The sequence below is a fragment of the Nocardioides sp. P5_E3 genome, assembly GCF_054049275.1.
Genome location: NZ_JBFUMR010000021.1, coordinates 1 through 57,671, shown reverse-complemented (window position 1 = coordinate 57,671; position 57,671 = coordinate 1). Strand labels below are relative to the sequence as shown.

Sequence of the window (57,671 nt, the reverse complement as noted above, 5' to 3'; positions counted from 1 at the left end):
TTCCTCCGGCCCTTCTCGCGGCACGAGGAGGTGGTCGGGCTCCCCGAGATGCCCCGTGGGGCGCACGCCGTCGGACCGGTGACCTACGTGAAGACCGATCCGGTCGGCCTGATGAGTCGCCGCCATGAGGTCGGTGAGGTGGTCCAGCTGCTCGTGTCGCCCCAGGTGACCGACGTGGCTGTCTTCGCCGGAGGACTTGCCAACGACCTCGACGGGGCGACGAGCCAGCAGCTCTCGATGAGCGACCTCGCGTTCCACGCGCTGCGGGAGTACGTCCCGGGCGACGACCTGAGGCACGTGCACTGGCGCTCGTCGGCCAAGGCGGGACAGCTGCTCGTCCGGCAGTTCCACGAGACGCGACGCGGTCACGTCACCGTGCTCCTCGACGGCTCGAGGGCGTCCTACCCGCGCGAGCGGGACTTCGAGCTTGCGACGTCGATCGCGACGTCGATCGCGCTGCGCGCCGTGCGGGACGACTTCGACACCTACCTGTGCTGTGGAGCGCACCATGCCCGCAGCCGCCACCCGATCGACATGACCGACGCCGCGTGCCGGTTCGCGCTGGAGAACCGCGACGACTACTTCGCTCACGCGGCCGAGGCGGCCGGACACCTCGCCGGAACGGGGCTCGTGGTCCAGGTGACGGGGGCGGCCCGGGCACTCGTCGACCTCGACACGGCGGCTGCGCAGTTCGGCCGCGGGGCGGACTGGATCGTCGTACGCGCAGACAGCGATGGGGAGACGGCCGTGCGTGACAGCGGAGCCCTGCGCGAGCTGTCGGTCCCGGACCTGGCACGACTACAGGACCTGATGGCGCGAGGGATGCGGTGAGGCGCCAGCAGGGGAGCGTGGTCGACGGGGTCGTCGTCATCGTCGCGTCGGCGATGATCCTGTCGATCCTGGACGACAGCTTCGCAGACCGCAGCTACCTGCTGGCAGGCCTGGTACCGGTCGTGCTGCTCGTCTCGCTCGCCCTTGCCATCCGGCGTGTGCACGAGGGCGGGTGGTGGTACTCCCTCGTCGGGCTGGCGGGCTTCGTCCCGGTCGGCGCTTGGTCCGCCCTGCGCGAGCCGGGGCCGTGGCTGTTCCCCACGCTGCGCACGGTGACGCACGTCCTGACGGACTCCGTCCACGCACCCACCACCCTGGTCAGCACCGTCCCGCCGGTGGAGCCGAGCGGCCAGGTGATGCTGGTGCCGTACCTCATCGGGTTCCTGGCGGCGTTCCCGGCGGCCTGGTTCGCGGTCGCGACGACGCGCCCCTTGGCGCCGGTGGTGCCCTTGCTGGCAGCCCTCGCTGCGACCATCCCGCTCGGCGTGCTGGCCCCGAGCCACACGGTGATGCGCGGCGTCCTCGTGGCGGTGGTCCTCCTCGGCTGGGCGGCCGTGCGGGCCCGCCGACGCGAAGCATTCGTCGGTGCGGGCCGCGGCTCGGCCGCGGCCGCGACGGCGGCAGTCCTGACCGTGGTGCTGGTGTCGGCCCTCGCAGGACTCGTGGTGCCCGACACCGGCGTGTCTGACCGCGTGCTGCTCAGCGGCAGGAACGACACGCCTCTCGTTGCCGACACGCCGGCGCTGCCCGTGCCGAGAACCGATGACATCAGGTTGTTCAAGGCAAGCGGCGTCCCCGACGGCCGTCGGCTGCGACTGGCCGTGCTGGACCTGTACGACGGAGCGGCCTGGATACCGGCGGACGACTCGCCGGGCTCTGACGGCTACGGGACGTTCAAGCGTATCGGTCCCGCCGTGACGGCCCTTCACCCTGGCACCACAGCCGTGGTGCGGGTGCGGTTCCGGCCCGGCTATTCCAGCGACTGGCTGCCGATGCTCGGCGAGCTGACCAGCATCGACCTCGACTTCAACCCCGGTCGGACCGACGTCGGCGACGTGCGCTACAACCAGGCGACTGCCAGCGCCCTGGTGCTCGGCGGGGTCGACGTACACGACGAGTACCGCTTCGAGTCGGTGGTGGGGAACGTGAGCTTCACCCGCCGGGACCCGACGCGCGAGCCGTCCGAGGAGCAGCGACAGCCGGGCGGAGCGTTCCTCGACGAGGACCTGCAGCCCTTCGACCGCCGGGAGCTGCTGCCGCTGGAGCGGGTCCTGCTGCTGGCCCGCTACCTCCGGACCCACGGCACGGTGCGGATCGCTGAGGACTTCGACCAGTCGCCCGACATGCTCGGCCACCGCATGCTGGGATCGCAACGGATGACCGGCACCGCCTTCCAGTACAGCGCCTTGATGGCTCTCGGGGCTTCCCGGCTCGGCGTGGCTGCACGGCTGGTGACAGGTGCGGAGCCGGGTCGGGGCGGTCTCGTCGACTACGGCGACCTGACCTCGTGGGTGGAGCTGCAGTTCGAGGACGGCACCTGGCGGCCACTCGAGCTCGATCGCTACCTGAGCTCGCGCGTGCTCGAGGAGGGCGCGGAGCCGGTGCCGGCGCCTGACCCTGCGGAGTTCGTCCGGGAACAGCTCGACCAGGCGTCGAAGGGGAGGGACGAGGAGATCCGCCCCCCCTCCGCCACCTCCGAGTCTCGCCCTGGCCGGCAGGTGGCCGTGGTCGTCGTGGCCGGGACGGTGGCTCTAGGCCTCGCCGTGTTGCTGCTCGTGCCGCTGGTGAAGCGGGTGCGTCGCGCGCGCCGACGGCGTACCTCGTCGTGGTCGGGCGTCTACGTCAACGGCTGGCAGGAGGTGCTCGACGCGGCCCGCGACCGTGGCACCCCGGCGCCGGAGGGGTGGAGCCGCGCGGCTCAGGCGGCGCAGCTGGGCGTTCCGCCGGATCTCGCGCGCTGGGCGGACGCCGCCGTCTTCGCGCCCGCACCGCCACCTGGGAAGGACGCCCGAGACTTCTGGGACGCCTGCCAGCAGCTGCGACGCCACGTGGTCGCGGAGGCGGAGTGGCGGCGCCGGTGGTGGTCCCACCTCAACCCCGCCTCGCTCATCGCCGGCTGGGCCCGCGGCCGTCGGTCAGCCCAGCAGGTGCGCCACGAAGATCGCGGTGCCGGGCGTCAACAGCCCGCGGGCACGTGACCAGCCGCCCCAGACCCGGTCGTTCTGCTCGGGCCACTCGGGCTCGACGAGGTCGACCAGCCGGAAGTCGCGCGCGGCGAGCAGGCGTACCCAGTCGCCGAGCGTGCGGTGGTGCTCGACGTAGGCGACCACGTCGCTGGCGTCGTCGACCTCCACGTAGGGCGTGCGGTCCCAGTAGGACTGCGTCGCCGTCAGGCCGGGCTCGCCCGGGTCGTCGGGGAACATCCAGCGCGTCGGGTGGGTGACGGAGAAGGCGAAGCGGCCTCCCGGGCGCAGCACCCGGGCGACCTCGGCGATCGCAACGTCGATGTCGCTGACGAACTGCAGGGCGCCGAACGAGCAGAAGACGACGTCGAAGCTGCGGGGAGCGAAGGGCAGGGCGGTGGCGGTGCCACGGACGGACGGCACGGCCACACCGGTCTCCTCGTCGAGCCGCAGCGAGTGCTGAAGCTGGCGGTGCGACAGGTCGAGGCCGAACCCGCGGCCGCCGCGTGTGCGCACCCAGCGCGAGCACTGGCCGGCACCGCTGCCCACCTCGAGCACGTCGAGACCGGACACGTCGCCGAGGACCCCGAGCTCGTCCTCGGTGTGGCCCTCGGGCCCCCAGACGAAGCCGGCGTCTCCGAGGAACGCCCCGTGCGTGGCCTGGTACTCGTCGGCGTAGCGGTCCCAGTCGGGCCCGTTGGCGCTGCGCGACTCGCGCTCGGAGACGGGGCGCCGCTCGACCCGTACGGACTGCGGCAGGTGATCCTCCACGCCCGGAGCGTACTTCCCGGCCGTGGGGCCACGGCCTCGGTGCCCCCGTGGCACCATGCGAGGCGATGAGCGAGCTGGGGACGGTGCTGCGGCCGTTGGAGGGTGGCCACTCGGGGCGGACCTTCCTCGGGGAGGTCGCCGGCGAGCGTGCCGTCGTCAGGTTCTACCCACCGGGTGACCCCCGCGGGGACGCCGCACCCGAGGTGGACCAGGCGGTGCTGCGACTCGTGCGCGGGCTGCTCCCCGTCCCGGACGTCCTCGAGGTCCGGCACGCGGATGCAGCGGCGGGCCGGCCCGGGCTGCTGGTGACGTCGTGGCTGCCGGGGGAGCGCGGCGACCTCGTCGTGGAGCGCCTCGCCGCCGCCGGTGACGCCGACGGGCTCACCCGGCTCGGGGCGAGCACCGGGGCGGTCGCCGCCGCGCTCGCGGGGATGCCGATGCTGCGACCGGGGCCCTTCGTCGACGCCGAGCTGACCGTCGGCGCCTTCCCCGATGGCGGCCTGGACGACTGGGTCGCCTCCCGCCTGGCGCACTGGCCCGAGTCCGAGCGCACGCCGCTGGCGGAGGTGGCCCGGCAGTCGCAGGACCTGCTCGACACGCAGCGGCGGACCTGCCTCGTGCACAGCGACCTGAACCCGAAGAACCTGCTCGTCGACCCCGACACCCTCGAGGTGACCGGCGTGCTCGACTGGGAGTTCGCGCACGCGGGGCACCCGTGGACCGACCTCGGCAACCTGCTGCGGTTCGAGCGGGACCCGTCCTACGTGGCGAGAGTCCTCGGGGCCTGGACGACCCGGCACGGGGGAGCGGTCGCCGAGCTGCTCGACGGGGCGCGGGCGGCCGACCTCTGGGCGCTCGTCGACCTCGCCTCCCGCAAACGGGACAACCCGGTGGCCGACCGCTCCGCGACGCTCCTCAGGGCCGTCGCGCAGGCCGGCGACGTGCACGCGTGGCCCGGCGCGTCGTAGGACCGCTCTGAGCGTGGGCTGAGCGTGGCCCGGCCGGTTGGACGCGAGGTGTCGGGCCCGCGTAGTCTTGGGAGTTGCGCCAGTCGTCTGCCCGGCTTCCATACCGAGCGAACCCGGGCTCGCCGCGTCACCGCGGGTGATCACTCACCGTCGGGGACCAGCGAAACAGGCGGTTGCACGCGTCCGCACGACTCCATCCATCCAAGGAATCTTCTTCCATATGACGAGCACGCTCTCCACTCTTCCGGACTACGACGCCCCTCAGGTGGCGATCAACGACATCGGGTCCGAAGAGGACTTCCTCGCGGCAATCGACGCGACGATCAAGTACTTCAACGACGGCGACATCGTCGACGGCACCATCGTCAAGGTGGACCGCGACGAGGTCCTCCTCGACATCGGCTACAAGACCGAGGGCGTCATCCCCTCGCGCGAGCTGTCGATCAAGCACGACGTCGACCCCAACGAGGTCGTTTCCGTGGGCGACAAGGTCGAGGCCCTGGTCCTCCAGAAGGAGGACAAGGAAGGCCGTCTGATCCTGTCCAAGAAGCGCGCCCAGTACGAGCGCGCCTGGGGCACCATCGAGCAGGTCAAGGAGGAGGACGGCGTCGTCGAGGGCACCGTCATCGAGGTCGTCAAGGGCGGCCTCATCCTCGACATCGGCCTGCGCGGCTTCCTGCCCGCGTCGCTGGTCGAGATGCGTCGCGTCCGCGACCTGCAGCCCTACGTCGGCCAGACGCTCGAGGCGAAGATCATCGAGCTCGACAAGAACCGCAACAACGTGGTCCTGTCCCGCCGTGCCTGGCTCGAGCAGACCCAGTCCGAGGTTCGCCACGGCTTCCTGACCCAGCTCCAGAAGGGCCAGATCCGCAAGGGCGTCGTCTCCTCGATCGTCAACTTCGGTGCGTTCGTGGACCTCGGCGGCGTCGACGGCCTCGTCCACGTCTCGGAGCTGTCCTGGAAGCACATCGACCACCCGTCCGAGGTCGTCGCCGTGGGCGACGAGGTCACCGTCGAGGTCCTCGACGTGGACATGGACCGCGAGCGTGTCTCCCTGTCGCTGAAGGCGACGCAGGAGGACCCGTGGCAGCACTTCGCCCGCACCCACCAGATCGGCCAGATCGTGCCGGGCAAGGTCACCAAGCTGGTGCCCTTCGGCTCGTTCGTCCGCGTCGAGGAGGGCATCGAGGGCCTGGTGCACATCTCCGAGCTCGCCGAGCGTCACGTCGAGATCCCCGAGCAGGTCGTCCAGGTCAACGACGACGTCATGGTCAAGATCATCGACATCGACCTCGAGCGTCGCCGGATCTCGCTGTCGCTCAAGCAGGCCAACGAGACCGCTGCCGCCGCTGACGTGGAGGAGTTCGACCCCACGCTCTACGGCATGACCGCGACCTACGACGAGCAGGGCAACTACGTCTACCCCGAGGGCTTCGACCCCGAGACGGGCGAGTGGCTCGAGGGCTTCGACGAGCAGCGTGCGGTCTGGGAGGACCAGTACGCCAAGGCGCACGCTCGCTGGGAGCAGCACGTCAAGCAGCAGGCCGACGCGAAGGTCGCCGAGGCCGAGGCCGGCGAGGCCACCTCGTACTCCTCCGGTGGCAACGACACCGAGGACGAGACCGGTGGCGACACCGGCGGTTCGCTGGCGTCCGACGAGGCGCTGCAGGCGCTCCGCGAGAAGCTCACGGGCGGCCAGGCCTGATCGGCTGACCACCACGCACGACACGACGGCCCGCCGGGGAGACCCGGCGGGCCGTCGCCGTCTCCGGACGCGTGTGGCCAGCATCAGGTCCGGTCCGCTACAACTGGGCCCATGACAGGACGCGGCACGTCGGCACTGGTCCTCGGCGGCGGTGGCATCACCGGGATCGCCTGGGAGCTCGGCATCCTCACCGGACTGGCGCGGGCCGGGGTCGACCTCACGGGGGCCGACATCGTCGTCGGCACCTCGGCGGGGTCGGTCGTGGGTGCCCAGGTGACCAACGGCCTGCCGCTCGAGGACCTGTACGCCGAGCAGCTCGAGCCCGCCGACGCCGAGATCGGCGGGCGGCTGTCCCGCATTGCCGCGCTCAAGCTCGTCCCGCCCTACGTGCTGCCCGGCAGTGGCCGCGACAAGCTGGCCCGCGTCGGACGGGTCGCCCACGCGTCCCACGCCCCCGGCAGCGTCGACCGCGAGGGCGTGATCCGCTCGCGGCTCCCGGTGCAGGACTGGCCCGACCGCGACCTGCGCATCACGGCCGTCGAGACCACCACCGGTGAGTTCACCGTGTTCGGGCCCGACTCCGGGGTCGACCTGGTCGCGGCGGTCGCGGCCAGCTGTGCCGTCCCCACGGTGTGGCCGCCCGTCGAGATCGGCGGCCGCGCCTACATGGACGGCGGGATGCGGTCGAACGCCAACGTCGACGTGGCCGAGGGCGCCGAGCGGGTCGTCGTGCTCGCACCGCTCCCGCGGTCGGTGAGCAGGAAGACGTCCATCCGCGCCCAGGTCGAGCGCGTCGGGCCGCGTGCCTGGTCGGTGGTGACGCCGGACGCCGACGCCCTGGCCGCCTTCGGCCGCAACCTGCTCGACCCCGCCAAGCGCGCCGTCGCGGCCGAGGCCGGGCTCCGCCAGGCCCGCGGCCTGGTCGACCAGGTCGGGCCGGTCTGGTCCGCCTGAGGTCGCGGGTGGCGCTCTGAGGTCTGAGGAGCTCGAACATGAGCGGTGCCTGAGCCACCTTCCGGGCGACCAGAACGTGGCTGGCGCACCGCCCGCCCGCCGACCCGCCTGCGAACCCCCAGAGGTCACGCTCCTCGGCGACCAGGGCCGTCGCGTCCTGAGGGGGGAGGAGCCCGGACCACACGCCCTTCGGGGTGCCGGTCGTGCCGCTGGTGCAGTGGATCGGTCGCCCGAGGGGCAGCGACCGCGACCGGCCGGGGCGAGCGGCGAGCAGCTGCGCGAGCTGCTCCTGCGACGTCACGACCAGGTCGGGAGCGTCGGCGAGCAGGGCGAGGACCAGGTCGACGTACGCCGGCGAGCCGGGGACCAGCAGCGCCACGCGGTCACCGGCGAGCAGGCTCTCCCCCTCGCCGGTGCTGACCATGGTGGAATCGTGCCTGCCGCTGTGGACGCACCAGCACCCGCCGGGAGTCCGGCGGGTGCTGGTGGTGGGGTGACGGTGCGTCAGCGGCGAACGGTGATCCAGAAGCGGACGGTGCGCTTGTTGCCCGCCTCGTCCCGGACCTTCAGCACGACGCGGTGCCGACCCGGCGCGAGCCGCTTCGCCGTCGCGACCATGACGCCCTTGCGGTTGACCCGCACCTTCGCCGCGGCCCGACCGCCGAAGCGCACCGTGACGTCGCGCGCCCGGAGGTCGTCGTACCGGTCGCTGAGGCGCGCGCGCACCGCGGGCGTCCGGTCCTTGGTCGCCTGGGGACCCTTCAGCACCTTGACCGTGGGCTTGCCCCGGTCCACCGTCCAAATCTGCACCGCCGGGCTGGCGTCGGTGTTGCCCGCCTTGTCGGTGGCCCGGACCCGCAGCTCGTGCTCGCCCTGCCCGAGCTTGTTGAACGTCGCCGGGGAGCTGCACGCGGCCCACGCCCCGCCGTCCAGGCTGCACTCGAAGGTGCTGCCGGTCTCGGAGGAGGTGAAGGTGAACGTCGCTGCCGGACCCCGCCCCTGGCCCTTCGGGCCGCCGGTGATGGTGGTCTCGGGGGCGGTGGTGTCACCCGGAGCCGGCTTGGCCTTGACCGTGACGGTCACCTTGCCCTCACCGGCAGCGACCTCGTCGCTGCCGGCGTAGGCCGCGGTGAACGCCACCGTGCCGGGCTCGGTGAACGGACCGACCGTGAAGGTCGCGGTGCCGCCCTCGAGCGCGGTGGGGCCGTAGGACTTCCCGCCACCGGTGAGCGTGACCTCGCCGGTCGGGGTGGCCCCGTCGGCCTCCACGTCGACCGACACCCGGGTGGTGTCGCCCACGGTGACCTCGGAGGGCGTCGCCGTGGCCGTGACCGTCGAGGCGACGGGGTCGGTCGGGTCGGTCGGGTCGTCGCTGACGACGACCTCGACCGTGTCGGTGACCTCGTCGGTGCCGCCCTGCATGCTCACCGTGACCGTGGCCTCGTAGGTGCCGGGCTCGGTGTAGGTGTGGGTCGGGTCGGCCCCCTCGCCCTGCTCGCCGTCACCGAAGTCCCAGGCGTAGGTGAGCCCGTCGACGCTCGGGTCGAGGTCGACGCACCCGATCCGCTTGGCCGGGTTGTCCGGGTCGTGGATCACGATGGCCATCGCCTTGGAGCCGGCGCGCTGGTCGCTCGTGACGACCACCTCGCCGCTGGTGCCGTCGGCCTTGCTGGTGAACGGCAGCCAGATCTCGTTCTCCTCCGAGAACGGCAGGTCGGTGTCGAAGCGGAAGTGCGCTCCGCCGTTGCCGTTGGCGCACGACTGCTCGTGGACGTGGACCATGTGCGCAGCTGCCGGCTTGAGGCCGGTGACGTCGAGCGTGGTCACGGTGGTGTCGCGCGAGCGGACCATCGATGCGGTGCCCGTGAGGTTCGGGTAGGTGGCCGTGCCGTCGGCGAAGGCGCTGAGGTCGCCCTCGGTGGTGACCACCGTGGAGAAGTCGACCTCCAGCGGTGCGTCACCGGTGTCCGGCGTGGCCGTCGCGTCGATCTCGGGCAGTGCATCGACGCTGATCTCGACGCTGTCGCTGCCCTTGTTGCCGTCGGGATCGGTCACTGTCAACGTGGCGGTGTAGCTGCCCGAGGCGGTGTAGACGTGGTTCAGCGGCGGCTTCGGACCCGTGTACGTCGTCCCGTCGCCGAAGTCCCACGTGTAGCTGAGCGGGCCGCCCTGGTCGTCCATCGCACTGATGTCGAAGGCGACCGGCAGGGGAGCGGGACCGCTGGTGGGCGTCGCCTCGATGGAGACCCGCGGCGCCTCACCGGTGACAGCGATCTCGAACTCGTCCTCGTAGGTCCCGCCCTTGCCGTCGCTCACGGTCAGGGTCGCGGTGTACCGGCCGGGCTCGGCGTACGTCACGTGGGCGTGCGACGACGTCGACTGGTCGGAGGGCCCGTCGCCCTGGCCGAAGTCCCACAGGTAGGTCAACGCGTCACCGTCGGGGTCGCTGGCGCGCGCCTCGAAGTGGACGTAGAGCGGCGCGGGGCCGGTGCGCGGCGAGACGAACGGCTGCGCCGTCGGCGGCTGGTTGTCCGCCTCGGGCTCCTCGACCACCACGGTGCCGCGCATGGTGGCGCCGTGGATGCTGCACCAGTACTCGTAGGTGCCGGGCTTGGTGAAGGTGTAGCGGATCGGGTCGCCGTTGGGTCCGCGGTACTCCTGCAGGGCGGGGTCCCACGTGTCCGCGCTGTCGAGGGAGGTCAGGTCGTGGCCCATCGTGGCCCGGTCGAACTGCCACTCCACCGTGTCACCGACCTCGATGGTGACGGTCGACGTGCCGTTGTCCGCGGACACCCACTGGTTGTTGGTGGCGGAGTCGACGGCGTCGACGACCCACGTACGTCCCTCGGCGGGCTCCTCGACGACGACCTCGACCGTGTCCTCGCCGGTCTGGCCCTCGGGGTCGGTGACCGTCACCGTGGCCGTGTAGGTGCCCGGCTCGGTGTAGGTCCAGCTCGCGTCGGCGGTGCCGGCGGTGTCGTCCTGCGTGCCGCCCACGCCGAAGTCCCACGCGTAGGTGAGCTCGCCACCCTCGGGGTCGCTGCCCTCGGCGCTGAACTCGACGTCCAGCGGCGCGGTGCCGGAGGTGGGCTCGGCTGCCGCGGTCACGCTCGGCGCCTCGCCCTGCTCCATGCCGGACCAGCGGAAGAAGTCGAAGTCGGCGACCGGGTCGCCCGGCGCTTCGCCCTTCAGCGCCATCATGCCGACGCGCGGGTTGCTGATCCCGGCCAGGGTGCGCGGGTCACCGACCTGCGTGAACTCCTCGCCGTCGGTGGAGTACCACCCGCGCAGCTGGGAGCCGTCGGAGGTGTACCGCAGCCAGAACGTGGTGGGGAAGTCGCCGGGCAGGAAGGGCCCGTCGAAGCTGCCGCCGCCGGTGTTCCAGTTGCCGGTGAACTCGAAGTCGTTGTTGCTCGGGCTCGACGACTTGAGGAACTCGATCCACTCGTTGTTGTTGCCCTTGTCGACGAACGTCAGCTTCGCGAAACCGGAGCCGCCGCTGCCGGCGACCACGAGCCCGGCCTGCTGGCCACCCTCGGTCGGGTCCCAGGTGAGCTTGGTCGTCGCCGTCCACGCACCGTCGGGTGCGTCCTGCGTGATGACGTTGGCGGTGTCGTTGTACTCACCGGGACGGGCGGTCAGGTGCAGCGCACCGCCGGAGACGTCGTACGCCGTCTCGTCGGGGCGGCGGACCGTCCAGTGGCAGTTGTCGAGCAGCTCGGAGTCGTTGAACTCGTCCGAGCGCTCGGGCTGCTCGCACGGCGGGGCCGGCTCCTCGCCCCGGACGCCGGAGACCGCGAAGACGTGGAGCTTCGGGTCGGCCGGGAGCGTCAGGGTGTCGGGCTGCTTGCCGGCCTCGAGCGGGATCCGCTGGGTGAAGATCATGACCCGCGGCGAGGTGTCGCCGCCGCCGTTGTGGCGGTAGGGCATGTCGATGGCGATCTCCTCGCCGAACTTCGGGGTCACGGCCCAGTCGGTGAACCGCAGGGGCACCTGGACGGTGGAGCCGTCGTTGTAGGCGAGGGTGGCCTCCTTCTGCACGTCACCGTTGTGGGCCGTGGCGAGGATGCTCAGCTCGTCGTAGGTGCCGGTCGGCAGGGTGACCACCTGGCCGTCGGACTCGACGTTGTTGAGCTGCCCGTCGGCCGGGCTGCCGAAGTCGTAGTCCACGCCGTTGATCCGGACCGGACCACCGTTCTGCTGGACGGCCTGGGGGAGGAGCTCCGCGGCGAAGGTCCAGCCGCCGCCGTCGAAGTTGCCGTCACCGGGGTTGGCGTCGGTGGAGATGCCGTCGTTGTTGAACAGCTCCGACAGGTCGGCCACCGGGCGGCACTCGCCGTCGGCGAGCACCTCGATGCGCACCGAGCTGGTGCCGGTGTTGCCGTCGGGGTCGGTCGCGGTGACGGTCGCGGTGTACTCGCCCGCCGCCGTGTAGGTCCAGGTCGGCGACTTCTCCGTGGAGGTGTCGTCGCCCGTGCCGTCCACGCCGAAGTCCCACGCCCAGGTAACGGCCTGGTCCTGCGGGTCCGTCGCGGAGGCGTCGAAGTCGACCTCCAGCGGCAGCACGCCGCAGCGTGGGGTCGCGGTCGCGGTGGCGACCGGGTCGACGAGGACGGTGATCTCCTCGGTCGTGCGGGTCAGGCCGCGGTTGCCGTCGGCGTCGACGGGCGTCACCTCGGCGGTGAACGTGCCACCCTCGGTGTAGGTGTGCGAGACCGTGCCCGAGGCACCGGTGACGGGGTCGGACCCGTCGCCGAAGTCCCAGTCGTAGGTGATCGCGTCGTCCTGCCGGTCGACGCCCTCGGCGGTGAAGTCCACCTCGAGGGGTGCGGCGCCACGGACCGGGTCGGCCGTCAGCTCGTTGACGAACGGCTCCTGGACCTCGAGCTCCCGGACCTGGATGTTGCGGAAGCTGACCTTGTCGGCGTCACCGTGGTTCTGCAGGCCGATGTAGCCGTCGGTGCCGCGGGTGCCGTCGGAGGTGTACTCGTTCACCACCTGGCCGTTGAGCGTCATCGTGTAGGTCTGGCCCTCGACGGTGATCTCGTAGTCGTTCCACTCGCCGATCGGCTTGGCGTTGCGCGCGTCCTCGCGGTCGAAGTTGTAGACCGAGCCGGTCTTCTGCGGCTCGTCATTGGGCTGACCCTCCTTGATCTGGATCTCGTGGCCGTTGTCGACGGCGACGAAGGGGTCGTTGCCCGGGTCGGGGAAGCGGGTGAAAACGCCGGAGTTGTCGCCGTCATCGGAGAGCTTGAACTGCAGCTTGACGGTGTAGTCCTCGAAGGTCCGCTCGGAGAACCAGAACAGCCCGAGGCCGCCGAAGCTGGTGAGCTCGCAGTTCTCGACGGTGAAGCCACCGGGGCCGGACTGCTTCCAGCCGGACACGTCGGTGCCGTCGAAGAGCAGCTCGTAGCCCTCGTCGGGGGTCGGCGCGGTCGCACAGGGCTGCCGCACGGTGACGTCGACGGCCCGGCTGGTCGACTTGCCGGTCTCGTCCTCCACGGTCAGCGTGGCGGTGTAGGTGCCCGGCTCGGGGTAGGTCCACGTGGCCGAGGCCGTGGTCGCGGTGTCGTCGTCCGTGCCGTCGACGCCGAAGTCCCAGGCGTAGGTGATGTCGTCGCCGTCGGGGTCGTCGGCCTCGGCGGTGAAGTCGACCTCGAGCGGCGCCAGGCCGTCGGCCGGGGTGGCGGTGGCCGACGTGATGACGGGTGAGGTGTTGCTGGCGACGCCCTTGCCCGAGACGGAGAACTCGTCGAAGTTCATCTCGCCGTTGCCGGCGTACACGAAGTAGAGCGGGCGACCGCCGGCGTCGGCGTCGCGAGCGGTGATCGCGGCGCTGACCGTCTTGTAGAAGTACTGGCCCTGCGTCCCGCCGTCCAGCGGCACCGTTGCCACGACCGGGCCGTTCGCGGCACCCGCGCGCACCTGGATCGTCGCGCCTGCCTGCGGCCCGCCGGAGTAGCGGATCGACACGTCGGTCATGCTGGACAGGCTCATCGGGTCGAACATCACCCAGTCGCCGTTGCCCATGCCGGTGATCAGGCCGCCGCCACCGGGTCGCGTCCCGGACTTGTCGTCGTAGCCGGTGTAGCCGACGCCCTGGCGGTTGGTCGCGTGCTCGGCCTGGCGCAGCTTGGGCTGGAGGATGACGGTGTCGCTGCCCTGCAGCGACGCGTTGGCGCCGCCGTTGGCGCCGCCGTCGCGGTAGGTCGCGATGAGGACGCCGTACGTGTTCGCGTCCGGTCCGTGGTCGGCCGAGGCCGCGGTGCGGATGGTGCCCTCACAGCCGTTGACCGACAGGTTCGGGTGCACGTGGATGTCGTGGCCGAGGCCCTCCTGGACCACGACCTCGCTGCAGTCGACGGTCTCCTCGGCGTCCTGCACGTCGACCACGAACGGGATGTCGTCGCCGGAGGCGTAGAAGCCGCCGTCGACGGGGAGCTCGATCTGCACCTTCGGGGCGGTGTTGCCGACATTGACCACGACCTGCGAGGTCGCGGACTTGCCGGTCGAGTCGGTCACCGTGAGGACCACCGTGTAGTCGCCGACGGAGTCGTAGGTCCACGACGGCGATGCCTCGGTCGAGTCGGTCTGGCCGTCGCCGTCGAGGTCCCACGCGTAGGTGACGTCGTCACCGTCGGGGTCGCTCGTGCCGTCGCTGCTGAACTGGACGGTGAGCGGGGCCGGACCCTCGGTGACGTCGGCGCTCGCGCGAGCCACCGGCGCCGAGCCGTTGATCGCGTAGTCGATGCGCACGAGCTTGGTCTGCGGGGAGCCGGAGAAGAAGCCGGTGCCGTACTCCAGGACGTACATCGAGCCGTCGGGACCGAACTCCATGTCGCCGGGAGCCACGAAGCCGCTCATGAAGTCGTTGATGGAGGCGATGTTGCCCTCGGCATCCATCCGCACCTCCTTGATCCAGCCGCGGCTCATCTCCGTCATGAAGTAGGAGCCCTCGTAGTGCGCCGGGAAGGCGGTGTCCTTGGCCGCGGTGTTCTGCGACTGCCGGTAGACCTGGCCGCCGGTCGGGGTCGCGCCCTGGACGGCGGGGTACTTGTAGGGGGCGACGTCGGAGTAGGGGATCCAGGCGTCGGTCATCGGGGGCAGCGTCTGCAGCCCGGAGCTGTTGGGGGAGTCGTTGACGCCGGCCATCTCCTGCGGGTCGTTGCAGGGGAAGCGCTTGGGGGTGCCGTCGGGGTTGGTGCGGTAGCGGTTGGCCACGAAGTCCCAGTCGACGTAGGCGCCACCGAAGTCCATCTTGGTGAGGTCGTCGCCGACCTCGCCCCCGCAGTAGGGCCAGCCGCCGTTCATCGGGACCTCGGTGCGGTTGAACTCCTCGAAGTGGCGGGGACCGCGGTTGGGGCTGTTGACGCGCGAGTCCGGGCCGACCTCGCCCCAGTAGAGGGCGTCGGTGTCGGCGTCAACGCCGAGCCGGTAGGGGTTGCGCAGGCCCATCACGTAGATCTCGGGCCGCGTCTTCGCCGCATCGGCGTCGGGGTAGAGCGCGGACGGGTAGGCGCCGCCCTCGCCGAACAGGTTGCCCTCGGGGATGTCGTACGAGATGCCGTCCCCGGCGGTCGGGTTCACGTCGCCGGCGTCGTCGTTGCGGGGGATGACGCGCAGGATCTTGCCGCGCAGGTCGTTGGTGTTGGCCGAGGACTTCTGCGCGTCGTAGTCGGAGCGTCCGGTCCGCTCGTCGTGGGGGGAGTAGCCGTCGTTGTCGGAGGACGACGTGTTGTCGCCCGTCGCGAGGTGCAGCACGCCGCCGTCGCCGAACTGCACCGAGCCGGCGGAGTGGCAGCAGACGTTGCGCTGGGTGCCGACCTCGAGGATGACCTTCTCCGACGCCTTGTCGACGAAGGTCTCGCCGTCCGCGTCGGTCTCGACGGTGAGGCGGGACAGCCGGTTGGCGTTGTGCGAGGCGGGCAGCGGTGCGTAGTAGACGTAGATCCAGCTGTTGTCGGCGAAGTCGGGGTCGACGGTGATGCCGAGGCCACCGTCCTCCAGGCCGCTCCACACCCCGAGGCTGGGGTTGTTCATGACGATCTCGATGCTGCCGTCGGCGGGGTCGTACATCGAGATGTCGCCGGCGCGGGTGATGAAGAAGACCCGCCCGTCCGGGGCGACCGTCAGCTCCATGACCTCACCGAGGCCGGTGCCCTGGCCGAGGACGACCTTCTGGAACTTCGACAGGTCCGGCGGGTCGTCGGCGGCAGCCGCTGCCGTCGTGCCCGTGGCTGCCTTGCCGGCCCGGTCGCTCTTCCCGGCCCGGTCGCCCTTGGCGGCGGGGGCCCCGGTCTCGGACTCGGCCTCGGACTTCGCCCCGTCCTTCGCCCCGTCCTTCGCGGCTCCGGACGTGGTCCGGTCCGGCACGGGATCGGGCACGGCGGCCACCACCGGGGCGCTCAGCCCGAGGGCGAGCCCCAGGGCGGTCACCAGGGCGAGCAGCGAGACGAGGAGCTGACGAGACCGCACAGGCATGACGTGCCTTCCACAACCGAGTTTGAGTGGCGTCACCTGCCGGACGGCGGTGTGACTGGCATCACGCTAGGCGGGACTTTTGTGTCAGGTCAAGCAAAAGGTGATTCGCGCTCGTCGAAACGTGCTCAGAAGCGCGGGACGAGGTGCTGGCGCTCCTCGATCGGGCCGAGGTCGTCGATGGGGTGGGTGGTGGAGGCGGGGCCGGCGAACCGGTCGTGACGGGCGTAGTTGACCAGCAGCGCGACGGCGGCGGCCAGGACCAGGAGGGCGATGAAAGTGTTCATGGCAGTAATCATCCGCTCGTGCAGTTCCTGCCACCAGTGGCAGGAATGCCAGTATCAGTTGATTTCCTGCCACGACCCGTGGCACGCTGCTGACATGCAGAAGGTCGCCGTGGTCGTGCAGGAGCAGCCCGAGCCGTTCGGGCTCGGTGCGTTGTGCGAGGTGTGGGCCGAGCCCTACCACCCCGAGGACGACAACCCCGTCTTCGACTTCAAGGTCGTCACGCCTCGTCCCGGGCGGCTGCGCACGCGTGCGGGGTTCGACCTGCACGTCGAGCACGGGCTGGACGAGGCGGCGGACGCCGACCTGATCTGCCTGGCGCCCATGAGCGACCACCGCGGCGCCTCGCCGGAGGTCTCCGAGCTGCTGCGAACGGCCCACGCGCGGGGCGCGATGCTCTTCGCCCACTGCTCGGCGACCTTCATGCTGGGCGAGGCCGGCCTGCTCGACGGTCGTCGCTGCACGACCCACTGGAGGCACGCCGCCGAGCTGGCGGCGCGCTTCCCCGACGCGATCGTCGACCCCGACGTGCTCTACGTCCAGGACGGCTCGATCGTGACCGGCGCCGGGTCCGCTGCCGCCATCGACGCGGCGCTGCACGTGATGCGCCAGCAGTTCGGCGCCAAGGTCGCCGCCGCCACCGCGCGGCGCATGGTCGTGCCGCCGCACCGCGACGGTGGTCAGGCCCAGTACATCGCCCGCCCGGTGCCCGTCTGCGAGTCGGAGGCGCTGGCCCCGCTCCTGGCGTGGATCAGCTCGCACCTCTCCGACGACCTCGACGTCGAGACGCTGGCCCGCCAGATGCACATGTCGGCCCGGACCTTCGCGAGGCGCTTCAAGGAGGAGACCGGCACCACGCCCTACAGCTGGATCCTGGGGGAGCGGGTGCGCGCCGCGCAGGAGCTGCTCGAGCAGTCCGACCACTCGATCGACTGGGTGGCCTCCGAGGTCGGGTTCGGCAACGCCGCCACCCTGCGCCACCACTTCGGTCGTGCTCGCGGGGTCAGCCCGCAGGAGTACCGGCGCACCTTCCGGATGAGCGCCTGACCCTCATCATCGGCCGGCATCGCGACGCTCGCGAGGTCGGCACCGGCCCGGTCGTACCACCGGGCAGAACGGACGTGAGGACACGGTCGGGCGACCTCTAGGCTGGAGCCGTGAACGCGACTGCGCTGGCCGACCTGTCCGCCGACGACCTCACCGCGCTGCTCGAGGAGCAGCGGGCTGCCTACGAGCAGCTGAAGGCGCAGGGGCTCAAGCTCGACCTCACGCGGGGCAAGCCGTCGTCCCAGCAGCTCGACCTCGCCGACGACCTGCTGCGCCTGCCGACGACCACCAAGGACGCCAGCGGGGTCGACGTACGCAACTACGGCGGGCTCGAGGGCCTGCGTGAGCTGCGGGAGATGTTCGCCGAGCTGCTGTGGGTCGAGCCCGAGCAGGTGGTCGCGGGCGGCAACTCCAGCCTGTCCATCATGCGCGACTGCCTCGTCTGGATGATGCTCTTCRGCGCGGTCGACTCGGAGCGGCCCTGGAGCAAGGAGGACAAGGTCCGGTTCGTGTGCCCGGTTCCGGGCTACGACCGGCACTTCACCCTGCTCGAGAGCCTCGGGATCGAGATGGTGACCGTCCCGATGAACGACGACGGCCCCGACGTCGACGCCGTCGCCGCCCTCGTCGCCGACGACCCGAGCATCAAGGGCATGTGGATCGTCCCGACGTACGCCAACCCCTCGGGGTCGATCTGCAGCCAGGACGTCGCCGCGCGGCTCGCCGCGATGCCCACCGCGGCGCCCGACTTCAAGATCTTCTGGGACAACGCCTACGCACTGCACCACCTGACCGAGGAGGAGGCCAAGAGCGCCGACATCCTCACCCTGGCCTCCGCCGCCGGTCACCCGGACCGGCCAGTCATGTTCGCGTCGACCTCCAAGATCAGCTGGGCCGGTGCGGGTGTCGCGTTCCTCGCGGCGTCGACGAACAACGTCCGCTGGTACCTCGGGCACCTCGGCAACGGCTCGATCGGCCCCGACAAGGTCAACCACCTGCGGCACGCGGAGTTCTTCGGGTCCCCGCAGGGCGTGCGCGACCACATGGCCAGGCACCGCGAGATCATCGCGCCGAAGTTCGCCGAGGTCGACCGCGTGCTGACCGAGCGGCTCGGCGGCCGCCACGTCGCGACGTGGAACACCCCGACCGGCGGCTACTTCGTCAACCTCGACGTCGTGCCCGGGACCGCCAGCCGCGTCGTGGCCCTCGCCAAGGACGCCGGCATCGCGCTGACGCCCGCCGGCTCGTCGTTCCCCTACAAGCAGGACCCGGACGACACCAACATCCGGCTCGCCCCGACGATGCCGCCCCTCGCCGAGGTCACTGCGGCGATGGAGGCCGTGGCGACCTGTGTGCTCCTGGCCGCGGCGGAGAAGGCCGCGGGGGAGTCGGCGGCCTGACACCTCAGGCGGCCGCCGGCTCGACGCCGAGGCCACCGCGCACGAGGTCCGCGTAGCGGCCACCGAGGAGCAGCAGCTCCTCGTGGGTGCCGAGCTCGACGACGCGCCCGGCGTGGAGCACGGCGATCTGGTCGGCGTTGCGCACGGTGGACAACCGGTGCGCGATCGTGATCGTCGTACGGCTCCGGGTGACCTCGTCGAGCGTGGCCAGGATGGCGCGCTCGGTCTCGTTGTCGAGCGCGCTGGTCGCCTCGTCGAGCACGAGCACCGCCGGGTCGCGCAGCAGCGTGCGGGCGATCGCCAGCCGCTGCTGCTCGCCGCCGGAGAACCGGTGCCCGCGCGAGCCCACGACGGTGTCGTAGCCCTCGGGGAGCGACGCGATGACGTCGTGGATGCGGGCGGTGCGGCAGGCCTGCTCGATCTCGGCGTCGGTCGCGTCGGGACGGGCGTGGCGCAGGTTGTCGCGCACGCTGGCGTGCATCAGGTAGGTCTCCTGGGTGACCACGCCGACGACCGCGGCGAGGTCGGCCGCAGCCAGGTCGCGCACGTCGACCCCGTCGACCAGCACGCGCCCGGACGCCGCGTCGTGCAGGCGCGGGACGAGCGAGGCGAGGGTCGACTTGCCGCTGCCGGTCTCGCCGACCAGGGCGAGGGTGCCGCCTGCAGGAACGACGAGGTCGACGTCGGACAGCACCGCACGCTCGCCGTCGTACGAGAAGCCGACGCCCTCGAACCGCACCTCGCCGCGCACGCGTCGCGGGTCGAGCCGCACCGGCTCGTCAGGCTCGGCGATGTCGACCGGGAGGTCGGCGTACTCGAAGATCCGGCTGAAGAGCGCGAGCGACGCGGTGAGGTCGACGCCCACGTTGAGCAGTCCCATCAGTGGGCGGAACAGGGTGCCCTGCAGGGCGATGAAGGCGACGAGCGTGCCGATGGTCATCCCGCCGGACGTCGCCGGGAAGCCGGCGGCGAGGTAGATCGCGGCCGGGACGGCAGCGAAGACGACGTTCATCGTCGCCATCCGCCAGCGGCCGGCGAGGCGGGACCGGATCTCGAGGCCGACGAGGTCGGCGGAGGTCTCGTCGAACCGTGCGGTCAGGCGCGGGGACGCGCCGAGGGTCTTGCTGAGCAGGACCCCGCTGACAGAGAGGCCCTCCTCGATCTGGACGTGGAGGTCGGCCAGGCGTCGCTGCCGTTCGCCGGTGATGCGGTGCCGCATCCGGGCGACCTGCCGGGTCAGCAGGACGGCCGGTGGAAGCACCACCAGTGAGATCAGCGCGAGCCGCCAGCTGAGGGCCACCATGGCCACGGCGGTGCCGACCACCACGGTGACGTTGGCGGCGATCGAGGTCGCCGTCTGGGTCACGACGCCCTGCATGCTGCCGATGTCGTTGACGAGGCGCGACTGCACCTCGCCGCCGCGGGTGCGGGTGAAGAAGTCGAGGGACTGGCGCTGCAGGTGGGCGAACAGGTCGCTGCGGAGGCGGTGCATGACGCGCTGGCCCACCGCGGTGGAGAGCCAGGTCTGCACGACGCCGATGACGGCGGTGACGACGGCGACGCCGAGCATGGCGCCGACGAGGAGCAGCAGCAGGCGGACGTCCTGGCGGGGCAGCGCCTCGTCGATGACGTGCCGGACGAGGAACGGCTGGGCGAGCCCGACGAGCGAGCTCAGCACGATGAGCGCCACGACCACGGCCAGGGCGGCGCGGTGCGGTGTGAAGAGTCGGGCGATGCGGCGCAGCGACACCGGGGAGTCGGCGAGCTGCCGGACGTCCGCCGGGTCGGGGCGTCCGCCGCGACGGCGGCCGGACGATTCTGCGTGGGGGCGGGAGTCGGTGTGGTCAGCCATCCGACCAGCTCCTCTCTGTGTTCGAGGTGGTGAGGTAACCTCACTATGAGGTCACAACCGGATGTGGGTGGGAGGTATTCCCGTGGTGCGCGACGAGGGGCACGACCCGGCGACCGGCGACCTGGTGATGGCGCTCGCCCGGCGCGTACGACGCGCGCACGTGGAGGCGCTCGCCGACTGGGGGGTGACCCCCGGGCAGGCCCGCGCGCTGCGGGTGCTGGCCGGTGCCGACGGGATGCGCCCCTCGGCCCTCGCCGATGCACTGCGCATCGCCCCGCGGTCGGCCACGGAGGTGGCCGACGCGCTGGAGCACCGGGCGTGGGTGCGCCGCGAGCCCGACCCCACCGATCGCCGGGCCACCCGCCTGGTGCTCACCGATGACGGCCGGCGGCTGGTGGAGCGGATCGACGACGTGCGCCGGGAGGCGTCGCAGCGGGTCCTCGACGTGCTCACGCCGGCCCAGCGTCGTACGCTCCACGAGATCCTGGCCGTCGTCGTGGGGGAGGACCTGTGACCGTTCGTGTCGGCCTGACCGGGGGCATCGCATCCGGCAAGAGCACCGTGTCGGCGGTCCTCGCCGAGCTCGGGGCAGTCGTCATCGACGCCGACCTCATCGCCCGCGAGGTCGTGGCGAGGGGGACGCCCGGGCTGGCGGCGGTCGTCGAGGAGTTCGGGCCCGACCTGCTCACGCCCGACGGCGACCTCGACCGGGCCGCCATGGGTGCCCTCGTCTTCGCCGACCCCGACGCCCGCCGGCGGCTCGAGGCGATCATCCACCCTCTGGTCCACCGGCGCAGCGCCGAGCTCGAGGCGGCCGCACTCGCGCACGCGGTCGTCGTCCACGACATCCCGCTGCTGGCCGAGGTCGGACGGGCCGGGTCCTTCGACGCGGTCGTCGTGGTCGATGCCCCCGCTGAGCTGCAGGTGCGGCGGATGATCGAGGACCGGGGCTGGACCCGCGAGGACGCCGAGTCCCGCATCGCCGCGCAGGCGACCCGCGAGGAGCGGCTCGCGATCGCCACCCACGTCGTCGACAACACGGGGTCGCTCGCCGACCTGCGCCGGCAGGTCGAGGCGATCCACCAGGAGCTTGCGCGGCGGGCCTGACGTTTCCGGATCGCGGGGGTCGGGCGGGTAACCTCCCCGGCGTGTTCTCGATCCGACCCCGCCTGGCCGTGATCGCGACGGGCGTCCTGCTCGTCAGCGGGTGTGCCGGGCTCGGCCAGACGCCCGACGACGCCGAGCCGGCCACGTCCAGCCCCTCGTCCTCGGCGTCCGCCCCGGGGTCCGAAACGCCGGCCGAGCCCGAGGCTGAGGCGACGGAGGACCCGGACACCCCCACGTCGTGGGGCCCGACGACCGGTGAGCTCGAGCAGGCGCAGGAGCTCGTCTCCACGTGGAGCTCCGAGCAGCTCGCCGGGGGCGTCATCGTCGGACGCTTCCACGGCACGGACCCGCAGGAGCCGGCCCGCATGGTGCGGGACCTGCACCTCGCCGGCGTCTCGGTGACCGGGGCCAACGTGCTCGACCGCGACCAGGTGCTGGCGATGACGTCGGCGATCACCGACGCCGCCTCCGCCGACGGCCGCGACCACCCTCCGGTCATCGGGGTCGACCAGGAGGGCGGCTACGTCTCGCACCTGCGCGGCATCGCCACCGACTTCCCGCACTTCCAGTCGGCAGGGCTCGCCGTCGCGGCGGACGCCCGTCTCGGCCGCCGGGTGACCCGTGCCGCGGCCCTCGCGACCGGGCTCGAGCTGCGCGACCTCGGCTTCACGTGGGTCTTCGCCCCCGTCGCCGACGTCACCATCGGCGCCGCCGACCCGACCATCGGGGCGCGGTCACCCTCGCAGGACCCCCGGCTCGCGTCCCAGGCCGTGGGCGCCGCCATCAAGGGGTACGACGACGCCGGCGTCGTGTCGACCGTCAAGCACTTCCCGGGCCACGGTGGCGCGACCAGTGACAGCCACGACACGTTGCCGGTGCTCGACTCGACGCTCGCCGAGCTCGAGGCGCACGACCTGCCGCCCTTCGAGTCCGCCTTCCGCCAGCACGCGCCCGCCGTGATGCTGAGCCACCTCGACCTGACCGAGATCGCGCCGGGGGTGCCCGCCAGCATGGCGCCCGAGGTGTACGACCTGCTCCGCGACGACCTCGGCTTCGAGGGGGTCACCATCACCGACTCGCTCGGCATGGGTGCCGTCGGTGGCCGGCCCACGCCGGCCCTGCAGGCGCTGCAGGCCGGGGCCGACCTCCTCCTCATGCCCGTCGACACCGCGACCACGCACCAGATCGTCACCGACGCGATCGACTCCGGCATCGTCTCGCGGGCGCGGGTCGAGGAGGCCGCCGCCCGCGTCGTGGCGGTCCAGATGTGGCAGGCGCGGGTGGCAGCACAACGGCCCGTCCCCGCCGACGTGGTCGAGCGGGCACGGGCCGCGAGCGCGGACCTGGAGTCCGCGGCGTACTGAGATCGTCCGGGTTGTCAGGCTCTCGCTGAGCTTGTCAGGCCGTGCACGGGCCGACAACGTCAGTGATCCCCGGCTGACCGGGGATCACTGGTCGTGCGGAGCGGGGCCTGGGTCAGGCCGCGAGGTCCGGGTCCCCGGCGCGACGGAGCTTTTGCAGCGCCTCGCGCTCGAGCTGGCGGACCCGCTCGGCGGAGATGCCGTGCCGGGCGCCGATGTCGGCGAGCTTGTGCTGGCGACCGTCCGCGAGGCCGTAGCGGGCGCGGACGATGTCGGCGGACCGCTCGTCCAGGATCCCGACCAGGTCCTCGAGCCGCTGCCGGGCCTCGGCGTCGAGGACGTTGAGGTCCGGGCCGGGCGCGGTCTCCTGGGCCATCAGGTCGCCCAGCGACGTGTCGCCGTCCTCGTCCACGGGCGTGTCCAGCGAGACGTGGTCACGGCCCCAGCTCATGAGGTCGAGGACCCGGTCGATGTCCATCCCGAGCTCGGTGGCGATCTCGTGCGGCTCCGGGTCGCGGCCGAGCTGGCGCTCGAGCGTGCGCCGGGCACTGCCGACCTGGTTGAGCTCCTCGACCACGTGCACCGGGAGGCGTACGACGCGGGCCTGCTGCGCGATGCCGCGCGTGATGGCCTGTCGGACCCACCAGGTGGCGTAGGTCGAGAACTTGTAGCCCTTGGTGTAGTCGAACTTCTCGACCGCGCGGATCAGGCCGGTGTTGCCCTCCTGGATCAGGTCGAGCATCGGCATCTGCGAGCGGCCGTACTTGCGTGCGATGGAGACCACCAGGCGCAGGTTGGCCTCGATGAACCGGTCGACGGCCAGCTGGCCCTGCTCGGCGAGCCACTCGAGCTCGGCCTCGTTGGCGCTCATCGGCGCACCGCCCTTGCGGCGGCCGACGCGGCCGGTGTCGAGGAGGTGCTGGGCCAGCAGGCCGGCCTCGATGGTCTTGGACAGCTCGACCTCGGTCTCGGCGTCGAGGAGCGGGGTGCGAGCGATCTCGTCGAGGTAGAGGCCGACGCTGTCGCGGCCCTCGATCTCACGAGTGGTGGTGGTGCGCTTTGCCTGTGCGGTGCTCATGTCGTCCTCCTGCTCTCGTGCGACCACCCCGTGTCGCACATCTGTCCAACGCCTGTGTCCGCCGCGGGATTCCCGCCCCGGATGTGGTGCCTTCACCTGCCTTGACGAGCCAGTACCCACCGGAGTTGCACGATCGACCAACTCTCAGGGACTTCTCAGGGGGTTCCCCGGGGAGACTGGCCCCATGCACACCGCCGGGCACCCGAACCGCGTCGACCTCAACGCCGACCTGGGGGAGGAGGTCACCGACGACGAAGGCCTGCTGGCCGTGGTGACGAGCGCCAACGTGGCCTGCGGCTTCCACGCGGGGACGCCGGCCACAATGCAGGCCGTCTGTGCCGGTGCCGTACGCCGCGGGGTGACCCTCGGCGCGCAGGTGTCGTACGACGACCGCGCCCGCTTCGGGCGGGTGGAGCTCGACGTGCCGGCGGAGGTCCTGCGCGAGCAGGTGGCCGAGCAGGTCGGCGTCCTGTCGGCCATCGCCGCCGCCGAGGGTGGGGAGGTGGCGTACCTGAAGCCGCACGGCGCGCTCTACCACCGGGTCGCCCGCGACGAGGACCAGGCCGCGGCGGTCCTGGACGGCTCGGGGGAGCTGCCCGTGATGGGGATGCCCGGCTCGGTGCTGCTGTCGATGGCGCACGCGCGCGGTCGCGCGTCCCGGCTCGAGGGGTTCCCCGACCGTGGCTACGACGCCGACGGCCGGCTTCTGCCTCGCGACCAGCCGGGCGCCCTGGTGACGGACCCCGCCCGGGTGGCGTCGCGCGCGGTCGAGCTGGCCGCGTCGGTCGACTCGGTGTGCGTGCACGGCGACTCCGCGGGAGCGGTGCGGACGGCGGCTGCCGTACGACGCGCACTCGAGGCCGCCGGGCTGGTGGTCGTCACGTGCTGGTCCTCCACAGCCTGAGCCCGCATCTGTGGAGGGCCGTCCCCTGCCTGTGGAGCAGGGGACGACTTCTGTGGGGAACCCTGTGGGACCGCGGGTTTGTGGTCCAGAACCCTTGCGGCGCGGCGTCCCGACGACGTAGACATCTCCTACCGACACCGCTTCGGCGGGGTCGGGGATCGGATCGGACGAACAGCTCCACACGGCGACTTGCTCGCCGCGCAGGCCCGGTGGCGGGGACTGCGGGGGCCGGAGACCGGTTCGGTGGATCGGACGTCACCATCCCGATCACATCGAGGGGCTCCTGATGCTCATACCATCGGGAGCCCCTCACCTGTGTGCACCCACGAGGCTGCCAAAGGTTCGCCGCCCGTGGCAACTGCCTGCCGGTGAACGCTCGGGTGAACAATGACCGACGTGATGGTCGTCGACGTCGGGACACGCGCCTGCCTCGTCGAGGTCGACGACGCCGTCGCGGCCGCCTCGCTGGCCAGCTGGGTGCGCGCAGCCGGCCTGCCGGCCGAGGAGGTCGTGCCGGCGGCCCGGACCGTCCTGCTCGACGGTGTCGATCCCGCGGCGGTGCGCGAGCTGCTCCCGCGCTGGGCGGCGCAGCAGGCAGCGCCGCCCGGCCCGCTCGTGCGCGTCGCCGTCCGCTACTCCGGTCCCGACCTGGCGCGGGTCGCCGACCACTGGGGATGCACGACGGAGGAGGTCGTCGGCCTCCACACGTCGCTGGAGTTCACCTCCACGTTCTGCGGTTTCGCCCCCGGCTTCGCCTACCTCGCCGGGCTGCCCGACGAGCGTGCCGTGCCGCGCCTGGAGTCGCCGCGGGCCCGGGTGGCGCCGGGGTCCGTCGGGCTGGCCGACACCTGGTGCGGCGTCTACCCGACCGCGTCGCCCGGCGGCTGGCTGCTGATCGGCACCACGGACGCCGACCTGTGGGACGTCGACCGCGCCGAGCCGGCGCTCCTGGCCCCGGGCACCCGGGTGCGGTTCGAGGCGCAGCAGTGACCGCTGAACGCCGCTCGGGCACCGTCGAGGTGGTCGACCCGGGTCCGCTGTCGACGCTGCAGGACCGCGGTCGGCGGGGGTGGGCCCATCTCGGGGTGCCGCGGGCGGGAGCACTGGACCGGGGCGCGGCGGCCCTGGCCCGCCGTCTCGTCGGCGGGGGACCGGACGACGCCGTGATCGAGACGACCGTCGGCGGCGTCGTGCTGCGGCCGCACCGCGCCGTGACGCTGGCGGTGACCGGGGCGACCTGCGTCGTCCGGGTCGACGGACGCGCCGTCGCCCACGGTGCGCCGGCCACGGTGCCCGCGGGAGCCCTGGTGTCCGTCGGTCCGGCCGTGACCGGGGTGCGGTCCTACGTCGCCTTCGCCGGCGGGATCGCTGTCGCGCCGGTGCTGGGGTCGCGCTCGACCGACACGCTCGCCTGGGTCGGTCCACCCCGGCTCGCAGCGGGCGACCTGCTCGACCTCGGGCCGACCGGCCAGCTGCCCGAGCCGCCGCCGGCGGTCGTCGTACGACCCCGTGAGCCCGTGCTGCGCCTTCGTCGCGGGCCACGCGCCGACTGGCTCGACCGGACGGGCTGGTCGCGGCTCGACGGGGCGTCGTACGCCGTCGCGCCCGACAGCGACCGGATCGGGCTGCGGCTCATCGGGTCGCGGCTGGAGCGACGCGGCGGTGAGCTCGCGAGCGAGGGCATCGTGCTCGGTGCCGTCCAGCTCCCGCCGTCGGGGCAGCCCGTGGTGTTCCTGGCCGACCACCCGACGACGGGCGGCTATCCGGTCGTCGCCGTGGTCGAGGACGACGACCTGGACCTCTGCGCCCAGCTGCGACCCGGCGACGAGGTGCTGCTGCGGGTGGTGTGAGGACCGGCGTCACTCCTCGGCCGGGGGTTCCCAGCGGTGCAGGGCCGGGTCGTCGGCCCGGAAGCTGCGCACCGGTCCCGGCGGGGTGCCGGCGGTCTCGAACCGCACCGTCACCACCCCCGAGCCTGAGCCCCACACCCAGCCTGCGCCCATCTCGTCGTGCACGACGTCCGCGCCCGGCGGCCACGTGCGGCGCGGCGGCTCGGGGAGCACCACCTCGACCTCCTCATCCTCGGCCGTCTCGCCGAAGAGGTCCTCCTGCACCCAGTCGGCGAGGCCGGAGACGCCGACACCGAGGAGGCGTACGCCGCCGGTGGTGTCGAGGTCGGCGAGCAGGGAGCGCGCGATGCGGGCGATGGTCGCTCCGTCGTCGGTGGGACTGGTGAGCGTGCTCGACCTGTTGAGGGTGGTGAAGTCGTAGAGGCGGACCTTGATGGTGACCGTTCGCCCGGAGATGCCGTTCTTCCGCATCCGGGTGCCCACCTCGCGGGCCTGCCGGCTCAGCAGCCCCTCCATCAGCTTGCGGTCGGTGAGGTCGGAGTCGTAGGTGCCCTCGACGCTGATCGACTTGGCCTCCCGCTCGGAGACCACCGGTCGGGAGTCCTGCGCCCGGGCCAGCTGCCAGAGCCCGTGGCCCTGGGCCTGGCCGAGCAGCCGCACCAGCTCGCCCTCGGCGACGGCCTCGAGGTCGGCGACGGTGTGGATGCCTGCCCGCCGGAGCCGCTCGGCGGTGGCCGGGCCCACGCCCGGGATGACCTTGACCTTCATCGGCCGGAGCAGGTCGAGCTCGGTGCCGGGAGCGACGACGGTCATCCCGTCCGGCTTGTCCAGCTCGCTCGCGACCTTGGCGAGGAACTTCGACGACGCGATGCCGACGGTCGCGGTCAGCCCGCCGGTCACCTCCTGCACGCGGCGCCGGAGCTCGGCTCCCGCCGCGGTCACGGTCTCCACCTCGAGGTTGGGAAGATCGGCGGCGGCGAGGTCCACGAACGCCTCGTCGAGCGAGAGCGGCTCGACCAGCGGCGACAGCTCGCGCAGGACCTGCATCACCTTCTTGCTCGTCTCGCGGTAGGCGTGGAACCGGCCGCTGAGGAACGCCGCGTGCGGACAGCGGGCCCTCGCCTCGCGGCCCGACATCGCCGACCCGACGCCGAACTCGCGGGCCTCGTACGACGCGGTGGACACCACGCCCCGACCACCGGTGCCGCCGACGATGACGGGCTTGCCGCGCAGCGACGGCTTGTCGCGTTGCTCGACGGCGGCGAAGAAGGCGTCCAGGTCCAGGTGCAGGATCGACGCGGTGCTGCGCATCAGCCGGTGAGGCCGGGGGAGGACAGCATCGTCACGCGACCATCCTCCCGCATCCTCCCACCGGCCGGCGGCACCCCCGGGGGCCGGTAGCGCGCCACGAACCGTCCACAGGTGCGCCGGATCCCCGCCCGTCCACAGGCGGTGCGACCGTGGCGCGTGGGGGGTCGGTGCTGCCGGGCAACGTCACCGGCATGGAACCCCACGACCTCGCCCCCGTCCCCCCGTCCGTCACGCAGCCCACCACGATGAGGGTCCGCACCCCGGGCGACATTGCCGCCTTCGTGCCGCTCGCCATGGGCTTCGTGCCCCAGCGGTCCGTCGTCGTGGTGAGCGTCGGCGCCCTCGGGGGCGGCATGCACGCCCGCGTCGACCTGCCCCACGACCCGGACGACGTCGACGACGTGGTCGAGGCGCTGCTCCGGCCCGCGCGGCGCAACGGCGTGCGCGACGTGGTCGTGGTGGTCTACGACGACGAGACGACGGTCGCCGACGAGGCGGCCTGGTCGGTCCACGAGGAGTTCACCGCCGCGGGCATCGGCGTCCGCGAGGTGCTGCGCGTCCACGACGACCACTGGTACGCCGTGCTGCCGGGGGCGCCCCTGGCCGCCTACCGCGGCGTCCCGTTCACCCGCGCCGACCACCCGTTCACCGCGCAGGCCGTCTTCGAGGGGAGGGTCACCCACGCCAGCCGGGAGGCGTTGCGGGAGACCGTCGCGCCGGACGCCGCGGCGGTCGCGCGCAGCCTGCCCCACCTCGTTGACGCGACGCCTCTCCCACCCGGCGGCCTCACGGCACTGGTCCGCCGACACGTCTGCGCCGGCACCACCTTCACCGCGTCCGAGCTGGCGTCCGTCGTGGCCAGCGTCCGCACGGGGGAGCGGCGCGACGAGGCATGGGCGTGGCTCGGGCGGGCCGACGCGCGGCAGGCCGTCGAGCTCTGGGCCGACGCGGTGCGCCGCCTTCCGGCCACCCACGTGGCCGGTCCGGCCGCCGTGCTGGCCTTCGCGGCGTGGCTCGCCGGTGACGGTGCGCTGTCGTGGTGCGCCGTCGACCGGTGCCGCGAGAGCGAGCCCGCCCACTCGCTGGCGGGCCTCGTCGCGCAGCTGCTCGAGTCGGCGACCCCGCCCGACACGTGGGCCACGCTGCAGCCCGAGGTCGGGGCGAGCGGAGACCCGGCTGCGTGAGACCAGCCCTGTGGACGGTTTCCGGCAGGGGGGCGCGTGACTAGGGTGCCGTCATGGGCGAAGAGGTCGATCAGCAGGAGTTCAGCCGGGCCGACCGGACGCGCCACCGCGAGAAGGTGCGGCGCAACCTCGACGTGTTCGCGCGCATGCTGCGTGAGGCGGCCTTCGAGACCGACGACCCGATGACGGGTCTGGAGATGGAGCTCAACCTCATCGACGACGCGGGCGACCCGGCCCTGAAGAACGCCGAGGTACTCGAGGCCATCGCCGACCCGGACTTCCAGACCGAGCTCGGCCAGTTCAACATCGAGATCAACGTGGCGCCGGCCAAGCTCCGCGAGGGCGGCCTGTCGAAGTTCGAGGACAGCCTGCGCCGCTCGCTCAACGACGCCGAGGAGAAGGGCTCCAAGGTCGGCGCCCACCAGGTGATGATCGGGATCCTCCCGACGTTGGCCGAGGGGCACATGAACGTCTCCTCCCTCAGCTCCAACCCGCGCTACAAGCTGTTGTCCGAGCAGATCCTCGCCGCGCGCGGGGAGGACATCACCATCAGCATCTCCGGCAAGGAGCGGCTCACCACGACGTCGGACTCGATCGTCCCGGAGGCCGCCTGCACCAGCACGCAGTTCCACGTGCAGACCTCGCCTGACCAGTTCGCGGCCCACTGGAACGCCGCCCAGGCAATCGCCGGCGTGCAGCTGGCGGTGTCGGCGAACTCGCCCTACCTGCTCGGCAAGGAGCTGTGGCGCGAGACCAGGATCCCGCTGTTCGAGCAGGCGACCGACACCCGCAGCGAGGAGCTCAAGGCCCAGGGCGTCCGGCCACGCGTGTGGTTCGGCGAGCGGTGGATCACCTCGGTGTTCGACCTCTTCGAGGAGAACGTCCGCTACTTCCCGGCGCTGCTGCCCGTGACCGACGAGGAGGACCCGCTGGAGGTGCTCGAGTCCGGCGGGACCCCGGCCCTCCACGAGCTCAAGCTCCACAACGGCACGATCTACCGCTGGAACCGTCCGGTCTACGACATCGCGGACGGCGTCCCGCACCTGCGCGTGGAGAACCGCCTGCTGGCCGCTGGTCCGACCATCGCCGACACCATCGCCAATGCGGCGCTCTGGTTCGGCCTGGTCCGCTACCTCGTGGAGAGCGAGCGCCCGCTCTGGTCGCAGATGTCGTTCTCCGCCGCCGAGGAGAACTTCCACGTCGCCGCCCAGATGGGCGTCGACGCCCAGGTCTACTGGCCGGGCCTCGGCCAGGTCCGCGCCACCGAGCTGGTGCTGCGGCGCCTGCTCCCCATGGCGCGCGCCGGGCTCGACTCGTGGGGCGTCCCCTCGGAGGAGAGCGACCGCTACCTCGGCATCATCGAGCAGCGCTGCCAGACCGAGGCCAGCGGCGCCGGGTGGTTCGTCGACCGCGTCCGCGAGCGCGGGGGAGTGGACCGCTACGACGCCCTCCGGGCGACGCTGCTCGACTACACCGAGCGCATGCACAGCAACGAGCCCGTCCACACCTGGGACTGACGCGCCGGTCCGGGTCTTCTCCCGCCGGGCACCGAGCGGTGCCCTACCCACATCCGAGGCGCCCTCGATGTGGGTGGGCCACCGCTGATGCGCGCGTCTCGCTGCGGCGCGCGAGCGGGCGGTGGCTGACCCACATGCCGCCGGTTCGGAATGTGGCTGGCGCACCGCCCCTCAGGTCAGCGGCGGGCTGACAGCGGGCGTGGTCGCAGCCGACGCCACTCCCGGCGTACGTCGCTGACGGGGTCGAACCACCCCCGGCGGGTCACGACGACCAGCCCGACCGGCATCCCCAGCGCCTGGGCGGCCCAGGCAGCCGGGCCGAGCCAGCGCAGGTCGTCGTCGTGCGGGCTGAGCTCGCCGGGCCGGGTCAGCCACAGTGCCGGGCGCGGGGTGAGCGAGGCCGCGGTGCGCAGGAGTGCGAGGACGACGTCGGCGCGCAGGCCGGCGTCGGGCAGGGGCGGGTCCTCGACGTGTCGCGCACACCGCCCCGGCACCCCCGCGTGGAGGGTCACCGGGAAGAGGCGACGCTCCTCGTCCTCGACCAGCGCGAGGGTGGCCGCCCGTAGGACGGCGTGCGTGTGCCGGTCGACGGGTGCCTGGAGCGCCGGCTGCTGCGCGAGCGGTGGGGCCACCGGTCAAGACTGCCTCAGTGCCGAGCGTCAGACCCACCCCTCCACAGGCTGCCGAAGGCCAACCGTTTCCGTTACGGTGCCAGCAGGCCAGCGGCAGGCGTCGCGGCCCCGAGAGGAGACACCATGGGCACCGTCGTCGTCGGATACGTCCCCAAGCCGGAGGGTGAGGCCGCCCTTGCTGCCGGTATCAACGAGGCCAAGCTGCGCGGGAGCAAGCTGGTCGTGGTGAACTCCCACCGGGGTGGGCAGGAGTACGACGGATCCGCCGCCCGGGCCGCCGAGGACGAGATGAACGGGATCCAGAAGCGGCTCGAGGAGGCCGGCGTCGAGCACGACGTCCGCCAGCTCGTCCGCGGCTTCGAGCCTGCCGAGGACCTCATCAGCATCGCCGAGGCCAACGGTGCCGAGCTGCTGGTCATCGGCCTGCGCCGCCGCTCGCCCGTCGGCAAGCTCATCCTCGGCAGCAACGCCCAGCGCGTGCTCCTCGACGCTCCCTGCCCGGTCCTGGCGGTCAAGGCCCAGTAGTCGCGCCCCGCCCGCGCCCAGACGTCCGGCGGAGCAAGCGGCCCGCGGCGGGCGTACGTCGGGCAGGATGGCCCCATGGGCTTCCAGATCACCGGCGACCCCGCCGCCGACAAGGTTCTCGACGACTCCGCGTTCGCGCTGCTCGTGGGCATGATGCTCGACCAGCAGTACCCCATGGAGCACGCCTTCCGCGGTCCGGCAAAGGTCCTGGACCGCTTCGGCACGGTCGAGCCCGACGCGATCGCTGCGGCCGACCCCGAGGAGTTCGCGGCGATGGCGTCCACCCCGCCGGCCATCCACCGGTTCCCCGGCTCGATGGCGGCCCGCCTGCAGGAGCTGGCGCGCATCGTCGAGGAGACCTACGGCGGTGACGCCTCCCGGTTGTGGACCGAGGCGGCCGACGGCAAGGACCTGCTCAAGCGCGTGATGGCGCTCCCGGGCTTCGGCAAGCAGAAGGCGCAGATCTTCGTCGCACTCCTCGCCAAGCAGCTCGGCGTACGACCCGACGGCTGGGAGGCCGTGGTCGGCGACTACGCGCTGGAGGGACACCGCTCGGTCGCCGACGTGGTGGACGCGGAGTCGCTGCAGAAGGTGCGCGACTTCAAGAAGGCGAAGAAGGCTGCCGCGAAGGCCACGAGCTGAACGACGTGTCGACGGCGCCCTGGAGCGGCGTGTGACACGCGCGGTCGGCGGCCGGATGTCGGGCCGTCTGGAGGGCCGTGGCAGAATGACGACGCGGCTCTTGACGTCACCGGGCCTCGCCGCGCCCCGAAGTTGCTCGACGAGAGGTGTTCGTGTCCTCACACGCACGCAAGTTGCTTCCTTCAGAGGTGCTCACGCACCCCTCCATCGCTGCCCTGGTTGCCGGTGCTGTTCCCACCGGCACCGTGTCCCCCGAGGACGTACGGCGCGCCAGTGACGAGGCCGGGGTCGAGCCCCGGCACCTGAAGGCCCTGCTGGTGCACCTCAGCGGCCTCGGGATCTCGGTCCAGATCGATGCTTCGGGCATGCGTGCGGTCGCCGCGACCAGCAAGCGGACCGCGACCTCGTCCGCCGCCAAGAAGGCGCCGGCCAAGAAGGCCCCCGCCAAGAAGGCAGCCGCTTCCGCCGAGGCCCAGCCCGCCGCCAAGCCGGCCGCCAAGACTGCAACGCCGGCGAAGAAGACGGCGGCCAAGAAGGCCGCGGCCGACGAGGTCGTCGACCTCGGCACCGTCGAGGCGCCCGTCGTGGGTCCCGACGGCAAGAAGGTCCTCCCGGACATCCCCGACGCCGAGTTCGAGAAGGACGTGGCCAAGGACCCGACGATCAAGGAGGACGAGAAGCAGGCCTTCACCGTCTCCGCGGCCGACGAGACCGACGAGCCCGAGCAGCAGGTCATGGTGGCCGGTGCCACCGCCGACCCGGTCAAGGACTACCTCAAGCAGATCGGCAAGGTCCCCCTCCTCAACGCCGAGATGGAGGTCGAGCTCGCCAAGCGCATCGAGGCCGGCCTCTTCTCCGAGGAGAAGCTCGCCAAGGGTGGCCGGATCAGCCCGAAGATGCTCGAGGAGTACGAGTGGATCGCCGAGGACGGTCGGCGGGCGAAGAACCACCTGCTCGAGGCCAACCTGCGACTCGTCGTCTCGCTGGCCAAGCGCTACACCGGTCGCGGCATGCTCTTCCTCGACCTGATCCAGGAGGGCAACCTCGGCCTGATCCGTGCGGTCGAGAAGTTCGACTACACCAAGGGCTACAAGTTCTCGACCTACGCCACGTGGTGGATCCGCCAGGCGATCACCCGGGCGATGGCCGACCAGGCCCGCACCATCCGCATCCCGGTGCACATGGTCGAGGTCATCAACAAGCTCGCGCGCGTCCAGCGCCAGATGCTCCAGGACCTGGGCCGCGAGCCCACGCCGGAGGAGCTGGCCAAGGAGCTCGACATGACCCCCGAGAAGGTCATCGAGGTCCAGAAGTACGGCCGCGAGCCCATCTCGCTCCACACGCCCCTCGGCGAGGACGGCGACTCGGAGTTCGGTGACCTGATCGAGGACTCCGAGGCCATCGTCCCGGCCGACGCGGTCTCGTTCACCCTGCTCCAGGAGCAGCTGCACGCGGTCCTCGACACGCTGTCCGAGCGTGAGGCCGGCGTGGTCTCGATGCGCTTCGGGCTCACCGACGGCCAGCCGAAGACCCTCGACGAGATCGGCAAGGTCTACGGCGTGACCCGCGAGCGGATCCGTCAGATCGAGTCGAAGACCATGTCGAAGCTGCGCCACCCGAGCCGGTCGCAGGTCCTCCGCGACTACCTCGACTGAGCACGACCCTCTCCACGCGTCACGAGCAGCGTCGCCCTCCGGGGCGGCGCTGCTCGTCATTTCGGCCACCTCGGCGCGAGCCTTGACGCGGTCGGAGACTGCGAGCAGGATCGAAACGCGAATTCTCTTTCGCGTTTCCTTCTCGGGAGGCACCCATGCTCGGACGACCCCTGCGTACGTCGGCACTCGCCGGCGCCCTGCTCCTCGCGGCCACGGCCCTGGCTGCACTCGCGCCACCGGCTCAGGCCGACCCGCTCCCGCCGACTGCCGTGGCGATGGGCGACAGCTTCATCAGCGGCGAGGGCGGAGGGAGCTATCAGGCCGTCACGGATCAAGCAGGTGTCGCCCAGGGCTTCCCCGGGTGGTCGGCGGCCAACAGCAACCCCTACTTCTGCCACCGCTCGGCCAACGCCTCCATCCAGGTGGCTGCCCTGCCGGGGATCTCGCAGCGGTTCAACCTGGCCTGCTCGGGCGCGCAGCCGGCTGACATGGCCTCGCCCTCCAGTGCCCGGCCGGCGGGGCGTACGGTCGCCGCCCAGATCGAGCAGCTCCGGGCCGTCGCGCGGACCGGCGACATCGACCTGGTCCTGCTCGGCCTCGGCTCGAACAACAGCCAGTTCACCTTCGGCGGGGTCGCCGCCGAGTGCGCCGGTCGGTTCGTCGCCGACGGCTACACCGGCTGGTGGGAGGTCTGGATCCACTTCGTCAACTGGGTGACCGGGGCCGAGCTCAACGAGCGCGCGTGCTCCGACGCCGACTTCGCCACCGCGGCCGAGGTCTCCGCGGCTCGCGCCGAGACCACGGCTGCCGTGCGCCAGGTGCTCGACGTGCTGGACGAGATCGACGCCGACGGCCAGCACCAGGTGGTGCTGCAGGACTACACCAACCCGCTGCCACCGGTCTATGCCGAGCAGTACCGCACCGAGGACGGCCGCAGCGACACCCGCGACAAGTACCGCGCGCTCGTCGACGAGAGGTACGCCGCTGGCTGCCCCGCCGACATCGACTCGCTGGCACCGGCGCACCGGTTCAGCCAGAACCTCGGCAGCATCGTGTCGGGGGTCGCGTCCACCCTCCAGGCCGAGCGACCAGGCGCCAGCATCACCTACCTCAACGTGCAGCGGGCCTTCGACGGGGCGCGACTGTGCGAGAAGCCGGGCAGCCCGGGCAACGCACTGGCGACCCCGCTGCGGGTGATGGATGGACCGAGCGGGGTCCACGTCCAGAGCTTCACGCCCTTCGACAAGTTCGACATCAAGCGCGTCACCGACACCTGCTCGGACTACTACCAGACCTGCCAGGAGTCGTGGCACCCCAACGCTGCCGGGCAGCAGGTGCTGGGCCAGTGCCTGAGCGGCGCCTGGACCGGGCCGCGTGCCAGCGTCAGCTGTGTGCGCAATGCATCGGGAGTCGTGCTCGTCCAGTGAGGGTGACCCCGCAGCAGCTGCGGTCTCAGGAGACCGTGGACAGGATCCTGGTCGCCGCCGACGAGGAGATCGGCGAGCGGGGCCTGTCCGGCGCGAGCACCACCCGCATCGCCGCCCGTGCCGGGCTGTCGGTAGGGGCGCTCTACCGGTTCTTCCACGACAAGGCGTCGATCGCGGACGCACTCGCCCAGCGCTACCTCGAGGCGGTCACGCCGGCCTACGCAGAGGCTGTCTCCGGCGTGTCGTCCGTGGCCGACCTCGACACGGTGCTGGGTGAGCTGGTGAGGCGGGCGGCGGAGCTCCAGACCCACCACCCTGGCTACTACCGGCTGACCGAGGACCTCGCGCCCGAGCGCGGGGACTCGCCGGCCAACTCGGTGCGCGAGCACCTGATCGGCCTGTTCTGCCAAGCGCTGCGCCGCGCGGGCGTGACCACACCCGTAGCCGAGCTGCGCGCGGTGGTCGAGCTCTGCATCGAGACGGTCCGCCACACCTTGGCCCGCCACCCGGCGGGCGACCCCGGCCGGGAGACGTCGCTTGCCGAGGTGGAGGTGATGCTCCGGGCCTACCTCGCCGCCCGGCTACGGTGACCGCATGCCCGCCCCGCGCCGCACCGCCTCCGCCGGTGCGGTCGCTGCGCTCCTCCTGACGGCGTGCACCGGCCCGTCCGGCGACGGTCCCGACCCGGGAGGGGGCGCGCCGACGCCGGCGCCCACCGGGCGGACGGACGAGGCGACCGAGACACCAACGGCAGCCCCGTCTCCTACGGCGGACGAGCCGCTCGCCGCCGATGACGTCGATCCCGCGACCGCGGTCCGCGCCGTGCGCCGCCTGGCCGGCAGGATCGGTCCGCGTGAGGCGACCGGCCCGGCGTACGACCGCGCCGCGCGGTGGGTGGCCGGTGAGCTGACCCGGCTCGGGTACGACGTCGCCCGCCAGCGCGTCGACGTACCCGCGGGCGAGTCGTGGGGCGTGAGCGTCCCGGCCGGGCGCTCGGCCAACGTGGTCGCGACGCCGCCCGGGTTCGACCCGGCCGAGCCGCACCTGGTGGTCGGCGCGCACCTCGACACGGTGCCTCAGGCACCCGGCGCGGAGGACAACGCCTCGGGAGTCGGGGTGATGCTCGCGGTGGCCGAGGCGGCCTCGGTGCGCCGCACCCGCCTGCCGACGGTGTTCGTGGCGTTCGGCGCCGAGGAGCCGCGCGGACCCACGGACGACGACCACCACTACGGGTCACGGCACTACGTCGACCGGCTCGGGCCCCGGGAGCGGGCGGCGGTGCGGGGGATGGTCTCCCTCGACCGGGTCGGGGTGGGCGATCGGGTGCCGGTCGGGTCCGCCGGAGACACCGACCCCGTGCAGCGGGCACTGCTGGCAGCGGCCCGGCGTGCGGGCGCCGCCACCGTCGCCGAGGGCGGGCAGCGCAGCAGCGACCACTGGTCGTTCGTCCGTGCCGGGCTGCCGGGCGCGCGCCTGGGCTCGACGCCGTACACCGGCTACCACTCGGCGGGCGACGTGCCGGCCGTCGTGTCACGGGCGCAGCTCGAGCGGGTCGGCCGGATCGTCGCCGCGTGGCTGGCCCCCCGTTGAGGCTCGGTCACCCCAGCCCGGCGCACCCGCGCAGCGCCGCGCGGCGGTCCCGGGAGGCCGCTGCTGCGGCTCCGGAGTCCGGGGTGGCAAGCCCGTCCGCGCCGATCGTCGCCGGCCACCAGTGGGACGCGGTGACCCGCGCCCGCCCCGCCGGCTCCCGCGGCGGCTGGACCGTCAGCGTGAGGACGCCGGTGGGACCGGGGGAGTACCACGCGAAGTTGCCCAGCCCGTAGGCGACGTAGCCCGGTCCGAGGCGTCCGTCGCCCTGCAGCTCGTGGGCGTGGCTGCCCACGACGAGGTCGGCGCCGGCTCCGACCAGCCGGCGCGCCAGCGAGCGCTGGTCGGCGGACGGGCAGCGCTCACCCTGGACCCCCCAGTGCAGGTAGGCGACGACCACGTCCGCCTCGGCGTCCGCACGTCGTACCTCCCGGAGCAGGCGCCTCGGATCGTTGGCGTCCGCGACACCGGGCGTACCCGGACCTGCCGCCCACGCGCCGGTGGGGTCGGCCGTGGGGTCCTGGTCAGCGGCCGAGGCGGCGATCGTCGCCACGCGCGTGCCGTCCACGTCGGTGACGGCCGGGGCGAAGGCCTCGTCCTGGTCGGCGCCGATCCCGACGACGGCCAGCTCAGGCCGCGCCGCGGCCGCGGCCCGCAGGGTCGACGGGAGCCGTGCCCGACCGAGGTCGAGGGCGTGGTTGTTGGCCATGCTCGCGACGTCGATCCCCGCGGCGGCCAGCGCCTCGAAGGCAGCCGTGCCGGCGGAGAAGACGAACCGCTTGCCCGGCTCGGGGCGCCCACCCGAGCCGACGGACGTCTCGAGGTTGACGATCGCCACGTCGGCGGCTGCCAGGGCGGTGGTGACCGGCGTCAACGCCGAGGCCGGGCGGAGCAGGCGTGGCGCCAGCGCGCCCTCGAAGTGCACGTCTCCCGCGACGGCGATCTCCACCGGAGCCGGACGGGGCTCACGAGGGGCGGGCGCCTCGGTGGTCGGGGACGGGGTCTCGGTCGTCGAGCCGGCCGGGGCACGGGACGACTCCGGGGACGACGGCTCGGCGTTCGGGCTGCAGCCCGCGGCCGCGCCGCCGACGACCAGCGCGAGCACCGCGCCGCAGCGGCGTACGCCCCTGCCGACGGCCCCGGTCATGGCGTCATGGTGCCACCGAGCACCCGGCACACCACCCGAAGTGGGTGGGGCGCTGTGGGCGGACGATGACACACTCAGGGCATGAGAACTCGGATCTCGCTCCTGGCCGTCCCTGCGCTGGCGCTCGTCGCTGCCACGGCGGCGCCGGCGCACGCGGAGTTCTACCGCATCGACGACCCGGCCGACGCCAAGGGATCGCTGACCGACATCTACGGGCTCGAGGCCAACCACGGGGCCGACAACGTGAGCGTCAAGGTGCGCTTCAACGAGCTGATGCGGACCAGCGCGGCCGGCGTCTCCGTCTTCTTCGACACCGACCGCGACTCCAAGGGACCGGAGTACGTCCTGAGCAGCGGCCTCGGCGACGGCACCGACTACGTGCTGACCGAGGCCGACGGGTGGCGCGGCAGCGACGACCGGGTCCGGTGCGACTACTCGGCCCGGCCCAAGTGGGGTCGGGACCTGTTCCGCGCCGTCGTCAGCCGTGACTGCTTCGACCGGGCGCCGTCGGTGCGGGTCTCGGTCAAGATGGTCGACCAGGCGGACGGCTCCCACCCGGTCGTCGACTGGGCCCCCAAGCGCCAGCGGTGGACCCTCCCGATCGCGTCGGGGCTCGGCGCCTGACCGACGGGTGCCGTCATGCGGCCGCGACCAGTCCCACCGCCAGGCCGCAGAGCGCCAGCCCCAGCGCCTGCGGGGCGTGGACGCGCTCGCGCAGCACGAGTGCCGCGAGGGCGATGGTCACGGCGGGGTAGAGCGACGTCACCACGGACGCGATCGTCAGCAGTCCGGTCTGGGTGGCCAGGAGGAACGCGGCGGCTGCGGCGGTGGACAGCACGCCCGCGACCGCACCCCACGCCTGCGAGGGGTGGTCGGGGACCCAGCGTGCACCCAGCACGGCCGCGGTGAGGGCGACCGCGACAGCGCCCACCCCCTGGGCGACCGCCAGCGGTGCGAATCCCGCCGCCTCGGGCACCTGCCCCATCGCGGCGAACAGCAGCCCGAAGCCCACGCCGGCGAGGACACCGTCGAGGATCCCCGCCGCGAGGTCGCCCGAGCCGCCGGGCTCCCGGCTCACCAGCCAGATCCCCGGGACGGCGGCCGCGATGCCGGCCCACACGAACAGGGCGGGTCGCTCGCCAGTGGCGATGCCGACGCACACCGGCAGGAGTGCGGCACCGACCGCCGAGATCGGCGCGACGACGCCCATCCGTCCGGCCGCCAGGCCCCGGTAGAGGAACGCGCCGCCCACCCCGCTGCCGACGCCGGCGAGGGCGCCCCACGCGAGGTCCGCGCGGGTGGGTGAGCCCTCGGTCAGCAGGGCGAGGCCGACCGCTCCCACGAAGGCCACGCTGGTCCCGACGAAGGCGACCGGCCACGCCGACGTACGACGCGCGGCGAGGCCGCCGACGAAGTCCGAGAGCCCGTAGGCGACGGCTGCCGCGAGCGAGAGCAGGACGGCCACGGCGGGGACCTCAGGTGGCCACGACGCCGGCGACCCACACGATCGCCGCGAGGGAGGCCGCCACGAGCTCGATGAGGATCGAGACGCCCACGGCGCGCAGCGCGCCCTTCGTCGAGGGCCAGGCCAGGGCGCCGCCGACCCGCGCCCGCTCGGCGACGTAGACGCCGAGGACGAACCCGATGAACATGCCGATGACGGGGATCACGAAGAACCCGATGAAGCCGAGCAGCGCGCCGACGAGCAGCGTGCGGTTGGGCACGCCGGCGGTCTTGAGCTGCCGGCCCGGCACGAGGTACTTCACGACCGATCCGCCGACGAGGAGCAGAGCGCTGACGGCGAACACCGCCCAGGCCGTCGTCGTACCGACCTCGAGGGTCCACACGAAGATGGCACCGAGCACCAGGATCGTCCCGGGCAGGACGGGCACGATGATGCCCGCGATGCCGACGGCGATCGCGATGGAGATGAGGATCTCGGTGGGGCTCACGGGGCACAGCCTCCCAGACGTCGTAAGCGAGGTCGGACGAGGACGCAGAACGGCCCCGGAGAGCGTGTCCGGGGCCGTTCGTGAAGTCGGTGGGTGCGGTCGGTGTGGCTCAGGCCTCGCTGCCCGCGGAGGGGGTGTCCAGCTTGTGGGTCTCGTCGTGGACGGCCGCGGCGATCTCGCGGAGCTTCTCGCCGTGCTCGCGGGCGTGGTGCGCGCAGAAGAGCAGCTCGCCGCCGGTCTGGAGCTCCACCCGGAGGTAGGCCTGGGCGCCGCAGCGGTCGCAGCGGTCACCGGCCGTGAGGACGGCCTGGGTGGGTGCGGTGGCAGTGGTCACGTCAGCCTCATTTCTGTGTTCATCGGTGTCTGGCCCAACGTAGCCAGTGGGACAAAGATTCCCTGCTGTCGTTTCAGGTTCGAGAACTCTTCAAGTCAATCACGTCACACGGTTCCCCGCTGGCGTTGTCCTCAAGCGTGGACGAGCCGTTGCGGAAGCGATACCTGTCCGGTGCCCACGCTAGACCGGACCATGCGTGGCGGGAGGCAGGCGTGCCTCCGTCGGCGCCCGGCGTGTCGCGGGTAGGTTCTTCCCTTGTGGCAGCACCGGCAGACAACACGTACAACGCCGCACACCTCCTCGTCCTCGAGGGGCTCGACGCGGTCCGCAAGCGACCGGGCATGTACATCGGCTCGACCGACACGCGCGGCCTGATGCACTGCCTCTGGGAGATCATCGACAACGGCGTGGACGAGGCCCTGGCCGGCGTCGCGCACTCCGTCGAGGTGACGCTGCACGACGACGGATCGGTCGAGGTGTACGACGACGGTCGCGGCATCCCGACCGACAAGGAGCCCAAGACCGGCCTGTCGGGCGTCGAGGTCGTCGCGACCAAGCTGCACGCCGGCGGCAAGTTCGGCGGCGGGTCCTACGTCGCCACCGGCGGCCTGCACGGCGTCGGCCTGTCCGTGGTCAACGCCCTGTCCGCCCGGATGGACATCGACGTCGACCGATCGCCCTCCCAGCAGGGCCTGTCCTTCCAGCGGGGTGTCCCCGGCGTCTTCGACGGTGACGGGCCCGGCGCGGCGTTCACCCCGCAGTCCGGCCTGACCCGCAAGGGCAAGCGGGTGGCGAAGGGCCGGACCGGCACCCGGGTCCGCTTCTGGCCGGACCGGCAGATCTTCACCAAGGACGCCCGGTTCGAGATGGAGGGCCTGATCGGCCGCGCCCGGCAGACGTCGTACATCGTCCCGGGCCTCGAGCTCGTCATCCGCGACCAGCGATCCTCGGAGATGGTGGAGGAGAAGTTCCGCCACGACGGCGGCATCGCGGAGTTCGTCGAGTTCCTCTCCCACGGCGAGCCGGTGACCGACATCCTGCGCCTGCAGGGCACCGACACCTTCACCGAGACGGTGCCGCTGCTCGACGACAAGGGGCACATGACGCCGCAGGAGGTCGAGCGCGAGCTCACCGTCGATGTCGCGGTGCGGTGGGACACGGCGTACGACACCGAGCTGCGCTCGTTCGTCAACGTGATCGCGACGCCCAAGGGCGGCACCCACGTCAGCGGGTTCGAGGCCGCGCTGACCAAGACCTTCAACGACTCCATGCGCGCCGCCAAGGTGCTCAAGGCCGCCGACACCGACGTCATCAAGGACGACGTGCAGGAGGGTCTCACCGCGGTGGTGACCGTGCGGCTCGCCGAGCCGCAGTTCGAGGGCCAGACCAAGGAGATCCTCGGCACACCGGCCGCGCGGAGCGTCGTGCGCAAGGTCGTGGCCGCCGAGCTCAAGGCGTTCCTCACCTCCACCAAGCGGGCCGAGAAGGCCCAGGCCAAGCTGCTGATGGAGAAGGTCGCAGGCGCGTCGAAGACCCGGCTCGCGGCCCGCCAGCACAAGGAGAACCAGCGGCGGAAGAACGCGCTGGAGTCCTCTGCGCTGCCGGCCAAGCTCTTCGACTGCCGCAGCACCGACACCGAGCGCACCGAGCTCTTCATCGTCGAGGGCGACTCGGCGATGGGCACCGCGAAGGCGGCGCGGAGCAGCGAGTTCCAGGCGCTGCTGCCGATCCGCGGCAAGATCCTCAACGTCCAGAAGGCCACCGTCGGCGACATGCTCAAGAACGCCGAGTGCGCCTCGATCATCCAGGTCGTCGGCGCCGGCTCGGGCCGGACCTTCGACCTCGAGGCGGCCCGCTACGGCCGGATCATCCTGATGGCCGACGCCGACTCCGACGGCGCCCACATCCGCTGCCTGCTCGCGACCCTGTTCTTCAAGTACATGCCCGAGCTCGTGCGCGACGGCCGGCTCTTCTCGGCCGTGCCGCCGCTGCACCGCATCGAGCTGTCCAACCCCAAGAAGGGGATGGACAAGTACATCTACACGTACTCCGACGACGAGCTGCAGCGCAAGCTCGCCGAGCTGAAGAGGAAGAACGTGCGCTGGAAGGACCCGGTCCAGCGCTACAAGGGCCTGGGTGAGATGGACGCCGACCAGCTGGCCGAGACCACCATGGATCCTCGCCACCGCACGCTCCGCAAGCTCACCATCGACGACGTCGACGAGGCGAGCAAGGTCTTCGACCTGCTGATGGGCTCCGACGTGGCCCCGCGCAAGGAGTTCATCGTGCAGGGTGCCTACGAGGTCGACGTGGAGACGCTGGACGCATGAGGCGCGCGCCATGTGAGGGCCCGAGCCAGGTGACCAGCAGGCCCGTCGACGGCGAGTCGTGGGCGACACGCCGCATCCGGTGCGCCGAAGCCGGGCATCGCGGCCCTTGCCCCGGTTAACGTGCGGGCATGTTCGACGTCGGGGGTGGTGAAGTGCTCGTCTTCATGGGCGTGATCTGTGCGGCGGTTGCGTTCGCGTTGTACTGGATCATCCGGCTGGCCGTGAAGCACGGCATCGAGGACGCTCGGCGGTACCCACCCGCGGACCTGCGGACCAAGGACCACGAGCAGCCCTGACGTCGAGCCTGTCCCGAAGACCACCACCATGACAGTGGTTGTGTCGCCATCTCACCGGCCGTAGGTTTGTGGCCCGCGTCACACCGCTGTCGACAGGGAGCCCATGCCCGACGAAACGTTCGACTACATCGTCATCGGGTCGGGCAGCGCGGGCGGCGTGGTCGCCGCGCGGCTGACGGAGGATCCGGACGTCCGGGTGCTCCTCCTCGAGGCCGGTCCCGCCGACGACGACGACAACATCCACATCCCGCTCGCCTTCTCGGCGCTCTTCAAGACCAGGTGGGACTGGAACTACGAGACGACCCCGCAGAAGCACCTGGGCGGGYGCCGGGCCTACTGGCCCCGCATGAAGGCGCTCGGCGGCTGCTCCTCGATGAACGCGATGATCTACATCCGCGGCAACCACGCCGACTACGACGAGTGGCGCGACGCCTACGGGGCGACGGGGTGGGGCTTCGACGACGTGCTGCCCTACTTCCGGAAGGCCGAGCACAACACCCGCCTCGGTGGCCCGTTCCACGGCAGCGACGGTCCGCTGCACGTGGAGGACCGGACCTACGACCACGAGCTGAGCACGGCGTTCGTCGAGGCGGGTGTCGCCGCCGGGCTCAAGCGCAACGACGACTTCAACGGCGCCGAGCAGGAGGGCGTCGGCCTCTACCAGGTGACGTGCAGGAAGGGGCGGCGCTGGTCCGTCGCGGACGCCTACATCCACCCGGCAGACGCGCGCCCCAACCTGGTCGTCCGCACCGAGGCCTTCGTGACCCGCATCGTGCTGGAGGGCAACCGCGCCGTCGGTGTCGCCTACACCCGCCGCGGCGAGCACCTCAAGGCGAGGGCGGACGCCGAGGTCGTCCTCAGCGGTGGTGCCATCAACAGCCCGCAGCTGCTCATGCTCTCCGGCATCGGCCCCGGCGCCCACCTGCGCGACATGGGCATCGACGTCGTCGTCGAGTCGTTTGGGGTGGGCCAGAACCTGCAGGACCATCCCGCTGCGGGCATCCTCAGCTACACCAAGGACACGACCGACATCGCGGAGATGCTGGGGCTGGGCAACCTCGTGAGGTGGAAGGCGACCGGCAAGGGGCCGCTGAGCTCCAACGTCGGAGAGGCGGGTGCGTTCTACACCTCCCGCGACGACCTCGCGCTGCCCGACATCCAGCTGCACGTCGCGCCGACCGGCTTCTACGACAACGGCATGCACGAGCCCGTACGTCGCGCACTCACCACGGCCATCACGCTGGTCAACGTGCAGAGCTCGGGCCAGGTCAGGTTGCGCTCGGCCGACCCCGCCTGGCACCCCGAGATCGATCCGGGCTACTTCGACGACCGCGCCGACCTCGACGCGATGATCAGTGGCTTCCGCACGGCCCTGGAGGTCCTGCGCCAGGGTCCCATCGCGAGGTTCGTCGACGAACCGTGGGTCCCGGCGTCGACCGACCCGAGCGACGACGAGATCGTCGACGGCATCGGGCGGTTGGGCCAGACGCTCTACCACCCCGTGGCGACGTGCGCCATGGGCACCGTCGACGGCAGCGTGGTCGACCCCGAGCTGAGGGTCCACGGCGTCGAGGGCCTGCGGGTGGCCGACGCCTCGGTCATGCCGAGGGTCCCGCGCGGCAACACGAACGCCCCCACCATCATGATCGGCGAGAAGTGCGCGGACCTCCTCAAGGAGTCACGATGAGCGCCACCCTCGAGCCGACCGCGGCGGACGGAACCACCGAGACCTTCGACTCGCTCGACCCGGCCAGCGGAGATGTCGTCGGCACGCACGCGGTCACCAGCCGGGCCGAGGTCGACGCCGCCGTCGCCCGCGCCCGCGAGGCCGTGGACTGGTGGGGCAACCTGTCGTTCGACGAGCGGGCAGAGCTCCTCCTCACCTGGCGCTCGGTGATCACCCGCCGGATCGCCCAGCTCGCGGACCTGTCCCACCGCGAGACCGGGAAGCCGCACGGTGACGCCCAGCTCGAGATCGTCCTGGCCATCGAGCACATCGCCTGGGCGGCCAGGAACGCCAAGAAGGTGCTCGGGGCACGCAAGGTCGGCTCCGGGTTGCTGATGGCCAACCAGTCCGCCACCGTGGCCTACCACCCGCTCGGCGTCGTCGGTGTGATCGGGCCGTGGAACTACCCGGTCTTCACCCCGATGGGATCGATCGCGTACGCCCTGGCCGCGGGCAACGCGGTCGTGTTCAAGCCCAGCGAGTACACGCCCGGTGTCGGCCAGTGGCTCGCCGACTCGTTCCGCGAGGTGGTGCAGGGCCGCGACGTGCTGCAGGTGGTCACGGGCCTGGGCGAGACCGGCAACGCGCTGTGCCGGGCGCGGATCGACAAGCTCGCCTTCACGGGATCCGGAAGGACCGGCAAGCTGGTCATGGCCGCCTGCGCCGAGAACCTGACACCGGTCGTCATCGAGGCCGGGGGCAAGGACTCGCTCATCGTCGACGAGGACGCCGACCTGACCAAAGCGGCGGAGGCCGCGCTGTGGGGCGGGATGGCCAACGCCGGGCAGACCTGCACCGGCACCGAGCGCGTCTACGTGCACCGCAACGTCTTCGACGACTTCATGACCGAGATCCTCGCCCAGGCCAAGGGGCTGCGCGCCGCGCCCGACTCCGCCGCCCAGATCGGGCCGATCACCATGCCGTCCCAGCTCGGGATCATCCGGAGCCACATCGATGACGCCGTCGCCAAGGGCGCCCGGGTGGCGCTCGGCGGCCCGGACGCCGTGGGTGAGCGGTTCGTGCAGCCGACGATCCTGACCCACGTGCCCGAGCACTCCACGGCGATCACCGAGGAGACCTTCGGCCCGACGCTGACGATCAACCCCGTCGACAGCATGGAGGAGGCCGTGCGCCTCACCAACGCGACCCAGTACGGTCTCGCGGGCGCGGTGTTCTCCCGAGCCAACGGCATGTCGATCGCTCGTCGCATCCGGTCCGGGATGACGTCGGTCAACTCCGTCATCTCCTTCGCTGCGGTGCCGGCCCTGCCCTTCGGCGGCGTCGGGCAGTCGGGGTTCGGACGCATCCACGGAGCTGACGGGCTCAGGGAGTTCACCTACGCCAAGGCGATCACCCGGCAGAAGTTCGCGCCGGTGATGAACCTGACGTCCTTCGCCCGCGACGCCGCGACCGACGGCAAGGTCGCCCAGCTCATCACCCTGCTGCACGGCGGCAAGCAGACCCTCAAGTAGCCATCCCGCGGAATGGCCGTGGCTGGTCGGCGGCTGTCGGTCGTCGAGCGGTGAGTGACGCAGGTTCTGAGGAGCGAAAAAGCTGTCTGACTCACCGCTCGGGGAGCCGGACGACTCACACGTGCTCGGTGAGCAGCCCTGAGTCGACGTCGTACAGGAAGCCGCCGACCTTGGCGCGCTCGCCGATGAGCGGGTGCGTGCGCACCTTGGCGACGTCCTGACGGAGCTGGTCGAGCTGGTCGGTGACGACGCCGAACGACGCCCAGCTGGCGTCAACGCCCGCGGACTCGCCGATCTTGACCCGGAGCTCCTGCTCCGAGGACGAGGCCATGGCGCAGCGGGTGTGGGGCACCACGAGGATGCGCTGGACGTTGAGCAGGTGCACGCCGAGCACGAGGGCCTCGAGCGCCTGCGGGGTCACGCGCGCGCCGGGGTTGCGGAAGATCTTGGCGTCGCCGTGCTTGAGCCCGAGCATGCCCAGCGGGTCGATGCGCGAGTCCATGCAGGTGACCAGGGCGATGCCGGCATGGGCCTTGCCGTCGAAGCCGCCGAGGTCGAACGTGTCCGCGAAGGCGCGGTTGGCCTGCAGGAGGTCGTCGAAGTCGCTCACGACCGGCAGGTTAGCGCCCCTCAGGCGCCGCCGGTGAAGACGTCCCGCGCCGCGAGCCGCGTCGGGCGCACCTGCCGGAACAGCACGAGCGCGAGGACGGCCGCCACCACCGCGCACCCAGCGGCTCCCCAGAAGACCGCGTGCTCCTGGGCGATGCCCGCGACCCGCAGCAGGTCGGAGAACTCCTTGCACCGGCTCTTGCCGTCGCAGACGTCCTGCACCGGCGGCACGGCGACCTGCTCGGAGTAGTAGCGCCGCAACCCGATCGTGGTGAGGGCCGAGATGCCGATCAGCATGCCCACCATGCGGGCGACCACGACGAAGGCGCTCGCCACGCCGTGGACGTCGTCGTCGGTGGACGCGAGCAGGGCCGCGTTGACCGGCGCGAGCGCCAGCCCGAAGCCCAGGCCGCCCGTGATCAGGGCCAGGTTGGCGATGGGCTCCTCGATCGTCGTGAGCCCCCAGCGGGTCATCAGCACGAAGCCGGTCGCGGCGAGCAGCATGCCGAGCGCGGTGACGAGGCCGGGGGAGAGGAAGCGGATGAGGTAGCCGCCGAGCACGGCGCCCACCGGCAGCGCGAGCAGGAACCGGACCAGCACGAGCGCCGCGGGCAGCTGGTCGTCGGGGTAGACGGTGGTGCGGGCGAACAGCGGGATGTCGATGAGGGCGGCGATCAGCGCGGCACCGACGAAGAAGCTGACCAGCAGCGCCCCCCATGCCGGCGTACGACGCAGCGCGCCGCGCGGCACCAGCGGGTTCGCCGCACGGCGTACGTGCCAGGTGAACGCTGCCGCCGCCACGAGCGCGCCGAGGAGGTACCACCGGCCCTGGGGCGAGAAGACCTCGATCTTCGGGTCGGCGGTCGCGAACGCGAGGATCACCCCGCCGAGCGCGGCGGCGAGCAGCAGGGCGCCGACCAGGTCGGCGTCGACGAGCACGCGGATCCAGCCGCGCAGGTCGAGCAGCGGGCGGGGCGCGAACCAGCACCACGCCAGCAGCAGGACGAGCGCGACGACGGTCGCCATGCCGATCGGGGTCAGCCAGCGGCCGTCACCGGCGAACGGCACGAAGAGCCGTCCCCACGTCAGGTCGCGCATCAGCGGGGCGGGGCGCAGGAAGACGACGGCCGCGCACGCGAAGGTGACCAGCAGCAGGAGCAGCCCGACGAGGTCGGGCCGGCGACGTGCTCCCGCAGGTCTCCGCTGCGGGGCGAGCGCGCGGATGGCGGCGGCCAGCACGAGGCCGACGGCGAGGTTGATCGCGAAGATGGCCCGCCAGTCGGCGACGGCGAGGACGGCCGCGCCGAAGAGCGGACCCAGGACCGCGCCGATCTCCTGCACGGCCGAGACCACGCCCAGCGGGACGCCGCGGCGCTCGACGGGGTAGAGGTCGGCCACCAGCGCGAGGGTCGCCGGCACCAGTCCGCCGCCACCGACACCCTGGAGGAACCGGCCGGCCACGATGCTCGGCATGTCGTAGGCCACCGTGGTGATGAGGGAGCCCAGCGCGAAGAGCACGAGCGCCATCACCAGCACCGGCACCCGCCCGCGCAGGTCGGCGATCCGGCCGATCAGCGGGAGCATCGCGACGTAGCCGAGGAGGAAGCCGCTGACGATCGGTGCCGCGCGCTGGAGCTGGTCGATCGGCACGCCGACGCCGGTCATCATGTCGGGCAGGGCGAGCACGACGACGTAGGTGTCGGCCGCCGCGAACGCCACGGCGACGGCTGCCATGGCGAGGAGCAGCCGCGAGCTGCGCGAGACCACTGCCTCGCCCGCGGCGGTGCTCACGGCGCGGTGATGTCCTTCTCGGTGCCGTAGTCGGCAAAGTCGACGGTGTAGGTCATCGGCTCGGCGTGGGGGTAGAAGACACCCGTCAGCGTGGCCTCGCGCAGCTCGCCCTCGTCGGTGACCTGCCACTCCACGTCGAAGGAGTCACCCGAGGACGACGGGATGATCGACTTCATCGCCGACCCCGGCACCGTGCCGGTGTAGGTGGTGAGGATCTCGGTGTTGTCGGCACCGCCGCGCACGCTTTCCCCGGCCTCCGGTGACTCGGTCTGCTCGAGCAGGCCCGCGAAGCCGTCCTCGCCGACGAGGTTCGAGGGGTCGGGGGCGCCGTACTCCTTGGGGTTGACCTTGTTCCAGCCCGGGGTGAAGGGGAGCTGGGCGTAGACGGTGTCGTCGACCGCGATGACGGGTACGTCGACGGTCTGGCCGCCGAACACCACGGTGATCGAGCCGTCGAAGGCCGGCGCCTGGGTGATCGTGCCGGTCGCCTTGGTGATGCCGGAGACACCGTCGGGGAGCGTCGGCGTGGACAGGGTGAGGTCGACGCCGCTCGTCTCGGTGAGGGTCGCGGCCGCCTCGGCCAGCACCTCCTCGGGAGTGGGGCCCTCGTCGCCACCGCCTCCGCCGCTGCCACCGTCGTCGCCCGAGCAGGCGGACAGGACGGGCAGGGCGAGGACGAGGGCGGCGACCGTGGTGGTGAGCCGTCCGGACGTGCGGGCGCGAGCGAGCATGGCCTCAGCCTTCCACAGGGGCGGCTGCGTCACCGGCGTCCGTGCCCGACGCCGCGCGGGTCGCGACCTGGGCCGCGACCGGGGAGGCCACCGCCGCGATGGGCTGCGGAGCAGGCACGCCCGAGCCGTCGCGCCTGCCGTTGGCCTCGGGCAGGTCGACGGGCGCACCGCTCGACGCGGCCGCGCGGGCCGGACCGGGGCCGGCCCAGGCGGTGACGAGGGTGTCCTCGCCCTTGAGGAAGCGGTGGCTGCGGACGCCGCCGGTGGCGCGCCCCTTGCCGGGGTACTCGGTGAACGGCGTCACCTTGACCGCGCCGGCCTCGGTGCCGGGCAGGGCCGTGGAGGAGCCGGACGCCGTCACGACGACCGCGTCGGCGGGGTCGAAGGCGCCGAAGAAGGCGGCCCGCTGGCCCGAGCCGAGCTTGATGCCGGCCATGCCTCCGCCCGAGCGCCCCTGTGGACGCACGCCGGAGGCGGAGAAGTGGAGCAGCTGGGCGTCGGTGGAGATGAAGCAGAGCTCCTCCTCGCCGGTGGCGAGCTCGACGGCACCGATGACCTCATCGCCGTCCTTGAGGCCGATGACCTCCCACTCGTCGCGGTTGAGCACCTCCGGGTTGACCCGCTTGACCACGCCGTCGCGCGTGCCCAGCGCGAGGCCGGGGCCGTCGGTGCGCAGCGAGGTGAGCGCGAGCGCCCGCTCGCCCGCCTCGAGGGCGACGAGCTCGCTGAGCGGGACGCCGCCGGCGACGTGGGGGTCGTTGGCGGTCGAGGGCAGCTCGGCGCCGATGTCGATGACCGGCAGCCGGACGAGCCGGCCGCGGTTGGTCAGCAGGCCGACCTCGCCGCGCCTGGAGGACAGGACCGCGGAGACCGTCACGTCGTGGTTGGCCCGGTCGCCGCCGCGTCCGGGGGCATCGGCGTCCCGGGTGCGGGCGAGCAGGCCGGTGGAGGACAGCAGGACGAAGCAGGGGTCGTCGCTGACCTCGACCGCCGAGGCCGCAGTCACGGCCGGTGCGGCGCCGAGCAGGACCGTACGGCGGGGTGTGCCGTGCTCCTTGGCGACGTCGGTGAGCTCGTCGGAGACGACCTTCCGCAGGAGCTTCTCGTCGGCCAGGATCGCGTCGAGCTGCTCGATGGTGCGCTCGAGCTCGCTCTTCTCCTTCTCGAGCTCCAGCTTGCTGAACCTGGTCAGGCGTCGCAGGGGCATGTCGAGGATGTAGTCGGCCTGCACCTCGGTGAGGTCGAACACCGAGATCAGCCGCTCCTTGGCGGCGGCGGCGTTGTCGGAGCCGCGGATCACCTGGATGACCTCGTCGATGTCGAGGATCGCGATCAGCAGGCCGTCGACGAGGTGCAGCCGGTCCGCGGCCTTGGCGCGGCGGAACGTCGAGCGTCGGCGTACGACGTCGAAGCGGTGGCCGAGGAAGACCTCGAGCATCTCCTTGATGCCCAGCGTGCGTGGCTGGCCGTCGACGAGGGCGACGGCGTTGATCCCGAAGGAGTCCTCGAGCGCGGTCTGGCGGTAGAGCTGCTCGAGGATCGCCTCGGGGACGAAGCCGTTCTTGATCTCGATGACCAGGCGCAGCCCGTGCTCGCGGTCGCTGAGGTCCTTGATGTCGGCGATGCCTTGGAGCTTCTTGGACAGCACCAGCTTCTTGATCTGCTCCATGACCCGCTCGGTGCCGACACCGTAGGGGAGCTCGGTGACGACGATGCCCTTGCGTCGCGCGGTCACCGACTCGATCCGGGCGGTCGCGCGCATCTTGAAGGTGCCGCGACCGGTCTCGTAGGCGTCGCGGATCCCGTCGAGGCCGACGATCTTGCCGCCGGTGGGCAGGTCCGGACCGGGGATGAAGCGCATCAGGTCGTCGAGCGACGCCTTGGGGTGCGTGATCAGGTGCTTGAGCGCCTGGACGACCTCGACGAGGTTGTGCGGGGCGATGTTGGTGGCCATGCCGACCGCGATGCCGGCCGACCCGTTGACCAGCAGGTGGGGGATGGCCGCAGGCAGGACGACCGGCTCCATCTCGCGCGAGTCGTAGTTGGGCTTGAAGTCGACCGTGTCCTCGTCGATCGAGGCGGTCATCGCGACCGCGGCGGGCGCCATCCGGCACTCGGTGTAGCGCATGGCGGCGGGGGAGTCGTCGGGCGAGCCGAAGTTGCCGTGGCCGTCGACCGTGCGCAGCCGCATCGACCAGGGCTGCGCCATCCGGACCAGCGCGTCGTAGATCGCGCCGTCACCGTGCGGGTGCAGCCGGCCCATGACCTCACCGACGACGCGGGCGCTCTTGACGTGCCCGCGGTCGGGCCGCAGCGACATCTCGTCCATCGTGTAGAGGATGCGCCGCTGCACCGGCTTGAGCCCGTCGCGCGCGTCGGGCAGTGCCCGCGAGTAGATGACCGAGTAGGCGTACTCGAGGAACGACGTCTGCATCTCGTCGCGGATGTCGGTGTCGAGGATGTGCTCCTCGAAGTCGTCCGGGAGGGGCTCCTGCTTCGTACGTCGTGCCATGTCCGCCATTCTCCCCGCTGCCACCGCGCGGAAGGACGGGGGCACGCCGAGAACCCCTCGGTGGTCGAGTAGCCCGCGGGCTGACCCTCGTTGGTCGAGTAGCCCGCGAGCGCCAGCGAGCGGGCGTATCGAGACCTCGGTCGGATGCGGGGGTCTCGATACGACTACATGGGCTGCTGTCAGCTACGCGACCGGGGACGGAGGTGGCTGCCGACGGCGGGAGAAGTCCTTCTTCGCGAGCGCAGGCAGGCCCTCGTAGTCACCGTCGACCAGGGCCAGTCGTTTGCGCCGGCTCCAGTTCTGGACCTGCTTCTCGCGCGAGTAGGCCAGGCCGACGTTCTCGTACTCCTCGTGCCAGACGAGCTCGACCGGTCTGCGTGTGCTGGTGTACTCGGCCCCCAGCCCGATCTGGTGCTGGTGCAGCCGGATGGCGAGGTCGCGGGTGCTGCCGACGTAGAACGAACCGTCGGAGCAGCGGAGCATGTAGACGTAGGCAGTCATGGGTCCAGCGTCGATCCTGGTCGTGGCGGACGACAGGTGTGCGGCTGCATCTGTGGACAGGGGTCTCGATACGCCTCGCTCGTTCCTCGCTCGGCTACTCGACCAGCGAGGGAGGGGTCGGGTCTCGATACGCCTCGCTCGTTCCTCGCTCGGCTACTCGACCAGCGAGGGAGGGGTCGGGTCTCGATACGCCTCGCTCGTTCCTGCTCGGCTACTCGACCAGCGAGAGGGGCGCCCCGATAGATTGCAGCCGTGACCGAAGCGGACGCTGCTGCAGACCAGGTGCGTACGACGCGGCCGCCCCGGCACTGGGAGGCCGACGTCCTGCTGCGCGACGGGCGGACGGCCCACATCCGGCCGATCCAGCCGGAGGACCGCGAGCTGCTGGTCGAGTTCTACAGCCGCGTCTCGGACCAGTCGAAGTACTACCGGTTCTTCTCGCCGATGCCCGAGCTCTCCGAACGCGACCTCGACCGGTTCACCCAGGTCGACCACCGCGACCGGGTCGCGATGATCCTGCTCGTGGCCGGGCACATGATCGCCGTCGGGCGTTACGACATGATCCGGCCCGGCTACGCCGAGGTCGCCTTCCTCGTCGAGGACGCCCACCAGGGCCGCGGCATCGGCCAGCTCCTGCTCGAGCACCTCGCGCAGGCGGGCCGCGAGCGGGGGATCGACGAGTTCGTCGCCGAGGTGCTGCCCGACAACCAGGCGATGATCCACACCTTCAAGGACGCCGGCTACCAGGTGAAGAGCACGTTCGAGGACGGCGTGATGGAGCTGGTGTTCCGGATCGACCCGACCGACACCGCGCTCGGCGTGATGGAGCAGCGCGAGCACCGGGCGGAGTACGCCTCGATCGAGCGGTTCTTCTCGCCGAAGTCGGTCGCGATCATCGGCGCCAGCCGGCGGCAGGACACCATCGGCCGGGCGCTGGTGCGCCACCTCGTCCTCGGCAACTTCACCGGCCGCATCCACGTGGTGAACCCCAGCGCCGACTCGGTGTCGGGGATGCCGGCGTGGAAGTCGGTGGGCGACATCCCCGGCGAGGTCGACGTCGCCATCGTCGCCGTACCGGCCGAGTCGGTGCAGGACGTCGTGCTCGACTGCGCCGCCAAGGGTGTCCACGGCCTGGTGGTGATCTCGTCGGGCTTCGCCGAGACCGGCGAGGAGGGCCGGATGCGGCAGCGGCGCCTGGTCGGGCTGTCCCGCTCCTACGGCCTTCGCCTGATCGGCCCCAACGCCCTCGGCATCATCAACACCGACCCCGACGTCCAGCTCAACGCCTCGCTCTCCTCGGTGATGCCGCCGCGCGGCCGCGCCGGGTTCTTCTGCCAGTCCGGTGCGCTCGGCTCGGCGATCCTCGAGAAGGTGCAGAACCGGGGACTCGGCCTCACCACGTTCGTGAGCGCGGGCAACCGCGCCGACGTGTCCGGCAACGACCTCCTCCAGTACTGGGAGGAGGACGACGCCACCGAGGTCGTGCTGCTCTACCTCGAGTCGATCGGCAACCCGCGCAAGTTCTCCCGCATCGCCCGCCGGGTCAGCCGCCGCAAGCCGATCGTCGCGGTGCGGTCGGGCCGCAGCTCCCAGGGTGTGCCGATGGGGCACGCCGTGCGCAAGATCGGGGCGCCGGGCGAGGCGGTCGACGCCATGTTCCGGCAGGCGGGGATCATCCAGGTCGAGTCGCTCGAGGAGATGTTCGACGTCGCCCAGCTGCTCGCCCACCAGCCGCTGCCGCGCGGGCGCCGGGTCGCGATCGTCGGCAACTCCGACGCCCTCGGGCTGCTCGCGGCCGACGCCGCCAACTCGGTCGGCCTGGTCGTGAACCGGCAGGAGGCGCTCGGTGCCGACGCGACCGCGGAGGACTTCGAGGACGCCCTCGACGCCGCGATCGACGACCCCGAGGTCGACGCGGTGGTCGCGATCTTCATCCCGCCGCTCAACGTCGCCGGCGCCCGCGAGGACGTCGCCAACGTGCTCGCCGCCGTCGGTGAGCAGTCCGACAAGCCCATCGTCTCGACCTTCCTCGGCACCGAGGGCGTTCCCGAGCTGCTGCGAGTGCCCGACGTCGCCGGTTCCAGCGCCGGCCGCGGGTCGGTGCCGTCGTACCCCGCCGTCGAGGCCGCCGTCCGCGCCCTCGCCCACGTCGTGGAGTACGCCGTATGGCTGCGCGTGCCGCAGGCGCCGCTCGTCGAGCCGGGCGTCAACGACCTCGACGCGGCCCGCCACCTCGTCAACGAGGTGCTGATGCGCCACCCGGAGGGGCGCGACCTCGACTTCGACGAGCAGTACCGCCTGCTCACCGCCTACGGCATCGACCTGTGGGACACCTACGCCGTCTCCACCCTCGACGAGGCCACCACTGCCGGCGATGCGCTGGGCTGGGACGTCGTCCTCAAGGCCACCGCCGACCACCTCCGCGACCGCCCGGACCTGGCCCACGTGTGGCGCAACATCGACACGCCCGAGGAGATGGCGCAGGCCTGGCGCTCGCTCACCAGCCTGATCACCGACCCCGACAATGCCGGGTTCGTCGTGCAGCGCAACGCGCCCCCGGGCGTGCCGGTCACCATCGCGACGATGGAGGACCCGCTCTTCGGGCCTGTCCTGTCCTTCGGCATCGGGGGCCCGCTCACCGAGCTGCTGGGCGACCGGTCGTTCCGGATCCCGCCGCTCGCCGACCACGACGCCCAGGACATGGTGCGCGAGATCAAGGCCTCTCCGCTGCTCTTCGGCTACCGCGGCAGCGAGATCGTCGACGTCGCCGAGATCGAGCGGCTCGTGCGCCAGGTGGCCCAGCTGCAGCACGACCTGCCGCAGGTGCGCGCACTGCAGCTGCCGCTCGTGCTGGCCGGGGCGGAGGGCGCGACCGTGCTCGGGGCCAGCGTGCGGGTGGAGCCGGTCAAGGACCCGCGGTCCGACTGGTTCGTCCGACGACTCAGCACGATGCCCGGGGACACCCTGCCTGACTGAGGCCGGACTGGCCGAGGCGTGACAGACTTGTCACCATGCCCCGCTCCACCCGTGACGCGGACGTCTCCCACGACCTCCGCAAGGCGATCCAACGCACCGGCTACTACCCCGAGGTCGTCGCCGACGGCGTCTTCTCTGCGGCCGGCGGCGAGGAGGTCGTGTCCTACTTCGTCCACCACGAGACGACGTTCGACCACGAGGAGGTACGCCGTCACCTGACCGCGCTGCTCCTGACGCCCACCCGGCTGGTGATCGCGCACACCGACGAGCACCCCGGCGACGACCTGCTGCCCGAGCCCTACACCTCGACGACCACCGAGGCGGTCACCCTCACGTCCATCCGGACCGTGGTGGTGACGCGCATGGTGGCCAACCCGACCAAGGGCGTCGCTCCGCCCGCCGAGGCGGTGCTGACCATCGGCTGGGGCGGCGTGGGACGGCTCGACCTCGAGCCGGCCGCGTGCTCGGACCCGAGCTGCGACGCGGACCACGGCTACACCGGCACCCTGGCCGGCGACGACTACACGCTGCGGGTGTCTGCCGCCGCCGAGGGAGCAGACGCCGTGGCCGGCCTGCTCGCCTTCGCGGAGGCGTTGTCCGTGCGCACCCGCGGATGAGCACCCGGCGGTGACCTCCGCTCCCGAGCCGGCGGGCTTCACCCCGCCGGCCTACGGCGACCGTTCGCTCGCCGACGTCGTGCCGTCGGTCGCGCGCGCCCTCGGCGTCGCCCTCGACGGGCACCCGGTCGGCCTCGAGCTCCCGCCCGCGCCGTCGTACGTCGTGTTCCTCATCGACGGGATGGGCGCGAAGCTGCTCACCCGCTACGCCCACTCCGCGCCCTACCTCTCCTCCCTCCTCGACGGCGCCGCGACCGGCACCGCCGGCGTGCCGTCGACCACGGCCACCTCGCTCACCTCGCTCGGCACCGGGCTGGTGCCCGGGGCGCACGGGCTCGTCGGCTTCACCGCCCGGATCCCGGGCACCGACCGGTTGCTCAACCACCTCTGGTGGGACAAGGGCGTCGACCCCGTCGAGTGGCAGCCGCACCCGACGGCGCTCGGGCGGCTGGCGCACGCGGGCGTTCACGTGACCTCGGTCAACAAGCGGGACTTCGACGGGTCCGGACTGACCGTCGCGTCGCAGCGCGGGGCGACGTACGTCGGCGCGGACCGCGTGGGCGAGCGCATCGCCGCGACCGTCGCCGCCTCGGCCGACCAGCCGTCGCTGACCTACGTCTACGACTCCGACCTCGACTGGACCGGGCACAAGTTCGGCGTCGCCTCCACCCAGTGGCTCCAGCAGCTCGCGATGGTCGACGCCGAGGCCGAGCAGCTGCGCGAGGCGCTGCCTGCCTCGACCCGGCTGCTGGTGGTCGCCGACCACGGCATGGTCGACAGCCCCCGTGAGTCCCGGGTCGACGTCGACGAGGTCGACGGGATGCGCGACGGCGTCGCGCTCCTCGGTGGGGAGGCCAGGTTCCGCCACCTCTACTGCGCCGCCGGCGCCGTGCCCGACGTCGTGGCCACCTGGCGCGAGGTGCTGCGGGACCGGGCCACCGTGCTGACGCGCGAGGAGGCGATCGGGCGTGGGTGGTTCGGCGCGGTGTCGCCGGGCGTGCTGCCACGCCTGGGCGACGTGATGGTCGCCTGCCACGACGACACCGCGGTGATGTCCAGCCGCGACTTCGCCTACGAGGACACCCTGGTCGGGCTCCACGGCTCGCTCACCCCGGCCGAGATGCTGATCCCGATCCTGGTCGGCTGAGTCGCCGGCTCGCCCGTGAGTCTCCCGGAGACTCACGCAGCTCCTGCGGCGCGTCGGACGACCACAACCTCGTTCCAGCCGCGCCCGTCAGCGGCGTACGCGCGTGCCGTGCGGAGCTTCTGGTCGTCCGACACGCCGACCCCTGCTGTGAGTCTCGTGGAGACTCACGGGCCAGGGCCGGGTTCAGCGGCCGGCGTCGTACAGGACCTTGGCGGCCCGGCTGTCCACCGCGGTCAGCGCGAGCAGGGAGGCGGCGGTCGCGCGGCCGGTCCAGCC

At 72.0% G+C, this 57,671-nt stretch carries 45 protein-coding genes (1 of these 45 running past the window's edge); 29 read left to right on the top strand and 16 right to left on the bottom strand.

What is annotated here, in order from left to right:
* On the top strand, positions 1 to 831 hold the 3' portion of the coding sequence (locus ACXJKB_RS14290) for a DUF58 domain-containing protein (protein ID WP_457189430.1). The gene continues 390 nt to the left of window position 1, outside the view; the window shows 831 of its 1,221 coding nt (coding positions 391-1,221); its start codon lies beyond the left edge, outside the window; its stop codon occupies positions 829 to 831.
* A gap of 17 nt (positions 832 to 848) precedes the next feature.
* Complete coding sequence (locus tag ACXJKB_RS14285) at positions 849 to 3,029, top strand: transglutaminase domain-containing protein (RefSeq protein WP_457189428.1); 2,181 nt, start codon at positions 849 to 851, stop codon at positions 3,027 to 3,029.
* On the opposite strand, the gene ACXJKB_RS14280 is transcribed toward ACXJKB_RS14285, so the two are convergent.
* Positions 2,967 to 3,785: a class I SAM-dependent methyltransferase gene (locus ACXJKB_RS14280; protein WP_457189426.1), complete on the bottom strand. Its 819-nt coding sequence runs from the start codon at positions 3,783 to 3,785 to the stop codon at positions 2,967 to 2,969. The genes ACXJKB_RS14285 and ACXJKB_RS14280 overlap by 63 nt on opposite strands.
* 65 nt (positions 3,786 to 3,850) lie before the next feature.
* On the opposite strand from ACXJKB_RS14280, the gene ACXJKB_RS14275 reads away from it, so the two are divergent.
* The 3 genes from ACXJKB_RS14275 to ACXJKB_RS14265 all read left to right on the top strand — a co-directional run bounded on the left by ACXJKB_RS14275 (position 3,851) and on the right by ACXJKB_RS14265 (position 7,412).
* Positions 3,851 to 4,753, top strand: coding sequence for a phosphotransferase family protein (locus ACXJKB_RS14275; protein ID WP_457189424.1), 903 nt, complete (start codon positions 3,851 to 3,853; stop codon positions 4,751 to 4,753).
* A gap of 220 nt (positions 4,754 to 4,973) precedes the next feature.
* Positions 4,974 to 6,458 carry a 30S ribosomal protein S1 gene (rpsA, locus tag ACXJKB_RS14270; RefSeq protein WP_457189422.1) on the top strand — a complete coding sequence of 495 codons (1,485 nt, stop codon included), beginning with the start codon at positions 4,974 to 4,976 and terminating at the stop codon, positions 6,456 to 6,458.
* Positions 6,459 to 6,569: 111 nt separating this feature from the next.
* Complete coding sequence (locus tag ACXJKB_RS14265; protein WP_457189420.1) at positions 6,570 to 7,412, top strand: patatin-like phospholipase family protein; 843 nt, start codon at positions 6,570 to 6,572, stop codon at positions 7,410 to 7,412.
* Between the two features lie 504 nt (positions 7,413 to 7,916).
* On the opposite strand, the gene ACXJKB_RS14260 is transcribed toward ACXJKB_RS14265, so the two are convergent.
* Both ACXJKB_RS14260 and ACXJKB_RS14255 read right to left on the bottom strand, forming a co-directional pair.
* A complete protein-coding gene (locus ACXJKB_RS14260; protein ID WP_457189419.1) occupies positions 7,917 to 15,893 on the bottom strand; it encodes a PKD domain-containing protein in 7,977 nt (2,658 codons plus the stop codon).
* Between the two features lie 125 nt (positions 15,894 to 16,018).
* The gene (locus ACXJKB_RS14255; protein WP_457189417.1) at positions 16,019 to 16,177 is read right to left on the bottom strand and encodes a hypothetical protein; all 159 of its coding nucleotides are present in this window, start codon (positions 16,175 to 16,177) and stop codon (positions 16,019 to 16,021) included.
* A 94-nt stretch (positions 16,178 to 16,271) separates the two neighbouring features.
* Between ACXJKB_RS14255 and ACXJKB_RS14250 the strand changes: the two genes are divergently transcribed.
* A complete protein-coding gene (locus tag ACXJKB_RS14250) occupies positions 16,272 to 17,222 on the top strand; it encodes a GlxA family transcriptional regulator (RefSeq protein ID WP_457189415.1) in 951 nt (316 codons plus the stop codon).
* 110 nt (positions 17,223 to 17,332) lie between these two features.
* Positions 17,333 to 18,622 (top strand): aminotransferase class I/II-fold pyridoxal phosphate-dependent enzyme, encoded by a 1,290-nt coding sequence (locus ACXJKB_RS14245; RefSeq protein ID WP_457189413.1) that lies wholly within the window; start codon positions 17,333 to 17,335, stop codon positions 18,620 to 18,622.
* Positions 18,623 to 18,626: 4 nt separating this feature from the next.
* Here ACXJKB_RS14245 and ACXJKB_RS14240 read toward each other — a convergent pair whose 3' ends face one another.
* Positions 18,627 to 20,474, bottom strand: a complete 1,848-nt coding sequence (locus tag ACXJKB_RS14240) for an ABC transporter ATP-binding protein (protein ID WP_457189411.1) — start codon at positions 20,472 to 20,474, stop codon at positions 18,627 to 18,629.
* A gap of 82 nt (positions 20,475 to 20,556) precedes the next feature.
* On the opposite strand from ACXJKB_RS14240, the gene ACXJKB_RS14235 reads away from it, so the two are divergent.
* From ACXJKB_RS14235 to ACXJKB_RS14225, 3 genes are read left to right on the top strand one after another with little or no spacing between them, the layout of a single operon-like run.
* Entirely contained in the window at positions 20,557 to 20,988 is a 432-nt protein-coding gene (locus ACXJKB_RS14235) for a MarR family winged helix-turn-helix transcriptional regulator (protein WP_457189409.1), read from the top strand.
* The gene (gene coaE, locus ACXJKB_RS14230) at positions 20,985 to 21,581 is read left to right on the top strand and encodes a dephospho-CoA kinase (RefSeq protein ID WP_457189407.1); all 597 of its coding nucleotides are present in this window, start codon (positions 20,985 to 20,987) and stop codon (positions 21,579 to 21,581) included. Before ACXJKB_RS14235 ends, coaE begins: the two co-directional genes overlap by 4 nt.
* Positions 21,582 to 21,622: 41 nt before the next feature.
* Positions 21,623 to 22,945 (top strand): glycoside hydrolase family 3 N-terminal domain-containing protein, encoded by a 1,323-nt coding sequence (locus ACXJKB_RS14225; protein ID WP_457189405.1) that lies wholly within the window; start codon positions 21,623 to 21,625, stop codon positions 22,943 to 22,945.
* Positions 22,946 to 23,057: 112 nt separating this feature from the next.
* Here ACXJKB_RS14225 and ACXJKB_RS14220 read toward each other — a convergent pair whose 3' ends face one another.
* Positions 23,058 to 24,020 carry a sigma-70 family RNA polymerase sigma factor gene (locus tag ACXJKB_RS14220; protein WP_457189403.1) on the bottom strand — a complete coding sequence of 321 codons (963 nt, stop codon included), beginning with the start codon at positions 24,018 to 24,020 and terminating at the stop codon, positions 23,058 to 23,060.
* A 184-nt stretch (positions 24,021 to 24,204) separates the two neighbouring features.
* Here ACXJKB_RS14220 and ACXJKB_RS14215 point away from each other — a divergent pair, with 184 nt between their 5' ends.
* From ACXJKB_RS14215 to ACXJKB_RS14205, 3 genes are all read left to right on the top strand, one after another.
* Entirely contained in the window at positions 24,205 to 24,924 is a 720-nt protein-coding gene (locus tag ACXJKB_RS14215) for a 5-oxoprolinase subunit PxpA (RefSeq protein ID WP_457189401.1), read from the top strand.
* A 387-nt stretch (positions 24,925 to 25,311) separates the two neighbouring features.
* Complete coding sequence (locus ACXJKB_RS14210; protein ID WP_457189400.1) at positions 25,312 to 25,914, top strand: 5-oxoprolinase subunit B family protein; 603 nt, start codon at positions 25,312 to 25,314, stop codon at positions 25,912 to 25,914.
* The gene (locus tag ACXJKB_RS14205; protein WP_457189398.1) at positions 25,911 to 26,774 is read left to right on the top strand and encodes a 5-oxoprolinase subunit C family protein; all 864 of its coding nucleotides are present in this window, start codon (positions 25,911 to 25,913) and stop codon (positions 26,772 to 26,774) included. Before ACXJKB_RS14210 ends, ACXJKB_RS14205 begins: the two co-directional genes overlap by 4 nt.
* 9 nt (positions 26,775 to 26,783) lie before the next feature.
* Here the strand turns inward: ACXJKB_RS14205 and ACXJKB_RS14200 are convergent, their stop codons facing one another.
* Positions 26,784 to 28,085: a DNA polymerase IV gene (locus ACXJKB_RS14200; protein WP_457189396.1), complete on the bottom strand. Its 1,302-nt coding sequence runs from the start codon at positions 28,083 to 28,085 to the stop codon at positions 26,784 to 26,786.
* 191 nt (positions 28,086 to 28,276) lie between these two features.
* On the opposite strand from ACXJKB_RS14200, the gene ACXJKB_RS14195 reads away from it, so the two are divergent.
* Together ACXJKB_RS14195 and ACXJKB_RS14190 are read left to right on the top strand one after the other, a co-directional pair.
* Positions 28,277 to 29,269 carry a DUF4192 domain-containing protein gene (locus tag ACXJKB_RS14195; RefSeq protein WP_457189394.1) on the top strand — a complete coding sequence of 331 codons (993 nt, stop codon included), beginning with the start codon at positions 28,277 to 28,279 and terminating at the stop codon, positions 29,267 to 29,269.
* A gap of 53 nt (positions 29,270 to 29,322) precedes the next feature.
* The gene (locus tag ACXJKB_RS14190; RefSeq protein ID WP_457189392.1) at positions 29,323 to 30,786 is read left to right on the top strand and encodes a glutamate-cysteine ligase family protein; all 1,464 of its coding nucleotides are present in this window, start codon (positions 29,323 to 29,325) and stop codon (positions 30,784 to 30,786) included.
* A gap of 176 nt (positions 30,787 to 30,962) precedes the next feature.
* Here the strand turns inward: ACXJKB_RS14190 and ACXJKB_RS14185 are convergent, their stop codons facing one another.
* On the bottom strand, positions 30,963 to 31,418 hold the full coding sequence (locus ACXJKB_RS14185; protein ID WP_457189390.1) for a hypothetical protein: 456 nt from the start codon (positions 31,416 to 31,418) through the stop codon (positions 30,963 to 30,965).
* Positions 31,419 to 31,541: 123 nt separating this feature from the next.
* Between ACXJKB_RS14185 and ACXJKB_RS14180 the strand changes: the two genes are divergently transcribed.
* The 6 genes from ACXJKB_RS14180 to ACXJKB_RS14155 all read left to right on the top strand — a co-directional run bounded on the left by ACXJKB_RS14180 (position 31,542) and on the right by ACXJKB_RS14155 (position 37,257).
* Positions 31,542 to 31,943, top strand: coding sequence for a universal stress protein (locus tag ACXJKB_RS14180; RefSeq protein WP_300053002.1), 402 nt, complete (start codon positions 31,542 to 31,544; stop codon positions 31,941 to 31,943).
* Between the two features lie 75 nt (positions 31,944 to 32,018).
* Complete coding sequence (locus ACXJKB_RS14175; protein WP_457189388.1) at positions 32,019 to 32,585, top strand: HhH-GPD-type base excision DNA repair protein; 567 nt, start codon at positions 32,019 to 32,021, stop codon at positions 32,583 to 32,585.
* A gap of 146 nt (positions 32,586 to 32,731) precedes the next feature.
* The gene (locus tag ACXJKB_RS14170) at positions 32,732 to 34,240 is read left to right on the top strand and encodes an RNA polymerase sigma factor (protein WP_457189386.1); all 1,509 of its coding nucleotides are present in this window, start codon (positions 32,732 to 32,734) and stop codon (positions 34,238 to 34,240) included.
* A 155-nt stretch (positions 34,241 to 34,395) separates the two neighbouring features.
* A complete protein-coding gene (locus ACXJKB_RS14165) occupies positions 34,396 to 35,667 on the top strand; it encodes a hypothetical protein (protein ID WP_457189384.1) in 1,272 nt (423 codons plus the stop codon).
* 35 nt (positions 35,668 to 35,702) lie between these two features.
* Entirely contained in the window at positions 35,703 to 36,257 is a 555-nt protein-coding gene (locus ACXJKB_RS14160; protein WP_457189382.1) for a TetR/AcrR family transcriptional regulator, read from the top strand.
* Between the two features lie 4 nt (positions 36,258 to 36,261).
* A complete protein-coding gene (locus ACXJKB_RS14155; protein ID WP_457189380.1) occupies positions 36,262 to 37,257 on the top strand; it encodes a M28 family metallopeptidase in 996 nt (331 codons plus the stop codon).
* A gap of 7 nt (positions 37,258 to 37,264) precedes the next feature.
* Here ACXJKB_RS14155 and ACXJKB_RS14150 read toward each other — a convergent pair whose 3' ends face one another.
* Positions 37,265 to 38,401, bottom strand: coding sequence for a CapA family protein (locus tag ACXJKB_RS14150; RefSeq protein ID WP_457189378.1), 1,137 nt, complete (start codon positions 38,399 to 38,401; stop codon positions 37,265 to 37,267).
* 81 nt (positions 38,402 to 38,482) lie between these two features.
* Between ACXJKB_RS14150 and ACXJKB_RS14145 the strand changes: the two genes are divergently transcribed.
* A complete protein-coding gene (locus tag ACXJKB_RS14145; protein ID WP_457189376.1) occupies positions 38,483 to 39,025 on the top strand; it encodes a hypothetical protein in 543 nt (180 codons plus the stop codon).
* 13 nt (positions 39,026 to 39,038) lie between these two features.
* On the opposite strand, the gene ACXJKB_RS14140 is transcribed toward ACXJKB_RS14145, so the two are convergent.
* From ACXJKB_RS14140 to ACXJKB_RS14130, 3 genes are all read right to left on the bottom strand, one after another.
* Entirely contained in the window at positions 39,039 to 39,866 is an 828-nt protein-coding gene (locus ACXJKB_RS14140) for an EamA family transporter (RefSeq protein ID WP_457189374.1), read from the bottom strand.
* Positions 39,867 to 39,876: 10 nt separating this feature from the next.
* On the bottom strand, positions 39,877 to 40,353 hold the full coding sequence (locus tag ACXJKB_RS14135) for a DUF456 domain-containing protein (protein ID WP_191195748.1): 477 nt from the start codon (positions 40,351 to 40,353) through the stop codon (positions 39,877 to 39,879).
* Between the two features lie 109 nt (positions 40,354 to 40,462).
* On the bottom strand, positions 40,463 to 40,687 hold the full coding sequence (locus ACXJKB_RS14130; RefSeq protein WP_457189372.1) for a DUF7455 domain-containing protein: 225 nt from the start codon (positions 40,685 to 40,687) through the stop codon (positions 40,463 to 40,465).
* Positions 40,688 to 40,944: 257 nt separating this feature from the next.
* Between ACXJKB_RS14130 and ACXJKB_RS14125 the strand changes: the two genes are divergently transcribed.
* From ACXJKB_RS14125 to ACXJKB_RS14110, 4 genes are all read left to right on the top strand, one after another.
* Complete coding sequence (locus ACXJKB_RS14125) at positions 40,945 to 43,017, top strand: DNA gyrase/topoisomerase IV subunit B (RefSeq protein ID WP_457189370.1); 2,073 nt, start codon at positions 40,945 to 40,947, stop codon at positions 43,015 to 43,017.
* Between the two features lie 128 nt (positions 43,018 to 43,145).
* Entirely contained in the window at positions 43,146 to 43,313 is a 168-nt protein-coding gene (locus tag ACXJKB_RS14120; RefSeq protein WP_457189368.1) for a hypothetical protein, read from the top strand.
* Between the two features lie 103 nt (positions 43,314 to 43,416).
* Positions 43,417 to 45,000 carry a GMC family oxidoreductase gene (locus tag ACXJKB_RS14115; protein WP_457189367.1) on the top strand — a complete coding sequence of 528 codons (1,584 nt, stop codon included), beginning with the start codon at positions 43,417 to 43,419 and terminating at the stop codon, positions 44,998 to 45,000.
* Positions 44,997 to 46,511, top strand: a complete 1,515-nt coding sequence (locus tag ACXJKB_RS14110) for an aldehyde dehydrogenase family protein (protein WP_457189365.1) — start codon at positions 44,997 to 44,999, stop codon at positions 46,509 to 46,511. Before ACXJKB_RS14115 ends, ACXJKB_RS14110 begins: the two co-directional genes overlap by 4 nt.
* Positions 46,512 to 46,626: 115 nt before the next feature.
* Here the strand turns inward: ACXJKB_RS14110 and ACXJKB_RS14105 are convergent, their stop codons facing one another.
* The 5 genes from ACXJKB_RS14105 to ACXJKB_RS14085 form a co-directional block, all read right to left on the bottom strand.
* Positions 46,627 to 47,121 (bottom strand): beta-class carbonic anhydrase, encoded by a 495-nt coding sequence (locus tag ACXJKB_RS14105; RefSeq protein WP_204811214.1) that lies wholly within the window; start codon positions 47,119 to 47,121, stop codon positions 46,627 to 46,629.
* A 20-nt stretch (positions 47,122 to 47,141) separates the two neighbouring features.
* On the bottom strand, positions 47,142 to 48,911 hold the full coding sequence (locus ACXJKB_RS14100) for an MFS transporter (RefSeq protein WP_457189363.1): 1,770 nt from the start codon (positions 48,909 to 48,911) through the stop codon (positions 47,142 to 47,144).
* Positions 48,908 to 49,642 carry an LppX_LprAFG lipoprotein gene (locus ACXJKB_RS14095; RefSeq protein ID WP_457189361.1) on the bottom strand — a complete coding sequence of 245 codons (735 nt, stop codon included), beginning with the start codon at positions 49,640 to 49,642 and terminating at the stop codon, positions 48,908 to 48,910. Before ACXJKB_RS14095 ends, ACXJKB_RS14100 begins: the two co-directional genes overlap by 4 nt.
* A gap of 4 nt (positions 49,643 to 49,646) precedes the next feature.
* A complete protein-coding gene (locus tag ACXJKB_RS14090) occupies positions 49,647 to 52,154 on the bottom strand; it encodes a DNA gyrase/topoisomerase IV subunit A (RefSeq protein ID WP_457189359.1) in 2,508 nt (835 codons plus the stop codon).
* A gap of 183 nt (positions 52,155 to 52,337) precedes the next feature.
* Complete coding sequence (locus ACXJKB_RS14085) at positions 52,338 to 52,655, bottom strand: GIY-YIG nuclease family protein (protein ID WP_457189357.1); 318 nt, start codon at positions 52,653 to 52,655, stop codon at positions 52,338 to 52,340.
* Positions 52,656 to 52,907: 252 nt separating this feature from the next.
* On the opposite strand from ACXJKB_RS14085, the gene ACXJKB_RS14080 reads away from it, so the two are divergent.
* The 3 genes from ACXJKB_RS14080 to ACXJKB_RS14070 are packed head-to-tail and all read left to right on the top strand — an operon-like array spanning position 52,908 to position 57,395.
* Complete coding sequence (locus ACXJKB_RS14080) at positions 52,908 to 55,631, top strand: bifunctional acetate--CoA ligase family protein/GNAT family N-acetyltransferase (protein WP_457189355.1); 2,724 nt, start codon at positions 52,908 to 52,910, stop codon at positions 55,629 to 55,631.
* Positions 55,632 to 55,666: 35 nt separating this feature from the next.
* Positions 55,667 to 56,248 carry a DUF5998 family protein gene (locus ACXJKB_RS14075; protein ID WP_457189353.1) on the top strand — a complete coding sequence of 194 codons (582 nt, stop codon included), beginning with the start codon at positions 55,667 to 55,669 and terminating at the stop codon, positions 56,246 to 56,248.
* Between the two features lie 10 nt (positions 56,249 to 56,258).
* Positions 56,259 to 57,395, top strand: coding sequence for an alkaline phosphatase family protein (locus tag ACXJKB_RS14070; RefSeq protein WP_457189351.1), 1,137 nt, complete (start codon positions 56,259 to 56,261; stop codon positions 57,393 to 57,395).
* Positions 57,396 to 57,671 lie beyond the last annotated feature (276 nt).

What these genes read in the sequence shown, in the direction of transcription:
- ACXJKB_RS14110 (WP_457189365.1), top strand. Translation starts at nt 44,997, where the DNA reads ATGAGCGCCACCCTCGAGCCGACCGCGGCGGACGGAACCACCGAGACC.
- ACXJKB_RS14180 (WP_300053002.1), top strand. Translation starts at nt 31,542, where the DNA reads ATGGGCACCGTCGTCGTCGGATACGTCCCCAAGCCGGAGGGTGAGGCC.
- ACXJKB_RS14195 (WP_457189394.1), top strand. Translation starts at nt 28,277, where the DNA reads ATGGAACCCCACGACCTCGCCCCCGTCCCCCCGTCCGTCACGCAGCCC.
- ACXJKB_RS14265 (WP_457189420.1), top strand. Translation starts at nt 6,570, where the DNA reads ATGACAGGACGCGGCACGTCGGCACTGGTCCTCGGCGGCGGTGGCATC.
- ACXJKB_RS14275 (WP_457189424.1), top strand. Translation starts at nt 3,851, where the DNA reads ATGAGCGAGCTGGGGACGGTGCTGCGGCCGTTGGAGGGTGGCCACTCG.
- ACXJKB_RS14090 (WP_457189359.1), bottom strand. Translation starts at nt 52,154, where the DNA reads ATGGCACGACGTACGAAGCAGGAGCCCCTCCCGGACGACTTCGAGGAG.
- ACXJKB_RS14220 (WP_457189403.1), bottom strand. Translation starts at nt 24,020, where the DNA reads ATGAGCACCGCACAGGCAAAGCGCACCACCACCACTCGTGAGATCGAG.
- ACXJKB_RS14210 (WP_457189400.1), top strand. Translation starts at nt 25,312, where the DNA reads ATGACCGACGTGATGGTCGTCGACGTCGGGACACGCGCCTGCCTCGTC.
- ACXJKB_RS14175 (WP_457189388.1), top strand. Translation starts at nt 32,019, where the DNA reads ATGGGCTTCCAGATCACCGGCGACCCCGCCGCCGACAAGGTTCTCGAC.
- ACXJKB_RS14085 (WP_457189357.1), bottom strand. Translation starts at nt 52,655, where the DNA reads ATGACTGCCTACGTCTACATGCTCCGCTGCTCCGACGGTTCGTTCTAC.
- ACXJKB_RS14240 (WP_457189411.1), bottom strand. Translation starts at nt 20,474, where the DNA reads ATGGCTGACCACACCGACTCCCGCCCCCACGCAGAATCGTCCGGCCGC.
- ACXJKB_RS14250 (WP_457189415.1), top strand. Translation starts at nt 16,272, where the DNA reads ATGCAGAAGGTCGCCGTGGTCGTGCAGGAGCAGCCCGAGCCGTTCGGG.
- ACXJKB_RS14190 (WP_457189392.1), top strand. Translation starts at nt 29,323, where the DNA reads ATGGGCGAAGAGGTCGATCAGCAGGAGTTCAGCCGGGCCGACCGGACG.
- ACXJKB_RS14120 (WP_457189368.1), top strand. Translation starts at nt 43,146, where the DNA reads ATGTTCGACGTCGGGGGTGGTGAAGTGCTCGTCTTCATGGGCGTGATC.
- ACXJKB_RS14075 (WP_457189353.1), top strand. Translation starts at nt 55,667, where the DNA reads ATGCCCCGCTCCACCCGTGACGCGGACGTCTCCCACGACCTCCGCAAG.
- ACXJKB_RS14200 (WP_457189396.1), bottom strand. Translation starts at nt 28,085, where the DNA reads ATGCGCAGCACCGCGTCGATCCTGCACCTGGACCTGGACGCCTTCTTC.
- ACXJKB_RS14260 (WP_457189419.1), bottom strand. Translation starts at nt 15,893, where the DNA reads ATGCCTGTGCGGTCTCGTCAGCTCCTCGTCTCGCTGCTCGCCCTGGTG.
- ACXJKB_RS14095 (WP_457189361.1), bottom strand. Translation starts at nt 49,642, where the DNA reads ATGCTCGCTCGCGCCCGCACGTCCGGACGGCTCACCACCACGGTCGCC.
- ACXJKB_RS14255 (WP_457189417.1), bottom strand. Translation starts at nt 16,177, where the DNA reads ATGAACACTTTCATCGCCCTCCTGGTCCTGGCCGCCGCCGTCGCGCTG.
- ACXJKB_RS14155 (WP_457189380.1), top strand. Translation starts at nt 36,262, where the DNA reads ATGCCCGCCCCGCGCCGCACCGCCTCCGCCGGTGCGGTCGCTGCGCTC.
- rpsA (WP_457189422.1), top strand. Translation starts at nt 4,974, where the DNA reads ATGACGAGCACGCTCTCCACTCTTCCGGACTACGACGCCCCTCAGGTG.
- ACXJKB_RS14150 (WP_457189378.1), bottom strand. Translation starts at nt 38,401, where the DNA reads ATGACCGGGGCCGTCGGCAGGGGCGTACGCCGCTGCGGCGCGGTGCTC.
- ACXJKB_RS14165 (WP_457189384.1), top strand. Translation starts at nt 34,396, where the DNA reads ATGCTCGGACGACCCCTGCGTACGTCGGCACTCGCCGGCGCCCTGCTC.
- ACXJKB_RS14145 (WP_457189376.1), top strand. Translation starts at nt 38,483, where the DNA reads ATGAGAACTCGGATCTCGCTCCTGGCCGTCCCTGCGCTGGCGCTCGTC.
- ACXJKB_RS14215 (WP_457189401.1), top strand. Translation starts at nt 24,205, where the DNA reads ATGCACACCGCCGGGCACCCGAACCGCGTCGACCTCAACGCCGACCTG.